The sequence below is a fragment of the Xanthomarina arctica genome (assembly GCF_014638915.1).
Lineage (GTDB): Bacteria > Bacteroidota > Bacteroidia > Flavobacteriales > Flavobacteriaceae > Xanthomarina > Xanthomarina arctica.
In genome coordinates, this window is the sequence record NZ_BMFQ01000001.1 from 115,344 (window position 1) to 173,014 (window position 57,671).

A 57,671-nucleotide genomic window follows, 5' to 3' on the forward strand; every position below is an offset into this window, starting at 1 on the left:
ATTGGTTTTTAACTAATTGCTAAACTCTTTTGTAGTTATAATTTAATGTGTACTTTTGCCTAATAATTACTAAGAGGAAAAATTTGTCTGATTGCAACCTCTCAAAAAAAATGCTAAAGCAGTAAAATTCTACTCCTCTAGCAAATAGCAATCCTATTTAATTTTTGTATTTTAACACCTATTAAAACAGATATAATATGTCATATTTATTTACTTCTGAAAGTGTTTCTGAAGGACATCCAGATAAAGTAGCAGATCAAATTAGCGATGCTTTAATTGATAATTTTTTAGCATTCGATAAAGATTCTAAAGTAGCTTGTGAAACCCTTGTTACAACCGGACAAGTAGTACTTGCTGGCGAAGTGAAATCGAACACCTATTTAGACGTCCAGAAAATTGCCAGAGATACCATAAACAAAATTGGGTACACAAAAAGTGCTTATATGTTTGACGGGAATTCTTGTGGTGTATTTTCTGCTATTCACGAACAGTCTGACGATATCAATCGCGGCGTGGATAAAACCAATAAAGAAGAGCAAGGAGCTGGAGACCAAGGAATGATGTTTGGTTATGCTACCAATGAAACTGAAAACTATATGCCTTTGGCTTTAGACCTGTCTCATAAGATTATGATTGAGCTTGCCAATTTACGAAGAGAAAATAAAGACATCACTTATTTACGTCCAGATTCTAAAAGTCAAGTAACTATTGAATATAGCGACGACAATGTTCCTCAACGTATTGAAGCCATTGTAGTTTCTACACAGCATGACGATTTTATTACACCGAAATCGAATTCTAAAAAGGATATGCTTGCCGCAGACGAAGCCATGCTGACTAAAATTAGAAAAGATATTGTAGATATTGTTATTGCAAGGGTGATTGCTAAATTACCAGAAAACTTAAAAGCATTATTTACAGATAGTATTAAATATCATATCAATCCTACTGGAAAATTTGTAATAGGTGGACCACATGGAGATACGGGATTAACAGGACGTAAAATTATTGTGGATACTTATGGAGGAAAAGGTGCACATGGTGGTGGTGCTTTTTCTGGAAAAGATCCAAGTAAAGTAGATAGAAGTGCGGCTTATGCTACTAGGCATATTGCAAAAAACTTAGTTGCCGCGGGTGTATGTACCGAAGTTTTAGTTCAAGTAAGTTATGCTATTGGCGTTGTAGAACCTATGGGGATTTTTGTAGATACTTATGGTACTTGTCCGTTTAATATGACAGATGGAGAGATTGCTAAAAAAGTAACCGAAATTTTCGACATGCGTCCAGCTGCCATTGAAGAGCGTTTAAAATTACGAAACCCTATCTATAGCGAAACAGCTGCTTACGGACACATGGGAAGAAAAAATGAAATCGTTACTAAAACTTTCCAACAGATTAACGGTAGAAAGAAAAAGGTAGAAGTGGAACTTTTTACTTGGGAAAAATTAGACTATGTAGATAAAGTGAAAGCTGCTTTTGAGTTGTAAGACTTATAATTAAATATATTTAAAAGCCTTTAAACTTCTGTTTAGAGGCTTTTTTCTTTTTGAATTTGTCATAAAAAAACGCGAACTTCGTTCCTGTCTGTCTACAGACAAGTACACCTGATATAAAATAACTCGTACTGAGTCTAGTCGAAGTATTGAAACGATTCCATAACAGATTGTTGTACTCAATTATGAAGAAACTTTTAGCTTTAATAATAATGTTTACACTTTTAGCCTTTTCACAGGAAAAAAATGAATGTGATGAGCACTCTATCCCATATTGGGCAAATGGAATTAATAGCCGAATTTCAGGAGAAAATCCGACTTTGAGAAATGTCTTCAAAGAGATTCAATTAACCGAAACCAATATCACACCAAATAGCGGATTTATAACATTGAGACTGAATATTTCTAAAACAGGAAAATTATGCGACATTGAAATATTCCAAATTGACGAAAACTACCAAAAAACGGAATTTAATAATGGAGCTTTAATACAGCAACTTGAAAGAACTGTTACGGAACTCCCAGATTGGGAACGAGACAAAGCCTATAAGACTTATAACCTAATCAGATTTAAAATTAAAAACGGAAAAATTGAGGAAATTTTTTAAGATAATTGGAATTGCAATTGGTGCAATCCTAATTATAATTATTGGCATTGAAATTTACATTTATTTCTTCACTCAAAAGAGAATTGAAAAAGAACAAGCAATAGCTCAAAGAGTGGAGAGTTTCGAATCCAAAGACAGCGATGAGTACATGGAATATTCGGTTCTTTTAAATAAATCTGGAGATTTCGAAAAAGGCTTTAAATATTTAGACAAAGCAGTTGAATTGAGTCCTTCTTCGCATTTAGGTTATAGAGGTTGGATAAGGTTAAGAAAAATGCGAGACTACGACAAAGCTCTAATTGATTTTGACAGACTTGACAGCCTAACACCGAATTTTGTCGATTCACCTTGGGGAGAAGATATTGACTTTTTGCGAGGAGAATGTTATTTCGGAAAAAAGAACTATCTAAAAGCTATTGAATTATTTAATCGCAATATCAAAAACCAAAAAGAGGATTGGGCAGATATTCACTCTTTTGTTTATCTCGGACTTTCCGAATACGCACTTGGGAATTATAACAAATCCATTGTCGAGTTTCAACGAGCCTTAAAACAATCAGAAAGTGTGCCTGAATCCTATTTTGGAATGGCAAAAGCTTATCTAATTCAAGGGAAAATTAATAAAGCGAAAGAGAATATTTTGAAAGCTGAAGAATATATTGTTTATAAACGAGAAGATATTTACAATGAATTTTTGAACGAAATATATCTTTCTGAAATAGTAGATTTCAAAGAACAACTGAATAAATAAATATATATACAACCCTATTTATAAAAAACGGGTTGTTTAGTGCTAAACCAAAAGAAAGTGGGTACTTGCCTTTATCCGATTTTCGGGCCGAAAATCCTTTGACATAAGCTCGCACTTTTCACACACAAAACCGTAAACATCCCTTCTCAAATAATAAATATTAGGTACAGGATTAACTCCGTTGATCCTGCAAACCAATTCGTGAAATTGAAAAATCTAACCGCTATCGCAGTTTATTTTTTTGTTTTATAAAATATGCTTGTGAGTAAACTCACGCAGGATTAACTCCGTTGATCCTGCATACCACTTCGTGAAATTGAAAAATCAAACGGCTATCGCAGTTTATTTTTTTTGTTTTATAAAATATGCATGTGAGTGAACTCACGCATATTTTATAAAACAAAAAAAATCCACACTTACGTGTGGATTTTTCGAGTTAAAGTGGGGAGAGCAGGATTCGAACCTGCGAAGACGTAGTCAGCAGATTTACAGTCTGCCCTCGTTGGCCGCTTGAGTATCTCCCCAAAACCGAATGCAAATATATTACAGTTTTTAAAGTTTTTTACAAATTATTTCATCTTTTTTTAAATATAAATGCAAAAAACTCATAATGACATATTTATAGCATCATTATGAGTTTTTTACAAACTGTTTCTTTTAAAAAGCCTTCGAACTTATATTCAAAAAACAGGATCTGTTTAGTCTAAACCTCCTTTTCTCTGTGGAGATTTTGGCTCAGGCCATGTACGTTGTTCTCCGGTTCTAGGATTTATTGGTAAAACTATTTTTTCTGTGGACGTTCTATTCGGATCTTCACAAGCCATATACACTAAAATAGCTGTTAAAATGGCATTACTTCTAACGTCGTCGAAAACAATCTTATCGTAGGTATCTCTATTGGTATGCCATGTGTAATTCCAATAAGACCAACTTAAAGAACTTAAATTAAAAGCTGGAGCTCCTGCTGCCAAAAACGATGCATTATCTGAACCTCCTCCACTTGGCGAACCTGGAAAAGTAGTTTCTATATGTTTTGTTATGTCGTCTGGTACAGCCGCTAACCATTTAGAAAGATAGTCGTAAGAATGTAAAAAACCTGCTCCTGAAATCTTAACCACACGTCCGGTACCATTGTCTTGGTTGAACATTGCTTGCGTGTTTTGCACAATTTCTGGATGATCTTCCACAAAGGCTCTAGAACCATTTAAACCTTGCTCTTCACTTCCCCAATGACCAACTAAAATAGTACGCTTCGGGTTAGGATATACTTTTTTAAGGATTCGCATGGCTTCCATCATGACTATAGTCCCTGTACCATTATCTGTAGCTCCTGTACCACCATCCCAAGAATCGAAATGTGCAGAAAGAATAACATATTCTTCAGGCTTTTCAGTTCCTTTAATTTCTGCAATGGTATTTAATGTTGGTGCAACGCCTAAATCTTTGGATTCCGCAACAATTTTAATTACTGGTTTGTTACCATATTCTACCAATCTATAAAGCATGCTATAATCTTCAAGTTCTAAGTCGACCGTTGGAATCTTTTTAGTTCTAGAACTAAATATTTTATTGGATCCAAAAGCTTTAGACCAATAGGAGGTTACAATCCCAACTGCTCCTGCTTCTTCCAAAGCTTGGTTAATTTCTCGAGAACTATAACCTGTGCGTTTCATATTATCTCTCCATTCTGTTTCAAGAGAATCTCTCTCTTTTTTCATTTTTGCAAAAGATTCTTCGGTTGCAAATTCTTCCCAGTTGTAATCTGGACGCCCGGTTGTTTGATACATGGAAGTCATAACTAATTTGCCTTTTACGTTTTTCATCCATTTTTGAAATTCTAAAGAATCTTTAACTGTAGGAAGGGTAATTAGTTCTGCCGTTACTCCTTTTGGTCCTGTACTAGGGCTCCAAGCTAGTTGCATGCCGTCTAAAGTTTGAAGGCGTGGCTCTAACATATCGATATGTGTGATGCCTCTCTCCCAAGCTTTCCATTCTCCCCATTGTTCGTTTTTGGCTGAAATGCCCCATTTAGAATATTTAGCTACAGCCCAATTATTGGCTTGTGTCATTTGTGGTGTTCCCACCAGTCGTGGTCCAATAACATCTAATAACTCGTGAGCTAAAATCTCTAATTGTGAATTGTTATTTGCTTCTTGAATAATACTATTTACAACAGGATCTGTTGATTCTTGTGCCTGTAAATTGTAATTTATTAGTAAAAAAACTGCGAGGAATAATTTAAATACCTTTTTCATATCTAATTGGTTTGGATTAATTTTTATGATTATACAAAATACAACTTATTCTATCAAAAAAAAACTGTCTAAAAATGAGATTCTTCATTTCATTCTGAATGACAGTTTTTTTTTGCGTTAAGGATTGAAGCATTTGTTTGAGCTCTTTTTGTGACGACAGGAACAAAAAAGCGAGTGCTGAAAGCCTGCCTTTTGGGCTTTTTAGACCAAAAGGAACGCCCAAATTTTAAAGAGAATAAATAACTCTAAAAGTTACAAATCTTGGTTGTATAAAATATTCTCTGGTGCTTACAGATAAAGATCCAACATTAGATTGTACTTCTGATTGTGTGTTTAATAGATTTGTTGCTTTAAGCTCAAATTCCCATTTGGCATCTTCATTTTTTCTATATGCCAAGGATGCATTCCACATATCGAAACTATTTAATGTCTCTGTTTCATTTTTTAAATTCGTATATTCATAATCCGTTTTAAAGGTAAATGTTTTCCAAATTAGAGCATCGAAGGACAATTGAGGAGAGCTTGTGAAAAATTTAGAACGACTAGCACCTAGATCATTATTCTGAATACCGTAATCGTAACTCACTTCAAAATTTGGAGCGGTTTTAAAATTTGAACGTAACTCCACACCATAGCTTTGATCGTAACTTTCGTTAACAGACTGCAAATTATTTATAAACTGGTTATATTTACTATAACTCCAACTACCATTTGCTGATGCTCTTAATTTTCCAAATGCGCGTTGAAAACGGCCTCTTGCGCTAACACTTTCGTCTGCAAAATCTGAATTAAAAGGCGTTCCTACATTTATAACACTGCCAGGTTCGAAATTAGATGCTGTACGAATGCCATCGACGTTTTTAGTATAAGATATGTTTCCAAAAACATTGGTGTAATTAAACATGTTAAAGCTAAAATAACTAAGACTCACCACATGAGATAAGGCACTTTCTAATTCTGGATTTCCGGAAAAGAATGAATTATAACTATTTAACTCCATTCCTTCTGCTAATTTATTGACATCTGTAAACTGGGTTTGCATGCGGTAATTAAAAGTAATTTGTTCGCTTTTCTTTAATTGTAACCTCACGTTTAAATCGGGTAACACACGAAAGAAGTTGTCTGTATAAGTTACATCGAACTGAGTGTTTTTTGAACTATATGAATGTGCGGATAATCCAGGAGTAATAGTAAAAAGCCCTGCTTTTAATCGATAGTGAACTCCTAGATACAAATCTGTAAAAGTATAACTTACATCATTTATAGGGTCGTAATTTACAGGTTGGTTATTAAATATAGAACCATTATCTAAGGTTTGAAAAATTTCTGAATTAAATTTCTGATTACTTAAGATGGTCCCTAGGGTGAAATTGATATTACTCTTGTCATTTAACACATTCCAATAATCGACTTTAGCATCTAGTTGATTTGTTTTTACGCGCTTATCCTGACTGATATTATAATCTGATTGAGTTTGATCTAATCCCAATCCATCTGCGGCATCTTGATATGTTGCTTTATCTTCGATAATAGCATTATAAAACGGATCTTCATCTTGCCATAAATGCTGTGCTTCTACAGAAAAAATATTTTTCTCGTCTAGCGTATAATAGTAGTTAAAACGTTGATTGATACTAAATGGGTTTGTTTCTTCGTCCTGTTCTGTTGCTCCTAAGACAGATGACAATTCATTTTGTTCTTGAGTTTCTTGAGACGTTCGACCTAAAATTTCATAATCCAACTGATTATTGGCATTTTGCTTGTATTTAACAGCTAATTTTAAGGCAGCCAAATCACTACGTTGGGTGGTATTTGTTTGTGTTTGTTCATCTGGAATTCCTAATTCGGGATCTGTATAAACCAAATCATTATTCTCTTGTAATTGAATTTTATTACCTGTATAAATACCAAAACCACTAAAATCTAATTTTTCATTTGGCGAATAACTAAAATTAGCAGCCCCAAATCGCGAATTAATTTCTTTAGCGCGGTTGTTCTGAAGACTTAAAAAGCCTAAGCTATTATCGCCTAAATTTATATTTGTACCACTTGTTTGACTAGGCTGACTAAATCCGCCAGCAAAATTGAAATAGTCACGTCTGGAAAACGCAACTTCGCCAATATTGTTTAAATCGGCAATAACATTGACACTCAAATCCGGACTATAATAAAATAGTTTAGGTTGTGCAATATATAAGGCCTGATCATCTGCCGAATACCCACCACCGGCCGTAACAGTTCCAAACCAGAAACTATCTTTTCCTTCTTTCAATTTAATGTTGATGGCGATATTGTCCTGGTTATTTTGAACCCCACTTAATTGGCCAACCTCAGCATAATTTTTTAAAACCTGAATTTTATCAACGGCACTTGCAGGTATATTTTGAGTAGCTAATTTAGAATCGCCATCAAAAAACTCCTTTCCTTCAACCATCACTTTCGATACGACTTTACCTTCTACTTCAATTTGGCCATCTGCATTTATTTCAACGCCTGGTAATTTTTTTAAGACGTCTTCTAGTTTTCGTTCGGTTCCCGATTTAAAGGAGTCGGCATTGTAAATAAGCGTATCTCCTTTAATGGTAACTGGCATTTCATAAGTTAATTCTATCTCATTTAATGCATTGTCATTTTGTAAAACAAAGTTTTTATCAATATTAGTATCTGTAGTTAAAACGTTTTCTTCAGACGTTTTCATACCAATATAACTTACTTGAATTTTATAATTCGAGTTTTTTTCTAACGTAAGCTTGTAACGTCCAGCATCATTCGTAATTCCATAAGATTCTAATTTATTAGTTTCTTGATTGATAGCGATAACATTGGCTAATTCTAAAGGACTACCAATACTATCCTTTACGACACCTTCTATTTTAATTTGGGAAAAAGAGGTACTTACTACTAATAAAAGTAGTATTGTAAAAATATTTTTCATGTTTAGTTTCGATTTTAGTTAAAAAGTTGAATATGTAAATTAATTTCCACGACCTCCGCCACCACGACCGCCTCGACCTCCATACATTTCGCTCATTTCTTCCATTTTTTCTTTTACTATCTTGTTATATTCTGCACGAGTAACCTCTTTCCCTTTTGATGGTTTTTTAATTTCTTCTTTTTCCGCTGGGTTCAAAACAATTTTTGTACATAAAATAACTGTTTTCCCTGCACTCACTTCCAATATTAAACCCGGTAGTCCCCAATATTCTCCAGGACCATTGTTAACTGGAATTTGCGGTGTGTACCAAGCCGTAACAATAATTTCTTTAGGAATTTCAATTTCTGCTATGGAATCTTTTGATTTATCTGCAGTAGCCGTAGAATCTGTTTTCTTTTCATCTTCTCTACCTCCAGGTCTTCGCATATTAGTCCAATCGAATTCATCAACCTTTTTGACTGCTGTAGCTTTGAAGCACATATATTGCCCTATTTGTCTGGTTTCTGTTCCCATTTCCCAATCCAAATTAGATAGTGAATCCTTAACAAGAAATTGCTTACCAAAAAACTCCTGATCTTCTAATATTTGCTTGTCTTTGATGTTTTTGTATTGATCGCCTCCAGAGAAACTACTCATCATACCAAATCCACGTCCTCCGCCTCCTGTTCCTGGGGCTTCCAATTTATCTTCCTCCTTATACATAGATTCAGTTTGGGTAAAGGTTAGCGTATATTTTTTTTCTAAAAAGCCTTTCATACGTTCCTGAATTTGCTTTTTCTGTTGCTCACTCATTTGCCTGCCTCCAAAATCACTCATATCCATAGAGGTCTTGGTTTGATAATAGGCTTTCCCTTGAAAATCTTGCTGTGCAAAAGTACTTGTGGAAATTAGAATAACGAACAAAGCAGAAATTACTTTGAGTGGATTAGATGTAAAGGTCATTTTATAGTTTCTTTTAATTAAAATTCACTGTTAAGACTCTAAAAATGGCATTTAGTTTAAATAGCTTATCTAATATTTTATTAAAGAAATAATTATTAACGCTCTAACAAGGAATTTAACTTTAAAACTAAATGGAATTTCGTACTTTTCAGTTCTCAATGAAAACAGCCTTATACTTTATATTTTTTATCTCTTTGTCCATTTTTGGACAAGAACCTATAGAACCAACATTTATTTCCAAAATACCTTTTGAAGCAGATGCCGTTACAGGTATTGACAATTTTGGATTGATATATTATATTAAAAACAATACCCTTTATAAAACTGAAGACAGTAAAAATTACTCCTATAGCAATGTACAATTAGGAAGAATTACTACAGCAAACAGCTTTAATCCTTTAAAAGTGACTGTTTTTTATGCAGATTTTAATTCTGTCATTTTACTAGACAATAGGTTTACCGAAATCCTTAAAGTAGATTTTAGTAGTATTGAGTATTACAAAAACGTGTCGCTAACCTCAACGGCAAACGACAATGCTCTTTGGATTTACAATCAAGATCTGCAACAACTGGAATTATTCGATTATAAAACAAATCGATCTAAAGCCACTACTCTGCCATTACAATCGAAAGCCTTAGATTTAGAGAGCAATTATAATTATGCGTGGTTACTAACGGAAAAATTTCTTTCAAAATATAATTACTTTGGAAGCTTGATCTACAAGGTGAAAAATGATGGTTTCACATCCATTGTTGAAAGCAATGAAAAGATATATTTAATTAAAGAAAAATCGATTTATTTTTATAACGAAACGGAAGATTATTTTCAATTAATTAAAACCCCAGAATTGTTAACAAAACAGTTTTTAGTAACCAATGAAACCTTGTATATTTACGATTCGAAAAATTTACATAAATTTCAACTAAACTAAAATAATTATGCACGTTGCAATAGCTGGAAACATTGGTGCGGGTAAAACGACACTTACTACTTTACTTGCTAAACATTATCATTGGGAATCTCAATTAGAAGATGTTGTAGACAATCCTTATTTAGATGATTTTTACAACCAGATGGAGCGTTGGAGTTTTAATTTGCAGGTTTATTTTTTAAATAGCAGGTTTCGTCAGATATCTCAAATTCGCGAAAGTGGGAAAGATATTATTCAAGACAGAACCATTTATGAAGATGCCCATATTTTTGCGCCAAACCTTCATGCTATGGGATTAATGACTAATCGTGATTTTGAAAATTACCGTTCGCTTTTCGATTTAATGGAATCTTTTGTACAAGGACCAGATTTATTAATTTATTTACGTAGTTCTATTTCTAATTTGGTTTCTCAAATCCACAAAAGAGGACGTGATTACGAAAACTCTATAAGTATTGATTATTTAAGTAGATTGAACGAACGCTACGAAGCGTGGATTACTGGTTACGACAAAGGGAACCTTCTAATTATTGATGTAGACAATTTAGATTTCGTGGCTAATCCTGAAGACTTAGGAAGCATTATTAACAGAATTGATGCTGAAATAAATGGCTTGTTCTAACCAGATTATTTTATAAAACCATTTTCTCTAGCGTGTTCCTCTGCTTGCTCACTGCTATCTACCAATAAAACAGGCGTAGATTTGTAGTTTTCAAACAAGCCTTTAATACGCAACATTTTCTTTTCGTGTTTCACGCTTCTTAAATAAATGGCAAGGATACGATTGGGATGTGTTTCTGCAATCTCAATATAAATATCGGCATCATGTTCGCCACTATCACCAATTAGAATAAATTTTAAATGAGGATAGGCTTTTAAAACATGTAGAATTTCGGTTTGCTTTTGTGGCTTTTCGTCTGGGTTTTTCTTATTAAAAATAGCACTCATACTTCTCAATAAAATAGGGCCTTTAGGAAAATCATTAACTTTTAAAAAATACTCTAAATACCGATACATATTCCATGGGCTATGACTGACATAAAAAATAGGATTTGCATGTTTACCCGATTTTCCACGATGCAACATGTGGTAAAAATTGGCAGCTCCTTTTAGAGGGATTCGTTTAAAGGCTCCTTTAAAAAAGGTATTAAATATAACACGCCATTTTAATCTAGAAACTACTCCAGTATGTAGAATGGTATCATCGATATCACTTATTACACCGAATTCAGAATCAACTGAAGGAATAAGTATTTCTGCCGGAAACCGATTGTTATTGGTTATGGTTCGTTTAATATTTACATCGCTATAGGAAGCCACGATTTGCAACCATCCTTCATCATTAGTCAACGCATTCAAACCATCAACTTGCTCTTCACATTTAAAGTAACCGTCTTTGTCTGTTGTAGCTTTTAATACGTGATTGTTAGCTAGCTTCAAATTTATTTCCACATACTTAACCTCATCACTCTCAAAGCGTTTAAAGGTATTTACCAACAATTTAAACCAGCCCTTTGCTTCCAAATCTATAGATTCGTCTTCGAGCGCTCTTCCACGTAAATAAAAATGCGTATTGCTTCCATAACTATGAAAGGTAATAATTTGTAGAGAATCTTTTTTAAACATGCCCAAAATTAGAAAACATTCTACAAATAAAAAAACCACGCTTGGAGCGTGGTTTTTTTTTATTTACTTAAATAAGTTTTATTTTATAATCTCTACTGAAAACTCTTCTTCCAATTCTGCTCTATTTGATTTTACTTTAATAGATGTTGCACCTTTCTTTAATTCATCGACCTTTGCTTTTACTTCTGCAAAAGTTCCAGAAATAACACGCTCATCCACTTCAGTTTTATCATTTTCAAGAATGGTTGTACTAACAACTGCTTTAGCAATGTTATCACTTTCCACTTCAAATTGAACATAAACCTTTTTAATCATATTTGCACTAACAGTCGTTTCAGATAAGGCAACGCCATCTGTAACGGCATGTCCTCCTAAAATTGGAGCAATTACCAAACCTATTAAACAGGTTAATTTAATTAAGATGTTCATAGAAGGTCCAGACGTGTCTTTAAATGGATCTCCAACTGTATCTCCAGTTACAGCTGCTTTATGAGCTTCAGAACCTTTATAAGTCATTTCACCATTAATCAACACACCAGCTTCGAAAGATTTTTTAGCATTATCCCAAGCCCCACCAGCATTGTTTTGGAAAATAGCCCAAAGCACACCAGAAACAGTAACTCCAGCCATATAACCACCTAACATTTCGGCAATTGCCATATTGTTCATTCCAAAAATCATTGGAACAAAAGCAATTACTAGAGGAAACCCTATAGTTAATAAACCAGGCAACATCATTTCTCTTAATGAAGCTTCAGTAGAAATTGCGACACATTTATCGTATTCTGGTTTCCCAGTACCTTCCATAATTCCAGGAATTTCTCTAAACTGACGACGTACTTCTTGCACCATTTCCATAGCAGCTTTTCCTACAGCGTTCATTGCTAATGCAGAAAATACTACAGGAACCATTCCTCCAACAAATAACATAGCTAAAACAGGTGCTTTAAAGATATTAATTCCATCAATTCCTGTAAACGTTACATAAGCAGCGAATAAAGCTAAAGATGTTAAGGCTGCAGAAGCAATAGCGAAACCTTTTCCAGTTGCAGCAGTTGTATTACCAACTGAATCTAAAATATCAGTACGTTCTCTTACAATTGGTTCTTGTTCGCTCATTTCAGCAATTCCACCAGCATTATCAGAAATTGGTCCAAAAGCATCAATTGCTAATTGCATAGCCGTTGTAGCCATCATTGCAGAAGCTGCTAAAGCAACTCCGTAAAATCCTGCAAATGCATATGAAGCCCAAATAGCTCCAGCAAATAATAAAACAGATGGGAATGTAGAAATCATACCCGTAGCTAAACCAGCGATGATGTTTGTTCCTGCTCCTGTACTAGATTGTTGAACAATTTTCAAGATAGGTTTTTTACCTAATCCTGTGTAATATTCAGTAACAGACGAAATTCCTGCTCCCACTACTAAACCTACTAAGGTTGCATAAAATACTCTCATTGAAGAAATTTCTTGTAAACCTTCCCCAAAGAAATTCATTTGCATAGTTTCAGGTAACATCCAAGTTACTAATCCAAAACATGACACAGCAACTAAAGCTATAGATACCCAGTTTCCAATGTTTAAAGCTCCCATTACTTGAGCTTCTTTAGCATCGTTACTTTTTATTTTTACTAGCATAGTACCAATTACAGAAATAATAATTCCTACCCCAGCAATAGACATTGGTAATAAGATTGGACCAATACCTCCAAAGGCATCATCAATCATTCCTCCCATATCTTTAATTACATAATTCCCTAGAACCATTGCGGCTAATACCGTTGCAACATAAGAACCAAACAAATCGGCTCCCATTCCGGCAACATCACCTACATTATCTCCAACGTTATCTGCAATAGTTGCAGGATTTCTTGGATCGTCTTCTGGAATTCCAGCTTCCACCTTACCAACTAAATCGGCACCAACGTCGGCAGCCTTTGTATAAATACCACCACCAACACGAGCAAACAGCGCAATAGATTCAGCTCCTAAAGAAAATCCAGCTAAAGTTTCTAAAACAATAGTCATTTTATCTACAGAAAAAGTTCCTGTTGCACCACCCATAAAGTAGTTGTAAAAAATAATAAAAAACACGGTTAGACCTAAAACGGCTAATCCGGCAACTCCAAGTCCCATTACTGTTCCACCACCAAAAGACACTTTAAGTGCATTTGGCAAGCTAGTTTTAGCAGCTTGAGTTGTTCTAACATTTGTTTTAGTTGCTATTTTCATCCCAATGTTTCCTGCAAATGCAGAAAAGAAAGCTCCAAAAATAAAAGCCACTACTATTAACCAGTGAGTTGTAGGTACTATAAAAGATACAGCCGCTAAAGCCACACTTACAATCACTACAAAAACTGCCAAGAGCCTGTATTCAGCATTTAAGAAAGCCAAAGCTCCTTCATATATATGATCTGAAATTTCTTTCATTTTGCCGTCTCCAGCATCTTGTTTCATAACCCAAGATTTCTTGATAACCATATAGATTAATCCTAAAATTGCCATTGCAATTGGCATATAAATCATCATTGATTCCATATTATTTTTTATTATTTGATTAGTTTTTAGCAGGGCTAATGTAATAAAATACGTTTACATTAAAAAACCCTTCTACATGTATTGTAAAAGGGTTGATTATATATAAGTAAAAATCTTAGATTAAATAGTAAAATTTCCAGTGGTTTTATGGACACTATTTTCATAGCGAGAAATGCATTTATTAAGAATATCGTAGGCTTCTTTGGCATCTCCCCAGCCACCAACATCAACTTTCTTTTTTTCTAAGTCTTTATAAACTTGAAAAAAGTGTTCAATTTCTTTAATTTGATGTGGGTTCATATCTGATAAATCGTTTAGGCTATTCCAGATTGGATCTGAAACTGGCACACAAATCACTTTCTCGTCAGGTCCTTTTTCATCAGCCATGTGGAATACGCCAATAGGTTTCACCTCTACCACACACATTGGAAAGGTTGGTTCTCCACCTAAGACTAAAACATCTAATGGATCTCCATCTAAAGCTAATGTTTCAGGAATAAAACCATAATCTGCTGGATACATCATGGATGAAAACAACATTCTATCGAAACGTATTTTCTTTAATTCAAAATCGTATTCATATTTATTTCTACTTCCTTTTGGTATTTCAATCAATACATCGAAGGTTAATTTTCCGCTTGCTGTCATAATATCTTTTATTGATCCCGAAAATTGGGAAACTAATTATTTATCGTTCTTGTCCTTGAAAAAAGGATTGCAAAGGTACGTAAGTGTTTGGGTTTAGGCAACTAAATAGAAGTTGACTTTTTAGTATTTTTAATTTAGCAACTCACATTTCATGTTATATGTTAAACTTGAGGCTAAAAATTACAAAACTTCTTATAACAATTTCAGAATTACTAGTGGAGCTCAAGGAAAAGTCTATCTCCAACAACTTATATGTTATTAAAATTAACAACTTCCTCCAAAGTTACTAAAACACTTTATGCTAAGTATTTATCGCATCTAATTATGGAGTTCATATTGATATTACAAAAAAATACCTTAATTTAGTGACTACGCATTAATTAACTAGAACCAACAGAAACAGACCAAACCATTTAAAATGCTATTCAATTCTTTCGAATATTTAGTTTTTTTTCCCTTGGTGTTTATTTTATACTGGGGGATAAACAACCATCTGAAAGCACAAAATTTGTTGCTATTACTTTCAAGTTACGTGTTCTACGCATGGTGGGATTGGCGTTTTCTTTCTTTAATCATTCTAAGCTCATTTATTGATTATCAGGTAGGTCTAAATATTTATAGAGCAGTTTCCGAGAAGATAAAAAAGCGCTGGCTTTTAGTTAGCTTAACTGCTAATTTAGGACTATTAGGTGTTTTTAAATATTATAATTTCTTTGCAGAATCTTTTACTGATTTAACGAGTACCATTGGTTGGCATCCAAATGACTTGACTTTAAATATCATTTTGCCTGTAGGAATTAGTTTTTACACTTTTCAAACCTTAAGCTACACTATAGATATTTACAGAGAAAAACTTGAACCAACAACCGATAAAATTGCTTTTTTCACCTATATAGCATTATTTCCACAACTAGTGGCTGGACCTATAGAACGTGCTTCAAATTTACTCCCTCAAATTACCACGAAACGCCAGTTTAAAAAAACCTTTTTCAAGGAAGGTATCGTACAAATATTCGTTGGATTATTTCGGAAAATAGTTATCGCAGACACTTTAGGAATTTATGTAGACAGCGTTTATGGGAATTTAGAAATCCATGATGCTTCTACGACCATTCTTGCCACTATTTTCTATGCGTTTCAAATTTATTATGATTTTGCTGGGTATTCTGATATGGCCATAGGATCTGCAAAACTGATTGGATTTGATTTTAAACAAAATTTTAATCTACCTTATTTTTCAACTTCATTGACCGAGTTTTGGCGCAGATGGCATATGTCCTTATCATTTTGGTTAAGAGATTATCTGTACATATCCTTAGGCGGAAATAGAAAAGGCATAAAAATCACTTATCGGAACTTAATGTTGACGATGCTCCTTGGAGGACTTTGGCATGGTAGTTCCTGGAATTTTATTATTTGGGGATGTATTCACGGTTTGGTATTAGCTTTAGAAAAGTATCTCAACTCAAATAATTATTTACCGCGTTTAAGGAACATTAAAATATTAGGATTTCTTTGCACCTTTTCTGTTGTCATATTTTCTTGGATTTTCTTTAGAGCTCAAACCCTTCATGAAGCAATTACAGCCATAAAGAACATCTTTGATGCCGATTTCTCAATACCTTTCCTTGGGGATTTAACAACACTTATAAATGCCGTTTCCATGTTATGCTTAGGTATTTTATTTGATGCTTTTCTATTTAAAAAGCAAATTCATTTAGAGCAATTAGGCGCTAATTTTAGCACTCCAAAAATTGTAGGAACATTGACAATTATCGCTTTATTAATTATGCTGTTTTACTCTACCTCTAACAATTTTATATATTTTCAATTTTAAATAAGTACTAATGAATAGAGAACACATTAAATATCTTTTAAAATTCATAAGTATTTTCCTTGTGGTTTCTTTAATTGCCGATAAGCTCATTTTTTTAACCCTAAACACTTTTAGTGATCAAGTCTATTCTGGTCAAAGTATTGGAAAGCTGAATCATTATTTAAAAACCAAAGACAGTGTGGATGTTTTAATCTACGGAAGCTCTAGAGCAAATCATCATATTGATCCTAAATACCTTTCAAATTCGGCTTTCAACATGGGCATCGACGGTTGTAAAATGGCATATCCCACAACATTATTAAAACTCCTAAATACGGATAAAAAGCAAATTATATTATTTCATATAGGAATTGATTATGCCTTTGATGAAAACTACTTGGGAGAAGATATAAAAACTCTAAATATTAAGTACAATAGAAATGATGATATTAAAAAAGAGATTGATAGATTAAATCAAAATAATCCATTACAGGAAATTTATTGGTCTATTGGGTATAACGGCATGTTACCAGGGATTTTCAAGAATTACTTTCACCCAAATTATGATTATAAAACCTATAATGGTTTTGATGGTTTAAAAATTAATAAAAAACAACAAAGCGCTTTTAAGCATGAATTAGACAATAGCATCCCTAAGCCTTGCGATGATAGTTATATTTTGAATCCTTTATATGATAATTATTTACAAGAAATAAAATCTTTTTGTGATTCACATAATAAAACGGTCATCTTTTTTACAGCTCCAACATATAGTGATGAGTGCAAAACGGACAATCAAGCCATGCAAAAAATAATGGATAACATGTCCTTAACTTATTACGATTTTACCGATTTTTTCTCTAGTGATTCACGTTTGGAATTATGGAAAGATAGCACCCATCTTTCTGATACTGGTGCTGCTATTTTTTCTGCAGAAATAGGCTCCCTACTTGAGCCAGTTCTTAAACAATTAAACTAACCCGGCAATTAACTGCATTTTAGTATTTAAAAGCATTAGCACCTTTAACAAAAAAAGATATTTTTGAGATCCGAAAATAAAGAAAAGCAAGCTTTAGATAGATTAAAATTTAAATCCAAAATTAATAGTTACTCCAAAATCTCTAGCTTCTGGATTTTCAAAGTAATTACCTCTAAAGTTAAAATCTATTCTCATGAGTTTGAATATATTTCCAACCCCAACACTATATTCATAGTAAATTTCTTTTGTTGGAGCTACTAAAAGTAAATTTGTAGGACTGCTTAAAGCTTTATTCTCATCAGATAATTCGCCCCAGACTCCACGAATTCCAACAATTTCACGCCAATTCAATTTACGTAAAAAAGGAATTCTAGAAAAAAGACGACCATTAAAATTATGCTCAAGGAATAAAGCTACATAAGTATCTGTTACAAACTCATAATAATCTAATTGAGAAAAGGACTTATAAAAAGTGAAATACGACTGATTCCCTGGTACTATACTTAACAATCCAAGAGGTACTTCTCCAAAGGTTTTACCGGCTTCGAAAGTAGACCTAAGTTCTCCAAGACCACCAATTTGCCATGGCTGTATGTAAGAAAATTGTATTTTTTTATAATCAAAATCACTATTAAATAGATTTTTATTACCAACACTAAATTGAGTAAATAAAGAGGCATAATCATTATTGGAATTAGATCTTTCAACCCCATATCCTATCATTTCTCTTTGCGGATAATAGTTTACAGAAAAGGAGCTTTCAAATTGTTGGGTTTCGGCAGAAACACCTGTTGGAGATTCTGGATCTACATAATCCAAACTAAAAGAGGTTGAGGCCGAAGACAGGGTTCTATAACTACCACCAACCCTTAAAACCACATTTTGCCAAGGCTCTATTTCTATTGCCAAAGCTTGTAAATTAATATTTGTAAGCTTATCATTTGGCGCAACAGAAAACACGTCATTAGAAGCTAAACTCCTTCCCAATACATCTGTTGAGTTTGTTAAGTTGGCTCCAATTTGCTCAATGTCTCGCCTATGTCCAGCTGAAATGATCAATCGGTTTTCTTTGTAAATCATCCATTTTGCAGAAACCCCATATTTAAACTTATCATCCTTAAAACCATAAGCTAAAAATCCTTGTGCTCGCCATAAATCGTTTTGACCAAAATAAGTTCTGGCTCCAGCTCTAAGTCTTAATCCTTCTACATCATTATAACCAAAAGTTGAAGAAATAGGGCCAAAATCTAGATTTAACTTTTTCACTTCAATATATCCAGAACCCAAAATGCTACCTAAGTTGTATAGTTTTTTAAATTTACCAACCGTTTTTAAGGTATCTAACATTTTGTAGACGCCCTTCTCATCTTTACTTAATGGTTCCATACGGTTTTCGTCCCAGAACGTCTCGTCTCTATTATAAGCGTCCTTATTATAATCGAAGACTTCATCTTTATAGAACTTTTCGTCTTTAACTTCGTCAAACACATAATTATTATAAAGTGTGGTTCGTTTGCCATAAACACCACGTGATTTTTCCTTTTTATTAAACGTAAAATCTGACATGAAATAATCACGTTTCACTAGAAAAACCGAATCGTTAAGAACTTCAAATTCTTGTTCGATATAAATTTCCTTAACCCAGTTTATGTTCGCGCTTTTTGAGGCCTGCATGTTTATGTCCTTGATAGCAAAGGTGGAATCTGCAACCCAAAAATCGCCTTTAAAGGTCAATTCATTTTTACGTCTTGGATAGTAAATAATGTTATAACACCATTTGTTGTCTATGTAGGCACTATCTGCCAACACGTAATTATAGGTGTTAATTCCAGTTGTAGAAATTGGACTAACAAAGCTTTTATCGAAGAATTTCAGGTAATTATCATAAATATCATATTCAGAATATAAATCTTTAACAAAAGCGATAATAGACTGATTGTTACTAAAGCCTGAGTTTTTATTCCCTTTTAATTCAACTTTTTTCTTTTTAAGGACGTTATCTCCATAGACTTTAGCCACTTCTTCGTTAACAAAAATGGGCAAATAGGTTTTTCCAGTTACTTTAGAGGTATCAACTTGTTTAAAAACAAATTCCATTCCTTTAAATATTTTACCTTCTATTAGTGAGCTATCTATGGTATTGATATCGAATTCTACTTTTTCGTATCTATCATATTCATATTGCTTAAACTTTTTGAGACCATTTTTACGTTTGTTCTCCCAGATTTTCTGCATGATGGCAATAGCAGGATTGTCTTCCGCTTTTTTCGATTGTTTTCCAGCTACAATAACAATTTCATTTAATGCCGCTGTGTCTTCTTTTACAATGAAAGTTAAGTTATAATTAACTTTTTTATCCAAAGGAAATTCTATGGTTTCGTAACCTACAAAGGAGACTATTAAGGTCTCCCAAGTTGTTGGAGATTCTAGATAAAATGTTCCATTTTCGTCCGTGATAGTACCTTCAAAAGACCCTTTAAGAATAATGTTAGCATAAGCTACAGGTTCATTATTTTCATCATAGACATGTCCGCTAACCTTTGTTTGAGAAAACAAAAAGCCAACACTTAAGAGAAAAAACAATGTTAATAACCTTAACTTCATAAGAATAAAAAACTTCATCAACAATAACGCCAATGAAGTCCATTTAATTAAAAATAATAGAATTTATTTATATAATACTTTTTTTACAGCCTTTATAACTTCGTTACTATTAGGCATCCATTCTTCCAATAATACAGGAGAATAAGGTGCTGGAGTATCTGCCGTGTTTATTTTTATAATAGGTGCATCTAAATAATCGAATGCTTCCGCTTGGATAATATATGTAATTTCAGTTGACACATTTCCAAAAGGCCAAGCTTCCTCAAGAATCACCAATCTATTTGTTTTTTTAACCGAAGTTAAAATAGTTTCCTTATCTAAAGGACGAACTGTTCTAAGATCGATAATTTCACAAGAAATCCCTTCTTTTTCTAATTCATCAGCCGCTTTATAAGCTTCTTTGATTATTTTCCCAAAAGAAACGATAGTAACATCTTTACCTTCGCGTTTAACTTCAGCAACTCCTAAAGGAATGGTATATTCCCCTTCAGGAACTTCACCTTTATCTCCATACATTTGCTCGCTTTCCATGAAAATGACTGGATCGTTATCACGAATAGCCGATTTTAAAAGCCCTTTGGCATCATAAGGATTAGAAGGCACAACCACTTTTAAACCTGGCGTGTTGGCAAACCAATTTTCAAAAGCCTGCGAATGAGTTGCTCCAAGCTGTCCTGCAGAACCTGTTGGGCCACGGAAAACGATTGGACAATTAAATTGTCCGCCAGACATTTGTCTAATTTTTGCGGCATTATTTATAATCTGATCAATACCAACCAACGAGAAGTTAAACGTCATATACTCTACAATTGGTCTGCAACCCGTCATGGTAGAACCAATGGCAATCCCAGCAAAACCTAATTCTGCAATAGGGGTATCAATAACACGTTTAGGGCCAAATTCGTCAAGCATGCCTTTAGATGCTTTATAAGCTCCATTATATTCTGCTACTTCTTCACCCATTAGGAAAATGCTTTCATCTCTGCGCATTTCTTCGCTCATGGCTTCACATATAGCTTCTCTAAATTGAATTGTTTTCATTTGTATAACTTTATTACGATAGGCAAAAGTAACAATTATTGATAAGAAATAATATAATTTTTAAATGGTAAAATTCTTCACAAGAAATGTTTCTTAAATTTAGGTTTACATATAAAAATATTTGGACTGTAAACCATATACTTATAAGCGTCTCTTTTACCTTATATCTATGAGGTTTACTTCAAAGAATACCATTAATCGTATCACCATATTTTATTAGATAAAAACAGTTTCGAAGGAATACAAGGAATTAAAACCATTCAAATTAGCAAAAAGCCAACTTTACTCATACGATTTAGTTTCCTTTATTTGTTAAAATTTAAAAATTTGTTATGCGTGCATAGTAAATATTTTGAATTAAATAAGTAACTTCGTAACCTCAAAACAATTACACATATTTAAATTAAAACAATATGAAAATATTAGTATGTATTAGTCATGTACCTGATACGACTTCAAAAATTAATTTTACTGAAGGAGACACAAAATTTGACACTAATGGCGTTCAATTTGTAATTAACCCAAATGATGAATTTGGTTTAACGCGTGCCATGTGGTTTAAAGAAAAACAAGGAGCTACCGTTGAAGTTATTAATGTAGGAGGTCCTGAAACAGAACCAACCTTACGTAAAGCTTTAGCTATTGGAGCAGATGGAGCAATAAGAGTAAACACAGCTGCTACAGATGGTTTTGCAGTAGCACAACAAATAGCAAAAGTAGTTCAGGATGGTGGTTACGATTTAGTAATTGCTGGACGTGAATCTATTGATTATAATGGCGGGATGGTACCTGGTATGATTGCTGGAATATTAAAAGCAAATTTTGTTACCAACTGTATTAGTTTAGAAGTAGATGGTACAAATGCCACTGCTATTAGAGAAATAGATGGTGGAAAAGAAACAGTTTCTACATCCTTACCTCTAGTAATTGGTGGTCAAAAAGGTTTAGTTCAAGAAAGCGATTTACGTATTCCAAACATGAGAGGAATTATGATGGCAAGACAAAAACCATTAAATGTGGTTGAGCCTATGGATGCAAACATGGAAACAGCATCTGTGAAATTTGAAAAACCAGCTCCAAAAGGCGCAATCAAATTAATTGACCCAGATAATATAGATGAATTAATAAACTTACTTCATAACGAAGCAAAAGTTATTTAATAACCAAATTTCAAGAAAATTATGTCAGTTTTAGTATATACAGAATCCGATAAAGGAACCTTTAAAAAAACAGCTTTAGAAGTTGCTTCCTATGCAAAAACAGTTGCAGACCAAATGGGAACAACCGTAACAGCCATTACTTTTAATGCAGAAGACACTTCCATTTTAGGAAATTATGGTGTTGACAAAGTTTTAAAAATAAACAATGCTCAATTAGAAGCTTTTAATGCCAATGCCTATGCAGATGTTATTGCACAAGCGGCTAAAAAAGAAGGCTCTAAAGTTGTTGTTGTAAGCTCAAGTGCAGACAGCAAATATTTAGCACCACTTTTAGCAATAGATTTAGATGCTGGTTTTGCATCGAACGTAGTTGAAGCTCCTTCAAGTACATCACCTTTTACAGTAAAACGTACTGCTTTTACAAACAAAGCTTTTAACATGACGGCGATTAATACCGATGTTAAATTGGTTGCTGTTTCTAATAATTCTTTTGGATTAAAAGAAAATTCAGGAAGCGCAACTGCAGAAGATTTCTCTCCTTCCATTCCAGAATTAGGCGTTAAAGTAGAGTCTGTAGATAAAGTTACAGGACAAGTTACTATTGCAGATGCAGAAATAGTTGTTTCTGGTGGACGTGGCCTTAAAGGTCCTGAAAATTGGGGAATGATTGAAGAACTTGCTAGTGTTTTAGGTGCGGCAACAGCTTGCTCGAAACCGGTTAGTGATTTAGGCTGGAGACCACATAGCGAACACGTTGGACAAACAGGAAAACCTGTAGCAGCCAATTTATACATTGCTATTGGAATTTCAGGTGCTATTCAACATCTTGCGGGAATTAATGCAAGTAAAGTGAAGGTAGTAATCAATACAGATCCAGAAGCTCCCTTCTTTAAGGCGGCAGATTATGGAATTGTTGGTGATGCCTTTGTAGTGGTACCAAAATTAATCGAAAAATTAAAAGCTTTTAAAGCACAACAATAAATATTTTTTTTAACTTGTATTGTTAAAAAGAACTGTTTAAATTAAATTTTTACTATCAATAATAGCTCTGATTTCGCTGAATTTAAATAGCAAAATCATTAAAAATGCTTTTAAGCAGTTGGTAAAGTCCTAATTTAAACAGTTCTTTGTGTTTTAAAAATCTATGAGTTTAGTACGACTTAATATAAAAGGAATTTCTTACAGCCAAACGCAAAATGGTGCTTACGCACTTATCTTAAATGAAGTTGATGGCGACCGAAAACTACCTATCGTCATTGGCGCTTTCGAGGCTCAATCTATAGCTATTGCTCTTGAAAAAGAAATTAGACCACCTAGACCGTTAACCCACGATTTATTTAAAAATTTCGCAGATCGTTTCGATATTGTTGTCAAACAAGTAATTATCCATAAACTGGTTGATGGTGTTTTCTACTCCAGTATTATTTGTGAAAGAGATAAAATTGAAGAAATTATCGATGCTAGAACTAGCGATGCCATTGCCTTGGCACTTCGTTTTAATGCACCTATATTTACTTATAAAAACATCTTAGATAAAGCTGGAATTTATTTAAAAGTAAACCCTGAAAGCGAGGACGAAACTCAAGAAGACAGTATCTTGGTAGACGATTTTATTGCTGAAGAGTTGGAGTCTGGTTCACCCAAAGAACTATATAAAAATAAAACGCTAACCGAATTAAATAGCTTATTAGACGAAGCCGTAGCAAATGAAGATTACGAGAAAGCTGCAAAAATCCGGGATGAAATTTCCAAGCGATAACTAACCTAAACTTACTCATGAAAAATTTTGTATTAGCTATTGTAGCTGTATTTTTTGGATTCTCTACAAGTATGGCTCAAGACCTAGAAAAAAAATGGGTAGCTAACGACCAAAATAATAGTTTTGAAACCTTGGAATTAAATCAAGGCGAATTTAATACAACAAATGCTTCAGGAGATTATATCCACCAAAACAACTTATTGGTTTTTTACTACAACAAACCAAACGATACAATTAGACGTTACAAAATTAAAGAGCACACAGATTCTACTTTAGTTTTCTCAGAAAAAAATACGGACTACTATTTTACGGTAGGAAAAGAAGAAGCTTCAACTGCATTAGTAGGAGAAATAGATTCGAATAACGCAATTATAGAAAGTCAAGGATTTTCGATGAATAGCTTATGGCGAGGAATAATAGGAATGATTTCACTTTTATTTTTAGCTTTCCTTTTTAGTAATAACAAGAAAGCTGTAAACTGGAAAACAGTTGGCCTTGGTTTAGCATTTCAGCTTATAATAGCAGTAGGGGTTTTAAAAGTCCCTTTTGTTCAAAGTATTTTTGAATGGATTGGAGGTTTATTTGTAAGCGTACTAGACTTTACTAGAGCAGGAAGTAAGTTCTTATTCGATGGTTTAGTTGTAGACATGGACACCTTTGGGTTTATTTTCGCTTTTCAAGTATTACCAACTATTATATTCTTTTCGGCTTTAACATCGCTCCTATTTTACTTAGGCATCATACAAAAAGTAGTAAAACTATTTGGTATCGCATTATCTAAAACCTTAAAAATTTCGGGTGCAGAAAGTCTAAGTGTTGCCGGAAATATTTTTCTTGGGCAAACTGAAGCTCCTTTGCTAATCAAGGCGTATTTAGAAAAAATGAACAAATCTGAAATGCTCCTTGTTATGATTGGAGGAATGGCAACCGTTGCTGGAGCCGTACTTGCTGCATACATTGGCTTTCTTGGTGGAGATGATCCAGTTTTAAGATTACAATTTGCAAAACACTTATTAGCAGCTTCTGTAATGGCAGCTCCAGGTGCCATTGTTATTTCGAAAATATTGTATCCTCAAACTGAAGAAATAAATACAGATGTAAGTGTTTCTTCAGAAAAAATAGGTTCAAATATCTTAGACGCTATTGCTAATGGTACAACAGAAGGATTAAAGCTAGCAGTAAATGTTGGAGCCATGCTTCTAGTTTTTGTAGCTTTTATTGCAATGGTTAATGGTATTCTTGGCTGGGTTGGAGATGTTACAACTATTAACACATGGATTGCATCAAATACAGCCTATCAAAGTTTATCTTTAGAACTTATTCTTGGTTATATATTTGCCCCATTAATGTGGCTAATTGGTATTGCTACAGAAGACATGACTCTAATGGGACAATTGTTAGGTATCAAATTGGTTGCAAGTGAATTTGTTGGTTATATCCAATTAGTAGACTTAAAAGATGTGGCAAGTGCAACACACTTAACGTATAACAAATCTATTATTATGGCCACATACATGTTGTGTGGTTTTGCTAATTTTGCATCTATTGGTATTCAAATTGGTGGTATTGGTTCTATTGCACCAGGACAACGTAAAACTTTATCAGAGTTAGGAATGAAAGCCTTAATTGGTGGTACAATTGCGTCACTTATGTCTGCAACAATTGCTGGAATGATTATTGGTTAGTCCAATTTTCAATACAGAAATAAATCTTAAATCAGATTACCAAATATAAAATGAAGCTTCCAATCTTTTGATATGAAGCTTTTTTTTATTTATTTTTACCTTAATTAATTTACCAAATATTAAGTACAATAAAAGTGTATTTGGAGATTTGAACTAGCTTTAAAAACTCCTTTAATTTTAAAAACATCCCTACTTTTAAGGAAGAGCCATGAGACAATATTTAGACTTAGTTAAACACATTTTAGAAAACGGAAACGAAAAAGGAGATAGAACTGGAACTGGAACTAAAAGTGTTTTTGGTTATCAAATGCGTTTTGATTTAAGTGAAGGTTTCCCAATGGTTACTACTAAAAAACTTCACTTAAAATCTATTGTTTATGAGTTACTTTGGTTTCTAAAAGGAGACACTAATATTAAGTACTTAACGGAGAATGGTGTTCGAATCTGGAATGAATGGGCTGATGAGAATGGCGATTTAGGCCCTGTATATGGTCATCAATGGAGAAATTGGAATAGCGACGAGATTGATCAAATAAAAGAAATTGTCGAAACGTTAAAGAAAAATCCTAATAGCAGACGCATGTTAGTTTCTGCTTGGAATCCTTCGGTTTTACCAGACAATTCAAAGAGTTTTAGCGAAAATGTGGCTAATGGCAAAGCGGCACTTCCTCCTTGTCATGCGTTTTTTCAATTTTATGTAGCTGATGGAAAATTATCTTGTCAGCTATACCAACGTAGTGCAGATACGTTCTTAGGCGTTCCTTTTAACATTGCTTCTTATGCCCTATTCACTATGATGATGGCTCAAGTTTGCGGATATGAAGCTGGGGAATTTATCCACACGTTTGGCGATGCACATATTTATAACAACCATTTGGAACAACTAGAATTACAATTATCTAGAGACCCAAAACCGCTTCCTAAAATGCTTCTTAACCCAGAAATCAAAGATATTTTCGATTTTAAATTTGAAGATTTCACTCTAGTCGATTATGACCATCATCCACATATTAAAGGTAAAGTTGCTATCTAAATTGAACCCAAAACATGAAATACTACCTACTACTTTTACTTCTTACTACTAGCCTATTCGCTTTTTCTCAAGAGAATACGATTGAGTTAACAGATGATGAGCTCAATGAAACCTCTGAAAATGCTTCCTTCGATGTCATAGAGAATGTACCAATCTATAAAGGATGTGATGAAAACATGGGAAACCAAGCTTTGAAAGAATGTTTTGATGAAAAACTAAAAAAACTCATTGCCAAAAATTTCAATACAAACCTAGGAGGTGCATTAAATATACCAGATGGAACAATAGTAAAAATTTCTGTGTTTTTTAAAATTTCCACTAACGGTGAAATTATAGATATTAAAGCCAGGGCGCCATATCCCGAATTAGAAGCAGAAGCCATCCGTGTAACTAATTTAATCCCTAAATTAAAACCTGGTTATCAATTAGGTAAACCCGTAGTTGTGCCATACTACGTGCCAATTAAATTTCAAGTATCAAACATAGAAACTAGTGAAAACCAAAAACCACCGATCCATAGAGGGTGTGATGAAATTTTTAATTATCAACTCCTTGCAGACTGTGCTACTGATAAAGTGAAAGACTATTTAATAGTAAGCATCGATTACGAATTAGCCGACAAACTTTTCCCTTTAGATAAAACAACGCAATTTAAGGTTAGTTTCAATATTAATAAAAAGGGTAAAGCAGATAATATTACTGTTCAAGCTCATAAAAAAGAAATGGCAGTGGAAGTAATAAATGTATTAAAACGCATGCCAAAATTTAAAGAACCGGGTTACAAAAATGGTAAACCTATTGACACAAAAATGAGTTTTTTAGTTACAATCCACCTCTAAGTATTGATAGAAAAAAGCTAACTTTACCTAAACCATTCATATTATGTTCGGAAAGAAAAAAGACATCCCTCAAATAGATAAGGATCAATTAGAATTAATTAAAACAGCTCAAAAACGCATCAAACAAAAAAGAAGCTTATACATTCATTTTGTACTGTTTCTAATTGGCTCTGTGGCAATTATTGTAGCTAGCCTAGTTTTTGATGTTGGATTAACAGTTAATCCTTTAGGAGTTAACTGGTTTGTTTATGCCATTCTTGCTTGGCTTTTAATTTTTATGTATCATGCTTTCAATGTTTATTTTACTAATAAATTTTTAGGTGAGGTTTGGGAAAAAGAACAACTTAATAAATTAGTTGCCTTACAAAAAGAGCGAATTTCTAAGCTTGAACAACAGGTTGAAAAAGATTATCCGCTTATTTCAGAAAAAAAAAGTCCAATAATAGCCTCTAAAAAATCCAATATCACTTTAATAGTTGCCGCTGGAGAAAATGAAGCCATTGGAAAAGACAACCAACTTATTTGGCATTTAAGTGACGATTTAAAACGTTTTAAAGAACTTACCAATGGGCACCATATTATTATGGGAAGAAAGACTTTTGAAAGTTTTCCCAAACCATTACCCAATAGAACTCACATTGTTATTTCCAGACAAGCAAATTATCAAGTGCCTTCTGGCGTCATTGTGGTACACAATATAGAAGATGCCTTTGATGCCGCAAAATCAGACAAGCAACCTTTTGTAATAGGTGGAGGCGAAATTTACAAGCAAGCCGTGCCATTTGCAGGTAAAATAGAACTAACTAGAGTTCATGAGAATTTTGATGCTGACACCTTTTTTCCTAAAATAGACTCAACTATGTGGAAAGAAATCAGCAAAACAAATCATGCTAAAGACGAAAAACACGAATATGCCTTTTCGTTTTTAACTTATGAAAGATATTAAATCTCTTAGCTAAAACACCCAAAAAGTGAAACTAAAACAAAAAAGAAAATTAGTCACTTTTCTAAATATTCTAGATCAGCCTATTCAATTTAATCCGTTTGTTTTTAGTCGGAAATTTATTTTATGGGCCTTACTAGGTCTCATGGGTGGAATTATTGCTAGTCTTTATTGGATCGTTTTAGAGTTTTTAACTCATAAATTGGCTTTTTTCGATGGCTGGCAAGTTATTCCAACTATGGCCATTTGTGGTTTGTTAGCTGGTTTAATTATTCATTATATTGGAGATCCTGGCGAAATTCATTTAATTGTAAACAATATCAGGTTTAATAAGGGAAAATTAGATCCAAGGAACAATCCGTCCATGATTTTGTCCTCCCTGCTTTGTATAAGCTCTGGTGGAAGTTTGGGGCCTGAAGCACCTTTGGTTCAAGTTACGGGTTCTACGGGAACTTGGTTAGGGAAATTATTTAGATTTAAAGGGGAAGACTTGCGCTCCATGAGTATTGCTGGAATGGCATCTGGATTTACTGCTTTATTTGGAGCACCTTTAGGAGGGAGTTTATTTTCTCTAGAAATATTGCACCATGAACATGCAGTTGAATATTATAAAGCCATTATTCCTGCATTTGTAGCTAGTAGTTTTAGCTATATTGTCTTCGCGTTTATTATTCATATGGGTATTGGACCTATTTGGAATTTACCTTCATATGAAATGATTACAAAATACGATTTCCTTTATGCAGTGGTGTTTGCCATTGTAGCTACCATGGTGGGTTGGGGTTTTATATACTGTACAAAGGTGTTTAAAATTTTGTTTAACAGATTAATTACACCTATTTATATTAAAACCTGTATTGGAGGTATTGCATTGGGTTTCATTGTTTATTATTTCCCTATTACACGTTATTTTGGGCATCATGAAATAAGCGAGCTCCTAATAGGAGATTTTTCTATTTCCTTTTTAATTGCCATTTTAATCTTTAAAATTTTAGCTATTTCCATAACCGTAACCTCTGGTTGGAGAGGAGGCTTTATAATCCCATTATTTTTTACTGGAGCCACTTTGGGTTTAATAATCCATCATTTTATTCCTTCCGTAAGTTTATCCTTAACTGTTGTTAGTTGCATGGCCGCCATAAATGCCTGTGTAACCAGAACCCCCATGAGTACGACCATTCTATTAGCAACCTTAACTGGCTTCTCCTATTTTATCCCTATTCTCTTTGCTAGTTTGACAGGTTATTTTTTAGCCCCAAAAATCCCCTTCATTGCATCGCAAATGAAAGCTTCAAAAGAATAAATCATTCTTAGTCCTAGAGTTTTGAATTTATAATTACTAACATTTTTTCGTTGTAATTGATTACATTGGCCAAATCAGAACCCCTAATCTGCAACAAATGAAAACGAATTATCTAAAACTAAATTTCATGGTATTGCTTCTAGCAATCATGATGGTTTCTTGCCAATCGATGAATAATTTAACCATGAGTGTCACAGAACCTGCTCCTGTTTACATCCCATCTACCATTAAAAATATCGGTCTTTTAAACCGAAGCTTAGCGTCAAACAAGAACAAACCTTTAGATGATATTGACAAAATACTTTCAATGGAAGGTAAGAATCTCGATATGGATGGTGCTAAATATACCATTCAAGGAGCTAAAGACGCGTTTGAAAAAGACGAGCAATTTAATAGTATTAAAATGGTTTCTTCGGATAAAATAGAAAATCCAGGTATGGGTATTTTCCCAAGTGCTTTGCCTTGGGAAACCATTAATAACTTATGTCAAGAAAATAATCTGGATGCTATTGTTACCTTATCTTTTTATGATACTGATGCAAATGTATCTTACAAAACAAGAACCGTAGAACAGCTTAATCTATTAGGCATTAAAATTCCTATGATAGAACACGAGGCAACTATTTCCACCAATATAAAAGCAGGTTTTAGAATTTATGATAATTTAAACAAAGTTATTTTAGATGAAATTGTTACAAACCAATGGATAACGTCTGTTGGCAAAGGCATCAATCCTTTAAAAGCAATAGGGGCAATCAATGGAAGAAAAGAACTATTATTACAAACGAGTACCAAAATAGGTGAGGATTATGTTTCACGAACTTATCCTTTTAAAATCCGAGTAACCAGAGAGTACTATGTAAAAGGCACAGAAAATTTTGAAATAGCAAAACGTCGTGCACAAACTGGCGATTGGGATGGAGCTGCTGAATTATGGGAAAAAGAAGTCCATAATCCTAAAGGCAAAATAGCTAGTCGCGCATGCTATAATATGGCAATTATTAATGAAATTAATGGCGATTTAGAAGCCGCTATGACTTGGGCTTCAAAAGCATATACAGATTACGAAGATAAAAATGCCTTACGTTATCTTAATATTTTAAAAAATAGACAAAACCAAAATTTACAGTTGCAAGAACAAGCAAAATGATTACTTGTGTTAAATTAGGGATTTTTAAATGTCCAATTAGGTGTTAATCCAAGTAAAGAATAAATTCTGAATTTTCTTTAAATAAAATCCGCTAAAACCAAGGCATATTTAGAGCAAAACCTTTGCATTAAAGTACTTCGTAAATCTTTTGAAATGCATAAACCTCATGTCTCATTCTTCATTCAGGCAACCTTTTTCCTAAATTTTACGTCTATTTATATAAGTAACTCCTTACAAAATAAAACAACTAACTTGTAACACCTATCATTTTAAGGCGTCTAATTTTTAACTAACCAATTAAACCACATTTTTCATGAGTACACTAAAAATCAACAATTTATCAAAAACCTATGCTAACGGTGTAAAAGCATTAGATAATGTAAGTCTAGAATTAGAAAATGGCATGTTTGGTCTTTTAGGTCCCAATGGTGCTGGTAAATCCTCTTTTATGCGAACGCTTGCAACCTTACAAGAAGCAGATTCAGGAACAGCAACTTTAGATGATATTGATATTTTAAATAATCCTGCCGAACTACGTAAAGTATTAGGTTACTTGCCCCAAGAATTTGGTGTGTATCCTAGAATTACTGCCGAACAATTACTAAACCATTTAGCTATTTTAAAAGGAATTACCAATGCCAAAGAACGTAAAGAATTAGTAAACTATTTACTAGATAAAGTGAACCTTTATGAAAAGCGTAACAAATCTGTTAAAGGGTTTTCCGGTGGTATGAAACAACGTGTTGGTATTGCACAAGCATTGATAGGAAATCCGAAATTGATTATTGTAGATGAACCTACTGCAGGTTTAGATCCTGGTGAACGAAATCGATTTTATAATTTATTAGCAGATGTTGGTAAGGATGTGATTGTAATTCTTTCAACACATATTGTTGACGATGTTAGAGAATTATGTACCAAAATGGCGATTATGAATTTGGGCGAAATTGTTTATCAAGGTTCGCCACAAGCTGCTATTGACGAATTAAGTTCTAAAGTTTTTCAGAAAATAGTGAGTCGCGAGCAACTTGAAAATTATGCAAACGACTATAAAATTATCTCGAATAAAATGGTAGGTGGACAACCGTTGATCCATGTTTTTAGTGAAGAGCATCCACAAAATGGATTTGAACAAGTATCTCCTAATCTGGAGGATGTTTTCTTTTCTAAAATCAACACTTCAAACGTACTTGTTTAATTCTAACCAACCATTTTAATCATGTTTAAAACATTCTTTTTATCAGAATTAAAATATACGCTTAAACAGCCAATGGTGTATATTTTTATCTTCATATTGGCATTATTGGAATTTTTCGCTACAGTAAGCGATAATGTTACAGTTGGAGGAGCTATTGGCAATGTCTATCGCAATTCGCCATATACCATTACACTTCACATTACCATATTTTGTATTTTCAGTCTTTTAATGGCTGCTGCATTTTTTAATAATGCCGCTTTACGAGACCACAATAATGAATTTAACGAAATTTTATTTACAACTCCTTTAAGCAAGCCAGGATATTTCTTTGGACGCTTTTTTGGTGCTTTAATCGTTTCTACTCTACCTCTTTTAGGTGTTTTTATAGGTGTGCTTTTTGGTACTTATATGAATTCAATTTTCGGATGGATAGACTCAGAACGTTTTGGAGATTTTTATATCGAAACGTTCATTAATAATTATTTTTTATTCATTTTGCCAAATATGTTTTTAGCAGGAACTGTAATTTTTGCCATGGCAAATAAATGGAAAAGTACCGTTATTTCATTTGTTGGGGCTTTAGTAATTATTGTAGCTTATATCGTTTCAGGATCTCTAATGTCTGATGTAGATAACGAAAGCATAGCCGCACTTTCTGATGTTTTCGGAATTAACACCTATGCTATAGAAACTAAGTATTTCACACCTATTGAAAAGAATACGATTAGTCCAGGATTTTCTGGAGTGTTATTCTGGAATCGTTTAATTTGGACAGCAGTTGGCATAGTTATTTTAATGCTATCATACTTTAGCTTTTCATTTAAAACAAAGAATAAGAAAGTTAAAAAACAAAAAGCTAGCAAAATTACTAATGAAACTACTTTTACCCTTCCTAAATTAAACCCTACCTATGGCGCTTCAACAAACTGGGTACAATTTAAAAGTTTTTTCTACACCAACTTTTTGAGTATTGTAAAAAGTGTGACTTTCAAAATATTGTTTTTATTTTGTATCATCATTTTGGTCGCAGATTTAAGTGGTGGCTTTGAGTATTTTGGTTTGCAATCCTACCCACTTACCTACAAATTAATGGATTCCATTAATAATAATACCAATATTTTCACCATCATTATTCTTATCTTTTTTAGTGGTGAATTAATCTGGAGAGATAGAGATTATAAAATTAATGAAGTGGTAGATGCCACAGCACACACGTCTTTTATCTCGTTATCTGCTAAAGCATTATCATTAGTTTGTATTACAACCATTTTAAATTTATTCTTTATATTAATAGGTGTTATTTACCAATTACTTCACGGATTTACACGACTAGAATTAGATATTTACTTATTAGATTTCTTATATAAAAACCTACCACTATACATGGTCTATGGTGGTATCATGATTACCATTCAGGTATTGTCTAGCAACAAATATATTGGCTATTTTATCTCCGTTTTAGTATTGTTAGTTTGGGATATTATCCTGAGTATTTTAGATGTAAGTAGTAATATGTTAAGTATAGCTGGTGGCGCTTCTATTATGTATTCGGATATGAATGCTTTTGGACCAGGCTTAACTAGCAAATTATGGTTTAATCTATACTGGATTTTAATTGCTGTTTTAGGATTATTAATTGCTGGAGCTCTATGGAATAGAGGTTCTAAAAGTTCTATATGGAGTCGTATTCAAACAGCTAAAAAGGAAGTTCCAAAAAGTTATCGTGGATTTATAGCCCTAACTTTTATTATCTGGCTAGGCGTTGCTAGTTTTGTGTATTATAATACCCAGATTCTAAATCCCTATCGTTCTAGCGACACCACAGAGCAATTGATGGCAGATTTTGAAAAGAAGTACAACAAATACAAAAATGTGGTGCATCCAAAAGTAATAGATGCTAAATATTACATCGATATTTTTCCTAATAAAAGAGATATTTACGTTAAAGCAGATCTAACTTTAACTAATGAATCCAATCATGCCATTGACTCCCTTCACTTTTTTAATAATGAAGGTTGGGATACGAAACTAAATATTCCAAATGCAAAACCCGTTTACAAAGACACAACCTACCTATATACTATTTACAAATTAAGTCCAGCTTTACAACCAGGTGATACAATCGTCATGAAAGTTGACAATAAATACATCACTAAAGGCTTTGAAAATGGCATGGGGCAAACCATGATTGTTAAAAATGGAACCTTCTTTAATAATGGAGAGGTTTTACCAACCATGGGTTATAATGAAAGTTATGAGCTTAGTGACAAGAACACAAGAAAAAAATATGGCCTAGAACCTAAGGAACGCACACCAAAATTAACAGCAGAATTAAGCGATCTTCATAACCGTAATTATCTCACTAACGGTCAATCCGATTTTATAAATGTCGAAACGTTTATTTCTACAGTAAAAGAGCAAACAGCTATTGCACCAGGCTCTTTAATTAAAAAGTGGGAAGAGAATAGCAGGAATTATTACCATTATAAAACAGATACACCTTCGTTAAATTTCTATTCTTTTATGTCTGCAGATTATCAAATTAAAAAGAGAAAATGGAAGGATATTGACATCGAAGTGTATTACGATGAAAAACATCCCGAAAATGTAGATATGATGCTTGATGCTGTAGAACGTTCTTTAGCTTATTATACCGAAAATTTCGGACCCTATTTTCATAAGCAATGCCGTATTATAGAGTTTCCACGTTATGCTTCTTTTGCACAAGCCTTTCCAGGAACTATGCCGTATTCTGAAGCGATTGGTTTTGTTGTTAATCTTGAAGATGAAACCGAAAATAATGTTGTAGATGCTGTTATAGCTCACGAAATGGGTCACCAATGGTGGGCTCATCAAGTTATTGGCGCAAACATGCAAGGAGGAACCATGATGAGTGAAGCTTTTTCTGAATACTCTTCTCTAATGACATTAAAGGGGATTACTAAGAACCCAATGAAAATGAGAGAGTTTCTTAAGTACAATCACGATCGCTATTTAAGAGGTCGAAGTACAGAAACCGAAAAAGAATTACCATTATACCAAGTGGAAAATCAAGGATATATTCATTACGGAAAAGGAAGTGTCATTTTGTATGCGCTTCAAGATTATATAGGTGAAGAAAACGTGAATTTAGCCATGAAAAACTTCTTGGAAGAATACCGATATAAAAAACCACCTTACCCAACATCCCTAGATTTTATTAGACATTTAGAACCACAAGTGCCTGATTCTTTACAATACTTAGTTACAGATTGGTTTAAGGAAATCACACTTTATGACAATCGCTTAAAAGAAGCGAATTATAAAATACTAGACAACGGAAAGTACGAAGTAACCTTAGAAATTGAAAGTTCTAAAATTAAATCGGACAGTCTTGGTGTAGAAACCATAACGCCAATTAACGATTGGATTGATATTGGTTTCTTTATGGATACTGATGAAGAAAAATTATACCATCAAAAACGTGTGAAATTTAACAAACAAGAAACGTTCATAACGGTTCAATTAGATTCTCTGCCAGTTAAAGCGGCTATTGACCCAAGACATATTTTAATAGATCGTGTTTATAGCGATAATATTAAAAGTTTAAGTTTAAAAGAATAGCATTTTTTAGACAAATTCAAAACACCCTTAACCATGATTCTGGTTTAGGGTGTTTTTTTATTTTAATATTCCTTAATTTTGCCTCATGATAAAAGAGCTTCAGCTACGTGTTAGTTTAAAAGAGGAAGAAATTCCAAATATTCTTTTAATAAAATCTGCAAAGAATTTAGATCTCCCAAAAGACCAAATTTCTGGAATTAAGGTGCTTCGTAAATCTATCGATGCTAGAAAACCTAAAATAATTTTAAATTATAAAGTAGCTGTTTACATAAACGAGCCAGTTCCTGAAACTTCAGAATACACGTTCGATTATGAAGATGTTTCCAAAGGGAAACCCATTCATATTATTGGTTTTGGCCCTGCAGGAATGTATGCTGCATTGCGATGTATTGAATTAGGTTTTAAACCCATTGTTTTAGAACGAGGTAAAAATGTGCAAGATAGACGTCGGGATTTAAAAGCCATCAATCAAGATCATTTTGTAAACGAAGATTCCAATTACTGCTTTGGTGAAGGAGGCGCAGGAACTTATAGCGATGGAAAATTATATACCAGAAGTTTAAAACGTGGAGATGTTCGTAGAATATTTGAAAACCTGGTATTTCATGGTGCTACAGACCAAATTTTAGTAGATGCACATCCACATATTGGAACCAATAAACTTCCAAAAGTAGTGACGAATATTCGCGAAACCATCTTAAAATATGGTGGCGAAATTCATTTTGAAACTCGTGTCACCGATTTTAAAATTAAGAATAATAAAATACAGGCCATTAACTTATTAAATGGGGAAGAACTTCCTGCCAATCGTGTGATTCTGGCAACAGGACATTCGGCAAGAGATATTTTTTATCTGTTACATAATAAAAAGATAGCTTTAGAAGCTAAGTCTTTTGCAATGGGGGTTCGTGTGGAACATCCACAACATATTATCGATTCCATTCAATATCATTGCTCTGGAGACAGAGACGAATTGCTTCCTCCAGCTTCTTACAGCTTGGTTCAGCAAGTAAATAATAGAGGTGTTTATTCATTTTGTATGTGTCCTGGAGGATTTATAGTTCCGGCCGCTACAGATAATGGAGAGGTAGTTGTTAATGGCATGTCACCTTCTAGACGAAACAACCTATTTGCAAATTCTGGAATTGTGGTAGAATTAAATGTTGAAAAAGATTTTTATAAATACGAACATTTTGGAGTTTTAAAAGGTCTTGAATATCAAAAAGATTTAGAACGTTTAGCTTTTACTGCTGGCGGAAGAACTCAAACAGCCCCTGCCCAAAGATTAACGGACTTTGTTGAAGGTAAATTATCGGCAGATTTAAATCCCACGTCTTATCAACCAGGATTAAACTCGGCTCCTTTACATTCGTTGTTACCAAAACTTATTGGTGGAAATTTACGTCAAGGTTTTAAAGCTTTTGGCGATAAAATGAAAGGTTATTATACCTCTGAGGCAAATATCATTGGTGTAGAAAGTAGAACCTCTTCTCCGGTAAGCATTCCTAGAAACGAAAAATTAGAACATCCAGAAATTGAAGGCCTATTCCCTTGTGGAGAAGGCGGTGGTTATGCCGGTGGTATTGTTTCTGCAGCTATGGATGGCGAACGTTGTGCTGAAGCGGCGTGTAAATAGAGTTTACAGTATCAACTGAATACTGTAAACTGCGACTGGAAACTAATAATAAATTCCTATTTTTGCACCATTAAAATTAAAAACACATGAACGCATATATATTTCCTGGTCAAGGAGCTCAATTTTCAGGAATGGGTTTAGACCTCTATGAAAACTCATCTCTAGCACAAGAATTATTTGAACAAGCTAACGAAATTTTAGATTTTTCAATAACAGATATTATGTTTCAAGGTTCTGCTGAGGATCTAAAAGAAACAAAAGTTACTCAACCTGCTATTTTTTTACATTCGGTAATTTTAGCTAAAATTTTAGGCGATAGTTTTAAACCAGATATGGTTGCAGGGCATTCCCTTGGCGAATTTTCGGCATTAGTAACAAATGGCACTTTAACCTTTGAAGATGGTTTGAGATTAGTTTCAAAACGTGCTTTAGCCATGCAAAAAGCTTGTGAACTACAACCAAGTACCATGGCTGCAGTTTTAGGATTAGAAGACAACATTGTAGAGCAAATATGTGCAAGTACTGAAGGTGTTGTTGTAGCTGCCAACTATAACTGTCCTGGACAACTTGTTATTTCAGGGGAAGTGGATGCTATTAATAGAGCTTGCGAAAGCTTGAAAGAAGCAGGAGCTAGACGTGCTTTGGTATTGCCAGTTGGTGGTGCTTTTCACTCTCCTTTAATGGAACCTGCTCGTGAGGAGCTTGCTGCTGCCATTGAGAATACATTTTTCAACAAACCTAATTGTCCTATATATCAAAATGTAACAGCTTCAGCCGTTTTAGATGCGGTGCAAATAAAAGCTAATTTAATTTCTCAATTAACTGCCCCTGTAAGATGGACGCAATCCATCCAACAAATGATAACAGATGGAGCTACTTTATTTACTGAAGTTGGTCCTGGTAATGTTCTACAAGGTTTAGTCAAGAAAATTAATAGAGAAGCACAAACAGCTTCGGCTACTTATACCAAAGAATCTTAATGAAATTATCCAGAAACACGTTAATTGTACTTCTAATAGTTATTAACATTGCTCTAGACCAAATTACTAAGGTTCTTACAAGACTTTATGTAGTTCCCGGAAGCGAAACCCCAATAATAGGAGATTTTTTCACCTTACATAATGTTGAAAATGCGGGTGCATTTTTAGGAATGGGAAGCGATTTAAATCCAACATTAAGGCTTATTTTCCTGCTAATCTTACCAATTTTGGTTTTAGGATATGTAACCTATCATATAATTACAAACAAAGAATTAGACAGAATGTCTTTAATAGGATTTTGTTGTATAGTAGGTGGTGGAATTGCTAATGTATACGATAGAATAGTTTACGGTTCTGTTACAGATTTTTTCCACATAGATTTAGGAGGCGTTTTTAGAACAGGTATATTTAATCTTGCAGACATGTCAGTCATGCTAGGACTTGGCCTCTTATTATTTGCAGGTTTCAAGAAAGGAAAAGAAACAAAAAAGGCATAAAAAAAGCCTCTTAATTAAGAGGCTTCGATTTTTTTATTTTGCTAGATTGCAAGCTTCGCAATCTTTAACTTCACCATAGTAAGTTTCACGATATTTGTGAATTGTTTTAATAGGAATACTTAGGAAAGCTTTTTGTACATACGTCACTTTTGTGAGCAATTCTCCCATTTTAAGCGTGTATCTTTTTTCTTCCTTTGTTTCTCTTTTAATTGTAATCAATTTCATGTTTTCCGTTATCATTTAAGCTACAAAGTTACGGATTAATGAACTAAATTCCAAGAAAGGATTACTAAATACTTGTGAATCAATATATTATTTTCAATCCTTCAATGGTTAGGACATATAATTAACAGATTGATAATTTATTTAGCTTATAAATGAATATTCCTAAATATTAGGATTTTGAGATTTTTTGTTCCCATTTCCAAGTAGAACGCATCGCATCATCAAGAGTCAGTTTAGAAGTCCAACCCAATTCAAGGTTTGCTTTTTTAGTATCTGCAAAAACTGAAACTACGTCTCCTACTCTTCTTTCAGCAATTTTATAATTTAATTTTTCACCAGAAGCACGCTCAAAAGATTTGATGGCATCCAAAACAGAACTTCCTATTCCAGTTCCTAAATTAAAAACTTCAAAATTAGACTTATTGTTTTTTTCCAATAATCTAGTTAAAGCAATAACATGTGCTTTTGCTAAATCTACCACATGAATATAATCACGAATACATGTGCCATCTGGGGTTGGATAATCGTCTCCAAAAACAGACAATTGATTTCTTTTCCCTATAGCTGTTTGAGTAATAAATGGCACTAAGTTTTGTGGTGCACCAAGAGGCAATTCGCCAATAAGAGCTGTTTCATGAGCTCCAATAGGATTAAAATATCTTAAAGAAATGGCATTTAAATTTTCTGATACCTTGCAAACATCTCGAATGATCTCCTCTCCTATTTGTTTGGTATTTCCATAAGGTGAAATGGCTGGTTTAATTGGCGCATTTTCATTTATAGGTAATTGATCTGGCTCTCCGTATACAGTACAAGAAGAACTAAATATAAAATTAGAGGCTTCAAAGCTCTTGAACTCTTGAAGCAAATAAATTAATGTATTTATGTTATTTTCGTAGTATAATAAAGGTTCTTCAACACTTTCACCTACAGCTTTGCTTGCCGCAAAATGAATAATTCCTTGAATATCTTGATGCTTTCCAAAAAAATTCTGAACTAAATTTTTGTCTTTTAAATCGAAATTTTCAAACTCAGGTTTTTTACCACTAATTGCAGTAATTCCATCTAAAACACTTAATGAAGAATTAGACAAATTATCAATAATAACAACTTCAAATCCTTTGTTCTGAAGTTCAACAACCGTGTGAGACCCAATAAAACCAAGACCTCCTGTAACTAAAATTTTACCCATTTATAAATTCAATAATTTTAGATGTTATAAATGTAATTTGCTCATCATCCAATTCTGTGTGCATAGGCAAAGAAATAACGTCTTTTATTAACTGGTTTGTAACTACAAAATCGGCTTCGTTATAACGGGAATCTTCGTAAGCTTTTTGTTTATGAAGTGGGATTGGATAATAAACACCACAAGGAATATCGTTTTTATTTAAAAACTTTACTAGTCCATCTCTATCAACACCATTAAGCTTTAAAGTATATTGATGGTATACATGGTTATCTGGTGCACCATACTCAAAAGGAGTGGTTATTTTATCGAGACCCTTTAATGCTTCAGTATATTTGTTGGCAGCCTCTCTTCTAGCTTTATTATAACCATCTAAATGTTTCAATTTAATATCTAAGACAGCCGCTTGAATGGAATCTAATCTAGAATTTACACCAACAACATCATGATGATAACGTTCGTACATTCCATGATTTACGATACCTCGAATGGTATGAGCTAGTTCATCATTATTCGTAAAAATAGCTCCTCCATCTCCATAACCACCTAAATTTTTGGAAGGAAAAAAGGATGTTGATGCCACATCACCAATAGTTCCAGCTTTAGCTTTTTGACCATTACTAAAAGTATATGTTGCTCCAATGGCTTGGGCATTATCTTCAATAACGAATAAATTATGTTCTTTAGCAATGTCCATGATCGCTTCCATGTTAGCCGATTGTCCAAATAAATGCACTGGAACAATAGCTTTTGTTTTTGGCGTAATGGCTTTTTTAATAGCCTCTACATCAATGTTGAAATCGTCTGGATTGACATCTACCAAAACGGGTGTAAGTTGCAACAATGCAATAACCTCAACTGTGGCTGCAAAAGTAAAATCGGCTGTTATAACCTCATCTCCGGGCTTTAAACCCAGACCCATCATGGCTATTTGCAAAGCGTCTGTTCCATTAGCACATGGAATAACATGCTTGACACCAAGATAATTTTCAAGATTTTTTTGAAACTCATGAACCTTAGGCCCATTTATGAAAGATGTGTTTTCAATAATTTCCTGAATGGCAGGATTCACAGCATCTTTGATACCTTTATACTGACCTTTAAGGTCAACCATTTGAATTTTTTTCATACACTACGAAATTACAAAATTAGTAAACGCTAACCAATGAAATTTTGTCAAAGAAGTGTATTTTAGCAACAAAGATTTAAAATTGCAGGTAATTTATAATATAAGTATTTACTTAACTCAGTTGGTATTGAAATTTATTTCATTCTTTAACCAGAAACTCAAACTTGGAGTTCTGGGAAGAAAGGATGCTTTTAAGATCCTGGAAACCCATATTTCACAAACAGACAAAACATTTTGGTTTCATTGTGCTTCTTTAGGTGAATACGAACAAGGTCTTCCTGTTTTTAAGGAGTTACGAAAAACACATCCTTCACATAAAATAGTTTTAACGTTTTTCTCCCCTTCCGGTTATGAAATTCGTAAAAACACAGATATTGCAGATGTGGTAGTCTATTTACCATTAGATACCAAAGCCAATGCGAAACGCTTTTTAGATTTAGTTCATCCTGAATTAACCATTTTTGTGAAATATGATATCTGGCCTAATATTTTAATCGAATTAAAAAAGAGACATCTAAAAGCTATATTAATTTCAGCCTTATTCAGGGAGAATCAGATTTATTTTAAGTTTTATGGTGGCTTTATGAAAAAAGCCTTGTTTGCATTTCAACATATATTTACTCAGGATGAAAGCTCTAAAGACTTATTAAAAACGATAGATTATAACCATGTTACAGTTTCTGGAGACACTAGGTTTGACCGTGTTTTTAGTCAGTTAGAACAAAATAATCATTTAGGTTTTATTGAACAGTTTAAAGGAGATAAGCTTTGCTTTGTAGCAGGAAGTACTTGGCCTGAAGACGAAGCGTTTTTAGTGGAATACATCAATTCATTAGAAACAAATACTATAAAGTTTATAATAGCACCACACAATATAAAAGCAACTCAAATAAAAAAACTAAAACAATCCATAAATAAAAAAACAGTACTCTTTACTGAAAAGGATTTAAGCACTATTTCTTCGCATCAAGTGCTCATTTTAGACACCATTGGACTACTTACTAAGGTTTACAGCTATGCAAATTTAGCATATGTGGGTGGAGCAGTAGGTAAAACAGGACTTCATAACACCTTGGAACCTGCCGTTTTTGGAATCCCAATAATTATTGGCGAAAATTATAACAAGTTTCCTGAAGCAAAATTTATGATAAAAAACCAAGGAATGTTTACAATTAAAAACACAAAAGAATTAACACAGACTATTGACAATCTGCGTAATAGCCCAAAATCTATAAAAACTGCAGGCGAGGCCAATTTAAATTATATTAAAAATAATCGAGGTGCCGTAATCCAAATCCTATCTTTCATTCGTACATATGAAGATTAATCTCCGGGTTGAAATAAATTATGTTAAAAAATGTTAACACATTTGTAAAAGTTTAACAATTAGTTATTAAATTCGCCGCATTGATTTTTAACACTAAAACCTTACCTAATGAAAAAATTATTATTTAGTACTGTACTATTATTATGTTTAAGTTTAACTTTCACTTCTTGTAGAGACACAAAAGCTGAAGATGTAACTGAAGAAGCTACTGAAGATGCGGCTAACGCAATGGAAGATGCTGCTGATGCTATGGAAGACGCTGCTGATGCAACTGAAGAAGCTGCTGACAATGCTATGGATGCTGCACAAGATGCTGCTGATGCAACTGGAGAAGCTATTGAAAATGCTGCTGATGCAACTGGTGAAGCTGTAAAAGACGCTGCTCATGCAACTGAAAAAGCTGCAACTGATGCTGCTAATGCAGTTAAAGGTAACTAATACAATACTACTTTAAAATAGTATAAGACTCTCAATAACTTGAGGGTCTTTTTTTTTGCATAGAGTTGACATATATCATAGCTTCTAGTTCTTTTTTTTAATAAATTTATGTTTCATAAACTTTACGCAATGAAACAGATTCTATTATTAACAGACTTTTCTGCAAACTCTAAAAATGCTATTACTTATGCTTTACAGCTATTTGAAAAGCAAGCATGTCACTTTTTAATCTTACACATTCCTACGAAATCTATTTATTCTACTAGCGATTTAATGACTATTGGAAATAACAGCATTTACGATTCTTTAGTTAAAAAAGCTGAAAAAAAATTAGATAAATTTGTAAAAACTCTTGAAGCCACTTCAAATAATAAACATGCTACTTTTGAAGCGATTGTAGATTATGATATGCTTACAGATTCTGTGAACCAAATAATAAAGTCTAAAAAAATTGATTTAATTGTCATGGGAACAAATGGCGTAACTGGAGCAAAAGAAGTTGTTTTTGGAAGTAACACTATAAATGTTATAAGAAAAGTAGCATGTACAACTCTAGTTATACCTAAAGGTTTTAAGTATAAAACCCCTAAAGAACTATTTCTTCCATTAGACGTATATGACTCATTAAATAGCGAATCCTTTTTAAAATTAAAGAGATTCGCTAAAAAGTTCAATGCATCCTTTAACATTATGCGTATTATAGAAAATAGTGTGGTTTCTGAAACCGAAAAAACAGATCGAGAACACATAAATACACATCTTAACGACATAACTCACGCCTATCTTTTAGTAAAAAACATAAGATTAGATCAGGCTATTAACCAATATTTAGAAACCCATGAAAAAATGGACATGTTGACGCTACTTGTTCAGAAAGAATCTGCTTTCGAACGTTTCTTAACTGGTTCAGACACTAAAAAAATAAGTCAAAATTTAAAAGTCCCTTTGCTTATATTGCATAGCCAGTAATTTTATCAATTAAATATTCGATTTAGTTTAACTTCTTTTATAGTATAATTTCTTCAACATCCCATAATTTCGGGATTATTGCATTCCAGTTATAAGTGTCCTTTAATTTAACTCGAAAAGCATCTAAAGAATTAGGTTCGCCATGAATTAAAAAGACTTTTTCCGGAATGTTTTTTATCTCGCTAGTCCAGTCCAATAAATCTTTTTGATCTGCATGAGCAGATAAACTCTCGATGTGTTTTACACTTGCTTTTACAGGATAATATTTTCCAAAGAATTTAATTTCGTGAGCTCCTTCCAATAATTGTCTACCTCGTGTACCTTCAGCTTGAAAACCAACCAATAAAACCGTTGTTGCAGTTTCATCTATAAGTTGTTGTAAATAGGTTAAAACCCTTCCTCCTGTTACCATACCGCTTCCAGCAATAATTATTTTTGAACGTTTATCGTCTATGGTTTCCCAGGTTTCCTTGTAAGATTGAATGATATTGACGTGGTTGCACATGGCGTGATATTCTTCGTCTGAAAGTTTATGCCATTTTGGAAATTGATTAAAAACATCCAAAACGTTATTTCCCATAGGACTATCTATAAAAATGGGAATGTTAGGGATTTTATTTTTCTTATATAATTTCCAAAGGATATACATTAAGGTTTGAAGCCTCTCTACAGCAAAACTTGGAATAATTAAGTTTCCTTTTTTATGAATGGTTTCCTTAATAATTTCAGAAAGTATGGTGTCGAGATCTTCTTCTGGGTGCAATTTATTTCCATAGGTACTTTCAATAAATAAAAAATCTGCCAATTCTGGTTTTTTGGGTTTATCTAACAAGTAATCGTTTACTCGCCCTATATCTCCAGAAAACACAAAACGCTTCCCTAAAATATCCAATTCAATAAAAGTCGCTCCAATAATATGTCCGTTATATTGAAATCTATACGAGATGTTTTCTGTTAGTTTTATCCATTTATCGGCTACCTCTGGCTGAAACATTCTTATGGTTTTCTCTGCCTCACGGGCATTATAAAATGGTAAGGCTGGATGATGTTTTGTATAATTTTCTTTGTTAGCTTTTTCCGCTTCTTCTTCGTGGATTTTTGCGCTATCCTCAAGAATAATTTTTGCAATGGCCAAAGTTGGAGCAGTACCTATTATATTACCATGAAACCCTTGTTTTACTAGTCTTGGTAAATAACCTACATGGTCTAGATGTCCATGGGTTAATAAAACCACATCTATTTCTTCTACATCTACGGAGAGATTGCTCCAATTTAATTCCCGCAGTTCTTTAAGGCCTTGAAACATGCCACAATCAATCAAGATATTTTTTTCTGATGTTTCTATTAAAAACTTGGAACCTGTTACGACGCCTGAAGCTCCCAAAAAATGAATTTTAACTATATTTTTCATATTTTAACTATCACAAAGTGGTTTAATTTCGTTTAGAATCTTTTCTTTTCTTACTTCTGAAATCCCTAAATGATCCAGATAAAAAGCATCTCCAATTAAATCTCTGCACAAAACGACATCGCGACTTAACAGGAATTGTTTTTCTCTATTGGTAAGCAATGTCGAAACTGTTATTGGATACAAGCCGAGTCTATCTATTTTATTTTTTAAACCATCCTCTTTGGGGTAATCCCAACTTAACAACTTTAAACCTATACATTTTCCATACTGAATCGCATCTTCAGTAAAACGAGTATTAGTTACAACCCAACCTTCATTTAAGTTACTTTTATGAGGTTTAGAATCCCAATACTGTTTAACATCCTTAAACCTGGATGCGATATAAAGTGGTATTTTCACATTACAATTTCTGCCTTCTTCGTTATGAAATTTACATTCCACAATAGTTGTTTCTTCATTTTTATAGGCAACTACATCAATTTCATGTGTGACACAATGTCCCTGTAAAATTTTTCCAACCTCAGCACGGTAACCAGAATATGTAAAAATAGTGGCAACAAATTTCTCAAAAGGAAATCCTGTGGGGCCTAATTCATAAATGGCTTTTTTTAATTTGTATTTAGAAGCAAAATAAGTTTTCTTCTTTTTTAACAAGGCAAATGCTCTGTTATATATTTCTTTGGTTGAAATACCTTGATATAATTCGTCCCGAACCTTATTGATTATTTGGTTTACAAGTTCGTTGTCTGCTCCAGAATGGCTTAACGAAGTCCGTAATTTTTCTATTGAGAACTTCACTTTTTCACCAGACGTTTTTATGATTTCTATATTTGGATCCATAGGTTTTATTTAAAGTTTTCAAGAATTTTACATAGCAATTACACGTTTCTTTTTTGATTTGGCTGGAATAACTAAAAACGGAACGCTTAAATGAAAACCTATTTGGCTAATGGTAGATTTAAAAAATAAGTTTTCGAAAAATGAGTGTTTGTTGTTAATCATAACCAATAAATCTATTTGTGTTTTTGACTGAAAATCTGAAATAGCTTTGGTTACTTCCTGACTTTTAACACTATGAAAATTTGTTGTGCAATCTTTCAATAGTGTTCCTAACTTCGTTCTATTACTCTCTTGCTCTTTGGTTAAATCTTTACCATAAGACACATTCAAAACATGTACTTTAGAATTCTGGTTTTTAGACAACTCAATAAGAGGCTTTACTTGTTTGTTTGTGTATTCTATTTCATAATCTGTAGGAAATAAAATATTTAGAGTAGTTTCAAATTTAAAATTATCAGGAATGGCCAAAACAGGACATTTCACGTGTTTAAATACATGAACCGTATTAGAGCCAAACAAAACTTCTTTTGCACCAGTTGCTCCCTTGGTACCCATAACAACGTAATCTATTTGTTTTTCTTTTACCAATTCTTCAACTTCTAAATTAAGTGTATTGAAAACTGCATTTGAATCAAAAGCATGTTTAGGATTATTGAAGGTTTCTTGAATTTTCTTTTCAATAAGCTTTAAACTTTCTACAGCTTGGTCCCGAACTATATTTGCCAAATCCAATTGTGAAGGACTTAACGCAACATATCCTGCATCATATACAATAGGTGTGTAAGTGTGTACCAAATAAAATATGCATATATCGTCTTTAAATAGTTGCAATGCATAGGAAATAGCATTCCATGAGTTTTCCGAAAAATCTGTTGGTAATAGTATTTTTTTCATAATTATATTTTTAATTAAATACGTTTAATATTCTGTAAGACTAGAAAAGGAATTTCTATATGCAAACTAATTTTAGAAACAGTAGATTCAAACAAAATATCCTCTAAAAACGATTGTCTGGTATTTACCATAACTAGCATGTCTACCTTTTTACTTTTTAAATAATTTAAAATAGTGTTTTTGACATCTTTTTGTTTAATAAATGTAAAATTAATTTGATTTTTACACAGCTCATTTTTAATAAACATCTTGTTATCTTCTTGACGCATAGATAGTTTATTAGAAGTCGAAATATAAACCATATCAATCATGGCTTTAAAAGAATAGGCCATTTCACAAATCAATTTTAACTCCCTTCTTTTATTAGGAATTATATAATTTGTTGGAAACAATATGTTTTGAGGTTGTACATATTTATAATTTTCCGGAATGGCCAAAACAGGGCATTGCACATATTTTAAAACTTGTAATGTATGAGATCCAAAGCTTACATGCCTGTCGTTTGTCTCACCTTTGGTTCCCATAACAATAATATCTATATTTTCTTTATCCACGATTCTATCTGTTTCATCCACAAGAATACTGTTAGATGAAATAATATGATATTCGTGTCTCGGATTAGGCGAAATTTTCTTAACCTGTTTTAAAATGTTTTCTAATTTTTCAACTGAATTATTATGAACAGTTTTAGTTACAGAATCCAGCTTTTCCCTATGTAATAAAGATTCATCGTTATAAATCTCATCTTGATATGCATGCATGATATAAAATTTACTGATATCGTACTTAAAAAGCTCTAAGGCATATTTTACAGCATTCATGGCGTTATCTGAAAAATCTGTAGGAATCAATATTTTTCTCATGACAATTCTTTTAGTATTAGGACTAAAACTAATGTTTAGTTAAAGGAAAAACTATGATAATTATCAGAAGAAGCTACTTTATAAAACAAAAGCGAGAAAGTTTAACTTTCTCGCTTTTTTAAGAATTCGACAGTATTAAATAACTCTTTTTAAATTTGAACCACCTTTAAATCAATAAAGACTTCTTAAATAAAGTTAAACAACAACTAAGGAATTCAATTTTGATTATGTACTTTAACACAATAACCTTTAACCATATAAACACTATATTTATAAGGTAAAAGTAAACCATATTTAAGGGGTGAAAAATGATATTTATCAGCTTTAGACCTAAAAGAAGAAAAGCCAGAAATATAATTCCTGGCTTTACTCGATTAATAGCTTAAATCTAAAAATGGTTCCTCAATCATTGTTAGATTTATTTTCAATTCTATCTTAAGTAGATAGTTTCAAAAGATAAATACTTCTTGTAAAAGAACTATCGTTTTATTTACATTACTAAGATATAACGAAATTAAAATACTTAAAATGATAACTATCAGGTTTAGTGTTTTTCACAGCAAAAATCTAGTAAGGCACAATATTGTAGGCTATATTTAAAAGAAAAACACCTATAATAAAAAGTAACATATAAATTAGTTGAACAAATTTTACATTTATTACATTAAGCCTTTTAACAGTTTGTTTTGGAAAACTAAACAAGGCTAAACCTTCTAAGAGAGCCATCCAGCCAATTAAGGTAATAATAAGTTTCCAGTTTGCTTCCCAAACATTGTGTAATAAAATATTTATTAAACCAACAATAATGGCAATAAATGAAACGATAATCAAGAATTTTTCATCTTTTAAATCGTTAAAAATCTGTTTGATTCTTCTTGGATTAAAGCTTAATATTATAAAAAAAACTAGTAAATACCAACCCCAAAATTTAGCTAATAGAATAGAAATATCCATAATTATTTATTTTTAATTGTGAAGCACCAAAAACGGAATGTTTATATGGTAGCTTATTTCCTCCACCTTTGAATGGAATAAAATTTGCTGAAAATAATTCAAGTTTTTGGCTACCATTATCATCAAGTCTATGTCTCTGCTTTCCGCAAATTCCTGGACTGCAACTTCAATGTTTTTATTGGTTAAGAAATGAAAGCTATGACTATTTGCATGAAAATAATCTTCAAGCAACTCTTTATTTTTTATTTGATCCCTATTTAAATTAGCTGTTTTTTTACTAATATGAACAACTCTCAAGGATGCCTCGTTATCCTGAATAATTTTTAAAATAGGTTCTAAAGTATTGATGCTATATTGCATCGAGAAATCTGTTGGAAAAGCTATTTCTTTAATTTTAGAATAAGTAGCCAATTCTGGTACCATTAAAGTTGCACATGGTACCTTGGTAATAATGTCCCCTGTGTTACTACCAATAATTGTTTTTCGTAACCCCGAAGCACCTTTGGTACCCATAACAATAAGATCGATGTTTTTCTCTTCAACATGTTCTCTAATAGATTCTACAAAAAAATTATAATCGGAAATGGTATAAAACGTATGTTTTTTATTTTGAATCTTGCAGGTTGCTATTCGATTTAACAACGCATTTAATTGTGCTTTAGCAGGTTTTGTATAAATGGATTCTATAATATCTTCAGTAGGCAAATAAGGTGAATCACTTAAAACAACATTGCCTAATCTATTGACATGTAGTAAAAAAAAATTACAAGCGATATTCTCGTGAAAATCCAAAGCAAACTTTATGGCATTCCATGAGTTTTCTGAAAAATCTGTTGGCAATAAAACATTTTTCATTTTTTAATAACTTAAAACTCAAAAGTAAGTCGAGAAAGCACCTTATAAAATGATATAAATCATATTGCCATGAATCTAATTGCTTAATAAATATCTTTAAGTCGCTCCAAATCTAGAATTCTAATATTTCTTCCTTCAATTTCAATAAGACCTTGCTTTTTAAAATGGGTCATGGTTCTAATTAAGGTTTCGGTAGCAATTCCAGCGACACTTGCTAAATCGTTTCTTGAAATTCTAATAGGTTCGTCCGGTTTTCTATTTAATTTTTCTGAAAATTTTATTATTGTTTGAGCTGTTTTTTGATTTACAGATCCATAAGCCATTTGCAATAACTGCTCTTTCACGTTAAACAGATTGTCTGTTAGTAATTGAATTAATTCTAGGGCAACATGATGATTATTTTCTAAAACTTCTTTTAAAATGTTTTTAGAAACACTCACCAAAGTGGTTTCCTTAACTGCTGTGGCAGATTCTTGATAAGGGATATTTTGGATGAATGAGGTATAACCAAATAAATCATCTTCTTTATAAAGTGATGTAATAAGCTCTTTGCCTTTTTCGTCTAGATTATGACATTTTACAATGCCTTGGTTTATTAAAAAAATAGCATTGGAATGTTCGCCTTGTCTATAGATAACATCTCCTTCGGAAAAATGAATGATATCTCCATTATCGTCCAAAAAGTTTTTTAAATCATTTAAGGTTTTTAATTCAGATTCATTATCGTTGGCCAGCTTACTGCTATTTTTCGCCTCTTTTAAGATTGAAGCTTTTGCTATCCTACTTTCTATTGCGCTTATTAAATCGATTTCATTATAAGGTTTTGATAAATAATCGTCGGCGCCCAAATTCATGCCTTTTCTAACATCTTGTTGTTCGGTTTTTGCCGATAAATAAATAAAGGGAATCTGATTTGTTTCTGGATTTTTTGAAAGCTCATCTAACACGCCATATCCATCCAATTCTGGCATCATAATATCACAAATAATAATGTCAGGCAAATGCTTTTTTGTCATTAAAACTCCTAATTTACCATTCGAAGCTGTTAAAACCTTATAATTTGAAAGCTCTAATAACTCTGCTGTATTTTCTCGTAAAACAATATCGTCTTCAATTAATAATATGGTTCTCATTTGGTGTTATTTAGTGTTTTTTTTTCCAAACTATAGATTCTTAATAATTAAAACATGGATGTTTCATTACTGGGTTTATTTGGTAAAGTAATTGTAAAGGTACTTCCTATGTGTTCTTGGCTTCTAAAGACTAAGGTACCACCTAAATTCTCAATATGGTTTTTAACAATATTTAAACCAATTCCTGTACCTTGAATAGTCAATACATTTTCTGCTCTAAAATAACGATTAAAAATGTTTTTTTGATCTGCTTCTGGAATACCAATACCCTGATCTTTAATTTTAAAAACCGTTTGGTTTTTCTTTTGGGATATCTTAATTTCAATATGCCCATTTTCTGGTGAATATTTAATAGCATTATGAATGATATTGGATAAAGTGAGCTCTAATATTTTTTCATCTTGATGCAAGGACAATTCATCTATGTTCTCCGGATATTTAATTTTCTGACCATCCTTTAATAACATGTTCGAGTTGTATATAACTTCATTAAGCACGGAACTTAGTTTAAAGGTTTTAAAATGATATGTTACTTTTCCCGCATCCAATTTCTCAACCGAAAGAAAATCATTTAAAATGTTATTTAAATTATTAACAATATTGCTAATAGTATTAATATGCTTATCTCGTTTATCTTGCTGTTCCTCAAAATGATATTTTTTCAATAGCATGGCCGAGGTAAGAATACCACTTAAAGGCGTTTTAAACTCATGTGACACTAAAGATAAAAACTTTGTTTTCAACTCGTTTAGCTCTATTTCTTTTTTTAACGCTATTTTCAATTCTTTGGTTTGCTCCGCAACTTGTTCTTTTAAATCTTTAGCATGACTTTCTAGTTGAAATTGAGTTTTCTCTATATACTTGTTTGTTAGATGTTTTTCAATTGCAATTCCTGCTAGTTTGACACCAACCTCAACTACTTGTTTGTTAAGGTTTTTGAATTCTCGTTCTTCTTTTCTATAAATGGCAAATGTTCCTAAAACGACATTTTTAGATGACAGAATTGGAATAGACCAACAAGATTTTAAGCCAAGTGGTAAAACCAAATGCTTAAAATTCTGCCAATATTCATGGGTTTCAATATTTGAAACAACCAACTCTTTTTCCAGAAACATATTTGTGCCACTAGTGTCTAAATGTTCACCAATTAGCTCACTATTTATGTTGTTCGAATAAGCTTCTGGTAAACTTGGAGCAACTAAGCTTTTCAGTTTTTGCTCCTCTTGATCCAATAATAAAACAGACATAAAAACATCTTCAAATTGGTCTTCAATTAAAAAAGCAATATCCCTTAAAATAGTTTTTAAAGGCGTGTCCAATACCATTAATTCTAGTATCTGATTTTGTTTAATTTTAAAAAGTTCCTGTCTCTTTCTTTCCGTTATATCCAAAATTATGGCTACAAAAACTTCTTTGTCCTGTAAATTAGACAATTGCAAATGGACCTCAACGGGATAAGTACTACCATTTTTACGTTGATGTATCGTTTCGAAATTTAGTTTCTCTACACGTTTTCCTAATAAAATATCTATTTCCTTTTTAAAACCATCCACGCTGTAATCTGGCTTGATATCGACAGGAGTCATTTGTTTTAACTCGTCCATAGAATAACCTAGGTTTTTTACAGCGCCATAATTAGCACTTAAAAACAATAAACTACTTGAGTCAAAGACAAAAATCTCGTTTAAAGACTCGTCTAAAATGGTAGCTAGATGTGTTTGGTTTTCCTCTGCTAATTTACGTTGGGTAATATCATTTTGAATCCCGATATAATGGGTAATTATGGCTTCATTATTTTTTATGGGAGTCAAGTGAAGTTCATTCCAGAACATGTTACCATTTTTTTTGTAATTACGTAAAACAGCATGACAGCTTTTGCCTTTGCTCAAGGCATTTTTAATTTTATCTATACTTTTTTGGTCTTTATCGTCTGCTTGTAAAAACCTGCAGTTTTTGTTAAGAATTTCATCTTGAGAATAGCCGGAAATTTTTTCAAAAGCTTCATTGGCATAAATAATGGGATGATCTTTTTGCAAGGCATCTGTTATAACAATACCATTACTCGCATATTGCAAGGCTTTACTTTTTATATTTAAATTCTTTTCTATTTCTACACGTTTGGAAATATCTATTACCAAAGCCATAACATAAGCTTTGTTTTTTATTGTAAACGGATTTAATCCAACTTCTAGAGGAAATGTGTTACCATCCTTTTTTATACCATAAAGAACCCTATCCATTCCCATAGCACGTTTTTCTCCATTTTCAAAAAATTTCTTATAATATGTTGTATGGTCTTTATGAAAGTTTTTTGGGATTAAAGTGTCAAGCGACTTATTTAAAAGTTCCCCTTCTAAATAACCAAACATTAATTCTGTAGCAGAATTTAATGAGACTATCTCTTGGTTTTCATCCACAATTACTATCCCTTCTGAAATAGCTTCAGAAAGGATTTGAAAAATCTCTTGGTTATTTTTTAACATACGTTATTTAGAATAGGTATTAAACTTTTAAAGTTAGTTGTTTTTTTATAGAATGGATGAAATTTCAAGCCTAAACAAATGTTAGATTTTAGTTAAAAGGTGAGTCTGAGCAATATCATTTCATATCATTTTTTCTATCTTTAATTTGTTTAAATAATTCTAATCTTAGTATTATGAAAAACAAAAAACATTTAAACGTTCCATTTTATGAAATTCTCGGCAAACTTTTTTATGCTATTGCAGCCATAGATGGTGCAATTAAACCCGTGGAATTTAATAAACTAAAAGAAATTATAAAAACCCAATGGTTAGATGAAACAGAAGATAATTTCCAAACTGATGCTATTTACCAGATTGAGGTTGTTTTTAATTGGCTAAATGTGCAAAACAACTTAAATAGTGAGGCATTATTTAAAGACTTTGTAGAATATAAAAACGAGCATAATCATTTTTTTACTCCTCCTATTAAGAAATTGATAATAAAAACGGCACATGGCATTGCAGATAGCTTTTGTAGAAAAAACAAATCTGAACTTATTTTGCTTGCTAAATTAGATATGGAATTAAAAAAAACAAATGATTAACCTAAATGAACCAAATTAAAAACTGGATTCTAGAAAATCCTACAATTTATAGTATTGCAAAATTTGTTCTAATTGCCACATTTGTACTGGTTATAATTCAATTTTTAAGACGCTTTTTAAGAAAAAGCATTTCAAACACAACGGCACGTTATAAATCTCAAAAAACCGTGGAATTTGTAGGTTATGTGCTGTTAGTTATTTTATCCTTTTCTTATTTTACAGGAAACATCAAGGACTTTACTTTAGCTATTGGGTTGTTTTCTGCAGGTGTTGCTTTTACACTTCAAGAGTTAATTTTAAGCATTGCAGGATCTATTTATATTTTTGTAGTTAATGTCTATAAACCTGGAGATAGAATTGAAATTAATGGTATAAAAGGAGATGTTATTGATGTAGATAGCATGTACACAACCATGATGGAAATTGGACAATGGGTTTCTAGCGATAATTACAGTGGTAGAATTGTAAAATTAAGCAATGCTTTTGTTTTTAAAGGTCCTATTTACAACTACTCTCAGGACTTTCCTTTTATTTGGGACGAATTTAATTTACCCATAAAATACGGTTCAGACATAGAATTAGCAAAATCTTTAGTGATTGACATTGCATCAAAAACACTCTCTGAGTTCACTGCTAATTCCAAAGCACAATGGAAAGAGGTCGTGAACAAATATTATATAGAAGACGCTATTGTAGAACCAACCCTAGCCATTACATTAACAGATAATTGGGTTCAGTTTAATTTAAGGTATATTGTAGATTATAAAAAACGAAGGGTTACAAAACACGAATTAAACGACAGCATCAGGAAAGCTTTTGAAGGCACAAACGGCAAAGTAGTTTTAGCTTCAACAACCATAGAGCTTGTTAAAATTCCTGAAATAAAAGTCGATATCAATCCATAAAAAACAGTATTATAATTTATGAAAAGCTATTCATTTTTCACCATTTCACTCCTATGTTTGGCCATTTTTATAGTTGATTTTTTAGCATTTTATTGGTTAATATCTATTACGGACCTCATTCCTTCTTCCTTTTTAAAGTACACTATTTACATTCTATTTTGGTTTTTCACACTGGGTTTAATAGGATCTATTATGGTATTAAAAATAAGGTTAGACGACATACAACCTAGAAGAAAGCAGTTGCTTATTTCTTCATTATATGGCTTAACAATTTCGTCTTTTATTCCTAAAATTATTTTTGTAGTTGTAATGGCCATCCTCTTTTTTACCAATTATGTATTTTCCGAAAAGGAATCTCATATTGTTATTCCACTTATTGGATTATTTGCTGGCTTTTTACCATTTTTCGCGATTGCTTATGGTATTTTTAAAGCTAGATACAACTTCAAAGTACACCATATAAACTTAACTTACAATCATTTACCAGAGGCGTTCCATGGCTTAAAAGTGGTGCAGATTTCCGACTTACATTTAGGAAGTTTCAATCATAATTTTCAAATTCTTGAACGAGCTATAAAAAAAATCAATCAGTTAGAACCAGATTTCTTGTTTTTCACAGGAGACCTTGTAAACAACTTTGCTTGGGAATTACGTGGTTGGCGAAAAGCCTTCAGACATTTTTCACCCAACATAAAAAAATATGCCGTTTTAGGAAATCATGATTATGGCGATTATAGCAAATGGGATTCTAAAGAAGCAAAGCAAGAAAATTTTGAAGCCATCAGGACCTTTTATAAAGAAAACGATTTCAATCTCATGATGAACGAGTCCGAAATCATTGAAAGAAAAGGCGAAAAAATTGCCATTATTGGTGTAGAAAATTGGGGTAATCCACCCTTTAAACAATATGGAGATTTACAAAAAGCATTGAAAGACTCAAAAGATGTTTCGTTTAAAATCCTCCTCTCTCACGATCCTTCACATTGGCCTGAAGAAGTTATAGAGCAAACCGATATTGCCTTAACCCTTTCTGGACACACACATGGCATGCAAGCAGGTTTCAAAATTAAAAATAAAGAATGGAGCCCTATAAAATATAAATACAAGCACTGGGCAGGATTATACAAACAAAACAACCAATATCTATATGTAAATCGAGGTTTAGGTTGGCTTGGTTTTCCTGGTAGGTTAGGTATGCGCCCTGAGATTACGCTTATAGAATTTCAAAAAGAATAAATTTTCAAACTGATTTATGTCATAAACTTAAACCCCAAAATGTCTTAAGTTAGATGCATATTTTTTCGATTGAAATAACGCTTTAAAACAGACAAGATGATAACTACTTTAGAAACTAAGGAATGTCAGTATATACTAAGTAATAATTACATTGGTCATTTAGGATACATCTTCCAAAACAAACCATATGTCGTTCCAATAACCTATTTTTATGATGAAAAAGAAAATCACATCATTTGTTATTCTGGGGAAGGACATAAAATTCAAGCCATGAGAAAAAATAACCAGGTGTCTATTCAGGTTTCTGAAATAGAATCTGTAAATAACTGGAAATCTGTTTTGGCTCATGGCACATTTCATCTATATTTTGGTAGTGAAGCAAGAGCTTACCTACATGAATTTTCATTAGGTGTAAAAAGTGTTATTACAGAAAAAGAACATCAGACAGTTAATTTTATAAGCGAATTTTCAAGTAAAATTTATAAAGACGAAACGCCATTTGTGTTTATAATTAAAGTAACAGAAGTAACTGGCAAAAAAAGAATTCACTAAAAATATTATACTTTATAATGGGAGAAATAGCCACATCAGACAAACAAATAACTTTGTTCTACAGTTCTAACTCTACAAGAGCCAAGCAAACTTTAGCCTATGCAAAAGCAGAAGGTTTGCCAATTTTAGAGGTAGATATTTTAAAAACTAAGCTTACAGGAACTCAAATAGCAGAATTGGCAGACAAACTTAACATAGAAATCAAAGATTTGGTTAATCAGGAACATCCTTCATATACTCAAAAATTTGAACCTCATGATTTCTCTGAAAACGATTGGCTAACTATGATTCAGCACAATCCTGAAATCATGAAACAACCCATTGCTTTGCGAGGCAACAGGTCTATTTTAATCGAGACGCCAACTGATATTATTAAAATTTAAAACACCTTAAAATGTCGTATATAGATTACTATAAAATGTTAGGCATTCCAAAAAATGCCACAGAAAAGGACATTAAAAAAGCATTCAGAAAATTAGCAAGAAAATACCATCCAGATTTAAACCCTAACGATAAAGAAGCTGAAAAAAAATTCAAAGAAATTAATGAAGCAAATGAAGTTTTAAGTCATCCAGAGAATAGAAAAAAATACGACGAACACGGAAAAGACTGGAAACATGCTGAAGAATTTGAAAAAGCAAAACAGCAACAACAATATCAGGGCAATAGGCAACAACAACATTCTGGCAATTATAATGAAAGTGATTTTTCAGATTTTTTCGAATCCATG

The 57,671-nt window shown here is 32.7% G+C and carries 49 protein-coding genes and 1 tRNA gene (1 of these 50 only partly in view); 30 read left to right on the plus strand and 20 right to left on the minus strand.

Annotated features, from left to right (window positions below):
• Positions 1–197 precede the first annotated feature (197 nt).
• From metK to IEV77_RS00515, 3 genes are all read left to right on the plus strand, one after another.
• Positions 198–1,487: a methionine adenosyltransferase gene (gene metK, locus IEV77_RS00505; protein ID WP_188460796.1), complete on the plus strand. Its 1,290-nt coding sequence runs from the start codon at positions 198–200 to the stop codon at positions 1,485–1,487.
• A 191-nt stretch (positions 1,488–1,678) separates the two neighbouring features.
• Entirely contained in the window at positions 1,679–2,101 is a 423-nt protein-coding gene (locus tag IEV77_RS00510) for a hypothetical protein (protein ID WP_188460798.1), read from the plus strand.
• On the plus strand, positions 2,085–2,852 hold the full coding sequence (locus tag IEV77_RS00515) for a tetratricopeptide repeat protein (protein WP_188460800.1): 768 nt from the start codon (positions 2,085–2,087) through the stop codon (positions 2,850–2,852). The genes IEV77_RS00510 and IEV77_RS00515 overlap by 17 nt, the downstream gene beginning before the upstream one ends.
• A gap of 442 nt (positions 2,853–3,294) precedes the next feature.
• Here the strand turns inward: IEV77_RS00515 and IEV77_RS00520 are convergent.
• The 4 genes from IEV77_RS00520 to IEV77_RS00535 form a co-directional block, all read right to left on the minus strand.
• Positions 3,295–3,376 (minus strand) — tRNA-Tyr (locus IEV77_RS00520).
• Between the two features lie 174 nt (positions 3,377–3,550).
• Positions 3,551–5,107, minus strand: a complete 1,557-nt coding sequence (locus IEV77_RS00525) for a M20/M25/M40 family metallo-hydrolase (RefSeq protein WP_188460802.1) — start codon at positions 5,105–5,107, stop codon at positions 3,551–3,553.
• A 226-nt stretch (positions 5,108–5,333) separates the two neighbouring features.
• Positions 5,334–8,042 carry a TonB-dependent receptor gene (locus IEV77_RS00530; RefSeq protein ID WP_188460804.1) on the minus strand — a complete coding sequence of 903 codons (2,709 nt, stop codon included), beginning with the start codon at positions 8,040–8,042 and terminating at the stop codon, positions 5,334–5,336.
• Positions 8,043–8,081: 39 nt separating this feature from the next.
• The gene (locus tag IEV77_RS00535) at positions 8,082–8,984 is read right to left on the minus strand and encodes a GLPGLI family protein (RefSeq protein ID WP_188460806.1); all 903 of its coding nucleotides are present in this window, start codon (positions 8,982–8,984) and stop codon (positions 8,082–8,084) included.
• A 158-nt stretch (positions 8,985–9,142) separates the two neighbouring features.
• On the opposite strand from IEV77_RS00535, the gene IEV77_RS00540 reads away from it, so the two are divergent.
• Positions 9,143–9,916: a hypothetical protein gene (locus tag IEV77_RS00540; protein WP_188462921.1), complete on the plus strand. Its 774-nt coding sequence runs from the start codon at positions 9,143–9,145 to the stop codon at positions 9,914–9,916.
• Positions 9,917–9,923: 7 nt separating this feature from the next.
• Positions 9,924–10,538: a deoxynucleoside kinase gene (locus IEV77_RS00545; RefSeq protein ID WP_188460808.1), complete on the plus strand. Its 615-nt coding sequence runs from the start codon at positions 9,924–9,926 to the stop codon at positions 10,536–10,538.
• A 5-nt stretch (positions 10,539–10,543) separates the two neighbouring features.
• Here the strand turns inward: IEV77_RS00545 and IEV77_RS00550 are convergent, their stop codons facing one another.
• From IEV77_RS00550 to IEV77_RS00560, 3 genes are all read right to left on the minus strand, one after another.
• The gene (locus IEV77_RS00550; protein ID WP_188460811.1) at positions 10,544–11,542 is read right to left on the minus strand and encodes an App1 family protein phosphatidate phosphatase; all 999 of its coding nucleotides are present in this window, start codon (positions 11,540–11,542) and stop codon (positions 10,544–10,546) included.
• 78 nt (positions 11,543–11,620) lie between these two features.
• On the minus strand, positions 11,621–14,080 hold the full coding sequence (locus tag IEV77_RS00555) for a sodium-translocating pyrophosphatase (RefSeq protein WP_188460812.1): 2,460 nt from the start codon (positions 14,078–14,080) through the stop codon (positions 11,621–11,623).
• Between the two features lie 120 nt (positions 14,081–14,200).
• Positions 14,201–14,728 carry an inorganic diphosphatase gene (locus tag IEV77_RS00560; RefSeq protein ID WP_188460814.1) on the minus strand — a complete coding sequence of 176 codons (528 nt, stop codon included), beginning with the start codon at positions 14,726–14,728 and terminating at the stop codon, positions 14,201–14,203.
• Positions 14,729–15,236: 508 nt separating this feature from the next.
• Between IEV77_RS00560 and IEV77_RS00565 the strand changes: the two genes are divergently transcribed.
• Together IEV77_RS00565 and IEV77_RS00570 are read left to right on the plus strand one after the other, a co-directional pair.
• Positions 15,237–16,565, plus strand: a complete 1,329-nt coding sequence (locus IEV77_RS00565; RefSeq protein WP_229736549.1) for an MBOAT family O-acyltransferase — start codon at positions 15,237–15,239, stop codon at positions 16,563–16,565.
• Positions 16,566–16,575: 10 nt separating this feature from the next.
• Positions 16,576–17,523, plus strand: a complete 948-nt coding sequence (locus IEV77_RS00570) for a hypothetical protein (protein ID WP_188460818.1) — start codon at positions 16,576–16,578, stop codon at positions 17,521–17,523.
• 102 nt (positions 17,524–17,625) lie between these two features.
• Here IEV77_RS00570 and IEV77_RS00575 read toward each other — a convergent pair whose 3' ends face one another.
• Positions 17,626–20,127 (minus strand): DUF5686 and carboxypeptidase-like regulatory domain-containing protein, encoded by a 2,502-nt coding sequence (locus IEV77_RS00575; protein WP_188460820.1) that lies wholly within the window; start codon positions 20,125–20,127, stop codon positions 17,626–17,628.
• Positions 20,128–20,190: 63 nt separating this feature from the next.
• Positions 20,191–21,168 (minus strand): pyruvate dehydrogenase complex E1 component subunit beta, encoded by a 978-nt coding sequence (locus IEV77_RS00580; RefSeq protein WP_188460822.1) that lies wholly within the window; start codon positions 21,166–21,168, stop codon positions 20,191–20,193.
• Between the two features lie 413 nt (positions 21,169–21,581).
• Here IEV77_RS00580 and IEV77_RS00585 point away from each other — a divergent pair, with 413 nt between their 5' ends.
• The 14 genes from IEV77_RS00585 to lspA all read left to right on the plus strand — a co-directional run bounded on the left by IEV77_RS00585 (position 21,582) and on the right by lspA (position 38,954).
• Complete coding sequence (locus IEV77_RS00585) at positions 21,582–22,328, plus strand: electron transfer flavoprotein subunit beta/FixA family protein (protein WP_188460824.1); 747 nt, start codon at positions 21,582–21,584, stop codon at positions 22,326–22,328.
• 21 nt (positions 22,329–22,349) lie between these two features.
• Entirely contained in the window at positions 22,350–23,309 is a 960-nt protein-coding gene (locus tag IEV77_RS00590) for an electron transfer flavoprotein subunit alpha/FixB family protein (protein WP_188460826.1), read from the plus strand.
• 163 nt (positions 23,310–23,472) lie between these two features.
• Positions 23,473–24,087 (plus strand): bifunctional nuclease family protein, encoded by a 615-nt coding sequence (locus IEV77_RS00595; RefSeq protein ID WP_188460828.1) that lies wholly within the window; start codon positions 23,473–23,475, stop codon positions 24,085–24,087.
• Between the two features lie 17 nt (positions 24,088–24,104).
• Positions 24,105–25,772: a NupC/NupG family nucleoside CNT transporter gene (locus IEV77_RS00600; protein ID WP_188460830.1), complete on the plus strand. Its 1,668-nt coding sequence runs from the start codon at positions 24,105–24,107 to the stop codon at positions 25,770–25,772.
• A gap of 208 nt (positions 25,773–25,980) precedes the next feature.
• Entirely contained in the window at positions 25,981–26,805 is an 825-nt protein-coding gene (locus tag IEV77_RS00605; protein WP_188460832.1) for a thymidylate synthase, read from the plus strand.
• Between the two features lie 14 nt (positions 26,806–26,819).
• Entirely contained in the window at positions 26,820–27,644 is an 825-nt protein-coding gene (locus IEV77_RS00610) for an energy transducer TonB (protein ID WP_188460834.1), read from the plus strand.
• Positions 27,645–27,687: 43 nt separating this feature from the next.
• Positions 27,688–28,590, plus strand: a complete 903-nt coding sequence (locus tag IEV77_RS00615) for a dihydrofolate reductase (RefSeq protein WP_188460836.1) — start codon at positions 27,688–27,690, stop codon at positions 28,588–28,590.
• 25 nt (positions 28,591–28,615) lie between these two features.
• Positions 28,616–29,890, plus strand: a complete 1,275-nt coding sequence (locus IEV77_RS00620) for a chloride channel protein (RefSeq protein WP_188460838.1) — start codon at positions 28,616–28,618, stop codon at positions 29,888–29,890.
• A gap of 97 nt (positions 29,891–29,987) precedes the next feature.
• Positions 29,988–31,040, plus strand: coding sequence for a DUF6340 family protein (locus IEV77_RS00625; protein WP_188460840.1), 1,053 nt, complete (start codon positions 29,988–29,990; stop codon positions 31,038–31,040).
• Between the two features lie 313 nt (positions 31,041–31,353).
• The gene (locus tag IEV77_RS00630) at positions 31,354–32,238 is read left to right on the plus strand and encodes an ABC transporter ATP-binding protein (RefSeq protein WP_188460842.1); all 885 of its coding nucleotides are present in this window, start codon (positions 31,354–31,356) and stop codon (positions 32,236–32,238) included.
• A 21-nt stretch (positions 32,239–32,259) separates the two neighbouring features.
• Positions 32,260–35,841 carry a M1 family aminopeptidase gene (locus tag IEV77_RS00635; RefSeq protein ID WP_188460844.1) on the plus strand — a complete coding sequence of 1,194 codons (3,582 nt, stop codon included), beginning with the start codon at positions 32,260–32,262 and terminating at the stop codon, positions 35,839–35,841.
• Positions 35,842–35,926: 85 nt separating this feature from the next.
• On the plus strand, positions 35,927–37,477 hold the full coding sequence (locus IEV77_RS00640; RefSeq protein WP_188460846.1) for an NAD(P)/FAD-dependent oxidoreductase: 1,551 nt from the start codon (positions 35,927–35,929) through the stop codon (positions 37,475–37,477).
• 86 nt (positions 37,478–37,563) lie between these two features.
• A complete protein-coding gene (gene fabD / locus IEV77_RS00645; protein WP_188460848.1) occupies positions 37,564–38,457 on the plus strand; it encodes an ACP S-malonyltransferase in 894 nt (297 codons plus the stop codon).
• Positions 38,457–38,954, plus strand: coding sequence for a signal peptidase II (lspA, locus tag IEV77_RS00650; RefSeq protein WP_188460850.1), 498 nt, complete (start codon positions 38,457–38,459; stop codon positions 38,952–38,954). The genes fabD and lspA overlap by 1 nt, the downstream gene beginning before the upstream one ends.
• Positions 38,955–38,987: 33 nt before the next feature.
• On the opposite strand, the gene IEV77_RS17420 is transcribed toward lspA, so the two are convergent.
• The 3 genes from IEV77_RS17420 to IEV77_RS00665 form a co-directional block, all read right to left on the minus strand.
• The gene (locus IEV77_RS17420; RefSeq protein WP_229736550.1) at positions 38,988–39,179 is read right to left on the minus strand and encodes a hypothetical protein; all 192 of its coding nucleotides are present in this window, start codon (positions 39,177–39,179) and stop codon (positions 38,988–38,990) included.
• A gap of 169 nt (positions 39,180–39,348) precedes the next feature.
• Complete coding sequence (gene galE, locus IEV77_RS00660) at positions 39,349–40,371, minus strand: UDP-glucose 4-epimerase GalE (RefSeq protein WP_188460854.1); 1,023 nt, start codon at positions 40,369–40,371, stop codon at positions 39,349–39,351.
• On the minus strand, positions 40,364–41,497 hold the full coding sequence (locus IEV77_RS00665) for a DegT/DnrJ/EryC1/StrS family aminotransferase (protein WP_188460856.1): 1,134 nt from the start codon (positions 41,495–41,497) through the stop codon (positions 40,364–40,366). The genes galE and IEV77_RS00665 overlap by 8 nt, the downstream gene beginning before the upstream one ends.
• 127 nt (positions 41,498–41,624) lie before the next feature.
• On the opposite strand from IEV77_RS00665, the gene IEV77_RS00670 reads away from it, so the two are divergent.
• From IEV77_RS00670 to IEV77_RS00680, 3 genes are all read left to right on the plus strand, one after another.
• Positions 41,625–42,824 carry a 3-deoxy-D-manno-octulosonic acid transferase gene (locus IEV77_RS00670; protein WP_229736551.1) on the plus strand — a complete coding sequence of 400 codons (1,200 nt, stop codon included), beginning with the start codon at positions 41,625–41,627 and terminating at the stop codon, positions 42,822–42,824.
• A 108-nt stretch (positions 42,825–42,932) separates the two neighbouring features.
• Entirely contained in the window at positions 42,933–43,262 is a 330-nt protein-coding gene (locus tag IEV77_RS00675; protein WP_188460860.1) for a hypothetical protein, read from the plus strand.
• A gap of 129 nt (positions 43,263–43,391) precedes the next feature.
• A complete protein-coding gene (locus IEV77_RS00680) occupies positions 43,392–44,231 on the plus strand; it encodes a universal stress protein (RefSeq protein ID WP_188460862.1) in 840 nt (279 codons plus the stop codon).
• 37 nt (positions 44,232–44,268) lie between these two features.
• On the opposite strand, the gene IEV77_RS00685 is transcribed toward IEV77_RS00680, so the two are convergent.
• The 8 genes from IEV77_RS00685 to IEV77_RS00720 form a co-directional block, all read right to left on the minus strand.
• On the minus strand, positions 44,269–45,642 hold the full coding sequence (locus IEV77_RS00685) for an MBL fold metallo-hydrolase RNA specificity domain-containing protein (RefSeq protein ID WP_188460865.1): 1,374 nt from the start codon (positions 45,640–45,642) through the stop codon (positions 44,269–44,271).
• 3 nt (positions 45,643–45,645) lie between these two features.
• Complete coding sequence (locus tag IEV77_RS00690; RefSeq protein WP_188460867.1) at positions 45,646–46,482, minus strand: ATP cone domain-containing protein; 837 nt, start codon at positions 46,480–46,482, stop codon at positions 45,646–45,648.
• 27 nt (positions 46,483–46,509) lie between these two features.
• Positions 46,510–47,376, minus strand: a complete 867-nt coding sequence (locus IEV77_RS00695) for a universal stress protein (RefSeq protein ID WP_188460869.1) — start codon at positions 47,374–47,376, stop codon at positions 46,510–46,512.
• 14 nt (positions 47,377–47,390) lie between these two features.
• Entirely contained in the window at positions 47,391–48,239 is an 849-nt protein-coding gene (locus tag IEV77_RS00700) for a universal stress protein (protein WP_188460871.1), read from the minus strand.
• A gap of 567 nt (positions 48,240–48,806) precedes the next feature.
• Positions 48,807–49,193, minus strand: coding sequence for a hypothetical protein (locus tag IEV77_RS00705; protein WP_188460873.1), 387 nt, complete (start codon positions 49,191–49,193; stop codon positions 48,807–48,809).
• Between the two features lie 12 nt (positions 49,194–49,205).
• The gene (locus tag IEV77_RS00710) at positions 49,206–50,048 is read right to left on the minus strand and encodes a universal stress protein (RefSeq protein WP_188460875.1); all 843 of its coding nucleotides are present in this window, start codon (positions 50,046–50,048) and stop codon (positions 49,206–49,208) included.
• 83 nt (positions 50,049–50,131) lie between these two features.
• On the minus strand, positions 50,132–51,181 hold the full coding sequence (locus IEV77_RS00715) for a response regulator (protein ID WP_188460877.1): 1,050 nt from the start codon (positions 51,179–51,181) through the stop codon (positions 50,132–50,134).
• 47 nt (positions 51,182–51,228) lie between these two features.
• Positions 51,229–53,664, minus strand: a complete 2,436-nt coding sequence (locus IEV77_RS00720; protein ID WP_188460879.1) for a PAS domain S-box protein — start codon at positions 53,662–53,664, stop codon at positions 51,229–51,231.
• 173 nt (positions 53,665–53,837) lie between these two features.
• On the opposite strand from IEV77_RS00720, the gene IEV77_RS00725 reads away from it, so the two are divergent.
• The 6 genes from IEV77_RS00725 to IEV77_RS00750 all read left to right on the plus strand — a co-directional run.
• Positions 53,838–54,248: a hypothetical protein gene (locus IEV77_RS00725; RefSeq protein WP_188460881.1), complete on the plus strand. Its 411-nt coding sequence runs from the start codon at positions 53,838–53,840 to the stop codon at positions 54,246–54,248.
• 5 nt (positions 54,249–54,253) lie between these two features.
• Positions 54,254–55,153, plus strand: a complete 900-nt coding sequence (locus IEV77_RS00730) for a mechanosensitive ion channel family protein (protein ID WP_188460883.1) — start codon at positions 54,254–54,256, stop codon at positions 55,151–55,153.
• Positions 55,154–55,171: 18 nt separating this feature from the next.
• The gene (locus IEV77_RS00735) at positions 55,172–56,389 is read left to right on the plus strand and encodes a metallophosphoesterase (protein ID WP_188460885.1); all 1,218 of its coding nucleotides are present in this window, start codon (positions 55,172–55,174) and stop codon (positions 56,387–56,389) included.
• A gap of 96 nt (positions 56,390–56,485) precedes the next feature.
• Entirely contained in the window at positions 56,486–56,941 is a 456-nt protein-coding gene (locus IEV77_RS00740) for a pyridoxamine 5'-phosphate oxidase family protein (RefSeq protein ID WP_188460887.1), read from the plus strand.
• Positions 56,942–56,958: 17 nt separating this feature from the next.
• A complete protein-coding gene (locus tag IEV77_RS00745) occupies positions 56,959–57,324 on the plus strand; it encodes an arsenate reductase family protein (protein WP_188460888.1) in 366 nt (121 codons plus the stop codon).
• 11 nt (positions 57,325–57,335) lie between these two features.
• A protein-coding gene (locus tag IEV77_RS00750; RefSeq protein ID WP_188460891.1) for a DnaJ C-terminal domain-containing protein crosses the window boundary here: on the plus strand, positions 57,336–57,671 show its beginning. The gene runs 555 nt beyond the window's last position; the window shows 336 of its 891 coding nt (coding positions 1–336); it begins with the start codon at positions 57,336–57,338; its stop codon lies beyond the right edge, outside the window.

Excerpts from the sequence above, each read along its gene's own strand:
- IEV77_RS00715 (WP_188460877.1), bottom strand. The coding sequence starts at position 51,181 with ATGAGAACCATATTATTAATTGAAGACGATATTGTTTTACGAGAAAAT.
- IEV77_RS00640 (WP_188460846.1), top strand. The coding sequence starts at position 35,927 with ATGATAAAAGAGCTTCAGCTACGTGTTAGTTTAAAAGAGGAAGAAATT.
- IEV77_RS00590 (WP_188460826.1), top strand. The coding sequence starts at position 22,350 with ATGTCAGTTTTAGTATATACAGAATCCGATAAAGGAACCTTTAAAAAA.
- IEV77_RS00665 (WP_188460856.1), bottom strand. The coding sequence starts at position 41,497 with ATGAAAAAAATTCAAATGGTTGACCTTAAAGGTCAGTATAAAGGTATC.
- IEV77_RS00550 (WP_188460811.1), bottom strand. The coding sequence starts at position 11,542 with ATGTTTAAAAAAGATTCTCTACAAATTATTACCTTTCATAGTTATGGA.
- IEV77_RS00695 (WP_188460869.1), bottom strand. The coding sequence starts at position 47,376 with ATGAAAAAAATACTATTACCAACAGATTTTTCGGAAAACTCATGGAAT.
- IEV77_RS00610 (WP_188460834.1), top strand. The coding sequence starts at position 26,820 with ATGAAATACTACCTACTACTTTTACTTCTTACTACTAGCCTATTCGCT.
- IEV77_RS00735 (WP_188460885.1), top strand. The coding sequence starts at position 55,172 with ATGAAAAGCTATTCATTTTTCACCATTTCACTCCTATGTTTGGCCATT.
- IEV77_RS00720 (WP_188460879.1), bottom strand. The coding sequence starts at position 53,664 with ATGTTAAAAAATAACCAAGAGATTTTTCAAATCCTTTCTGAAGCTATT.
- IEV77_RS00595 (WP_188460828.1), top strand. The coding sequence starts at position 23,473 with ATGAGTTTAGTACGACTTAATATAAAAGGAATTTCTTACAGCCAAACG.
- IEV77_RS00555 (WP_188460812.1), bottom strand. The coding sequence starts at position 14,080 with ATGGAATCAATGATGATTTATATGCCAATTGCAATGGCAATTTTAGGA.
- lspA (WP_188460850.1), top strand. The coding sequence starts at position 38,457 with ATGAAATTATCCAGAAACACGTTAATTGTACTTCTAATAGTTATTAAC.
- IEV77_RS00635 (WP_188460844.1), top strand. The coding sequence starts at position 32,260 with ATGTTTAAAACATTCTTTTTATCAGAATTAAAATATACGCTTAAACAG.
- IEV77_RS00605 (WP_188460832.1), top strand. The coding sequence starts at position 25,981 with ATGAGACAATATTTAGACTTAGTTAAACACATTTTAGAAAACGGAAAC.
- IEV77_RS00740 (WP_188460887.1), top strand. The coding sequence starts at position 56,486 with ATGATAACTACTTTAGAAACTAAGGAATGTCAGTATATACTAAGTAAT.
- IEV77_RS00710 (WP_188460875.1), bottom strand. The coding sequence starts at position 50,048 with ATGAAAAATGTTTTATTGCCAACAGATTTTTCAGAAAACTCATGGAAT.
- IEV77_RS00630 (WP_188460842.1), top strand. The coding sequence starts at position 31,354 with ATGAGTACACTAAAAATCAACAATTTATCAAAAACCTATGCTAACGGT.
- IEV77_RS00615 (WP_188460836.1), top strand. The coding sequence starts at position 27,688 with ATGTTCGGAAAGAAAAAAGACATCCCTCAAATAGATAAGGATCAATTA.
- IEV77_RS00540 (WP_188462921.1), top strand. The coding sequence starts at position 9,143 with ATGAAAACAGCCTTATACTTTATATTTTTTATCTCTTTGTCCATTTTT.
- IEV77_RS00685 (WP_188460865.1), bottom strand. The coding sequence starts at position 45,642 with ATGAAAAATATAGTTAAAATTCATTTTTTGGGAGCTTCAGGCGTCGTA.
- fabD (WP_188460848.1), top strand. The coding sequence starts at position 37,564 with ATGAACGCATATATATTTCCTGGTCAAGGAGCTCAATTTTCAGGAATG.
- IEV77_RS17420 (WP_229736550.1), bottom strand. The coding sequence starts at position 39,179 with ATGAAATTGATTACAATTAAAAGAGAAACAAAGGAAGAAAAAAGATAC.
- IEV77_RS00705 (WP_188460873.1), bottom strand. The coding sequence starts at position 49,193 with ATGGATATTTCTATTCTATTAGCTAAATTTTGGGGTTGGTATTTACTA.
- IEV77_RS00625 (WP_188460840.1), top strand. The coding sequence starts at position 29,988 with ATGAAAACGAATTATCTAAAACTAAATTTCATGGTATTGCTTCTAGCA.
- IEV77_RS00510 (WP_188460798.1), top strand. The coding sequence starts at position 1,679 with ATGAAGAAACTTTTAGCTTTAATAATAATGTTTACACTTTTAGCCTTT.
- IEV77_RS00680 (WP_188460862.1), top strand. The coding sequence starts at position 43,392 with ATGAAACAGATTCTATTATTAACAGACTTTTCTGCAAACTCTAAAAAT.
- IEV77_RS00690 (WP_188460867.1), bottom strand. The coding sequence starts at position 46,482 with ATGGATCCAAATATAGAAATCATAAAAACGTCTGGTGAAAAAGTGAAG.
- IEV77_RS00525 (WP_188460802.1), bottom strand. The coding sequence starts at position 5,107 with ATGAAAAAGGTATTTAAATTATTCCTCGCAGTTTTTTTACTAATAAAT.
- IEV77_RS00700 (WP_188460871.1), bottom strand. The coding sequence starts at position 48,239 with ATGAGAAAAATATTGATTCCTACAGATTTTTCAGATAACGCCATGAAT.
- IEV77_RS00675 (WP_188460860.1), top strand. The coding sequence starts at position 42,933 with ATGAAAAAATTATTATTTAGTACTGTACTATTATTATGTTTAAGTTTA.
- IEV77_RS00570 (WP_188460818.1), top strand. The coding sequence starts at position 16,576 with ATGAATAGAGAACACATTAAATATCTTTTAAAATTCATAAGTATTTTC.
- IEV77_RS00585 (WP_188460824.1), top strand. The coding sequence starts at position 21,582 with ATGAAAATATTAGTATGTATTAGTCATGTACCTGATACGACTTCAAAA.
- metK (WP_188460796.1), top strand. The coding sequence starts at position 198 with ATGTCATATTTATTTACTTCTGAAAGTGTTTCTGAAGGACATCCAGAT.
- IEV77_RS00575 (WP_188460820.1), bottom strand. The coding sequence starts at position 20,127 with ATGAAGTTAAGGTTATTAACATTGTTTTTTCTCTTAAGTGTTGGCTTT.
- IEV77_RS00560 (WP_188460814.1), bottom strand. The coding sequence starts at position 14,728 with ATGACAGCAAGCGGAAAATTAACCTTCGATGTATTGATTGAAATACCA.
- IEV77_RS00530 (WP_188460804.1), bottom strand. The coding sequence starts at position 8,042 with ATGAAAAATATTTTTACAATACTACTTTTATTAGTAGTAAGTACCTCT.
- IEV77_RS00600 (WP_188460830.1), top strand. The coding sequence starts at position 24,105 with ATGAAAAATTTTGTATTAGCTATTGTAGCTGTATTTTTTGGATTCTCT.
- IEV77_RS00745 (WP_188460888.1), top strand. The coding sequence starts at position 56,959 with ATGGGAGAAATAGCCACATCAGACAAACAAATAACTTTGTTCTACAGT.
- galE (WP_188460854.1), bottom strand. The coding sequence starts at position 40,371 with ATGGGTAAAATTTTAGTTACAGGAGGTCTTGGTTTTATTGGGTCTCAC.
- IEV77_RS00580 (WP_188460822.1), bottom strand. The coding sequence starts at position 21,168 with ATGAAAACAATTCAATTTAGAGAAGCTATATGTGAAGCCATGAGCGAA.
- IEV77_RS00730 (WP_188460883.1), top strand. The coding sequence starts at position 54,254 with ATGAACCAAATTAAAAACTGGATTCTAGAAAATCCTACAATTTATAGT.
- IEV77_RS00725 (WP_188460881.1), top strand. The coding sequence starts at position 53,838 with ATGAAAAACAAAAAACATTTAAACGTTCCATTTTATGAAATTCTCGGC.
- IEV77_RS00545 (WP_188460808.1), top strand. The coding sequence starts at position 9,924 with ATGCACGTTGCAATAGCTGGAAACATTGGTGCGGGTAAAACGACACTT.
- IEV77_RS00535 (WP_188460806.1), bottom strand. The coding sequence starts at position 8,984 with ATGACCTTTACATCTAATCCACTCAAAGTAATTTCTGCTTTGTTCGTT.